Source organism: Tsukamurella paurometabola (genome assembly GCF_900631615.1).
Taxonomy (GTDB): domain Bacteria; phylum Actinomycetota; class Actinomycetes; order Mycobacteriales; family Mycobacteriaceae; genus Tsukamurella; species Tsukamurella paurometabola_A.
Genome location: NZ_LR131273.1, coordinates 2409490 through 2461742, shown reverse-complemented (window position 1 = coordinate 2461742; position 52253 = coordinate 2409490). Strand labels below are relative to the sequence as shown.

Here is a 52253-nt window from a genome sequence, read left to right as displayed (position 1 = left end):
CTTCGTGCTGTTGGAGCTGCTGGACGCCTCCGACTTCTGGCGCGCCGCCCTGACGTCGTTGCGCAGTTCGCTGCTGCGGCCCGCCCGCGACCACGAGACCCAGCTGGCCCAGTTGCTGTGGCTGCTCTCCGACGAGGCGGGACTCTCGCGGGCGCACCGCCGCGAGTTCTCGGGCGACGCGGTGCCGACGCCGGCGGGGCTGGACGCGCTGGTCGCCGCCATGAGCAAGCGCCGCCCGCAGGTGCGGCAGTACCACGGCGTGCTCCGCGCGCTGGTGCTGCTGGGCTCCCCCGACACCCGCCTCGCGGACCTGGGCTCGGCGTTCCTCGACGACATCGAGGTCGAGGAGACCGCCGCCGAGCGCCTGCACTGGGGGCTGCCCGCGCACGGCTTCCCCGCGGTGGAGACGGTGCGCGCGATCTCCGCGTTCATGGCGGAGACGGCCGCGACGGTCTTCGCCGTCGACCAGATCGACACCCTGCTCGCGCAGTCGGCGGCCACGCTCACCGCGCCCGACGCCGCGGAGGGCGAGGTCATCGAGCAGGTCGGCCACGGCCTGATGTCGCTGCGGCAGGGCCTGTATCGCACGGTGACCGTCGCGTGCATGCTGCCGACGGCCTGGGAGACCCTGTCCAGCCGCGCCACCGCCTCGGTCGCGGCCCGGTTCCGGGTGGTGGGCCCGCTCAAGTCGCTGCCCGACGGTGCCATCGCCCGCGCCATCGTCGAGCGGCGGCTGACGGCCGCGTACCGGTCGAAGGAGTTCGCGCCGCCGCACCCCACGTGGCCGATCGCGCCGGAGGCGTTCGCGACCGCGGTGCACCACACCCCGCGCGACCTGCTCACCAAGGTCGACGCGCACATCCGGGCGTGCGTCACCACCCGCACCGACTTCGAGCTCGCGTCGTTCGACGACGGGCCGGCGCGCCCGGCACCGTCGACCCCCGACACCGCGCCGACGGTGCCCGTCCCGGATCCCGTGGCCCCGCCGGTCGATCTGCTCTCCCGCATCGACGAGCAGTTCGACGCGCTGCGCCTGCGCGCCCGCGTCGGCGACGTGGCGACCGACCAGACCGCCGCCGACAAGCGCATGGGCGCGCTCATCGAGGCGGGCCTGCGGGCGTGGACCCGCGAGGACGGCGGCGACGGCTTCCAGATCGAGCGCGGCAACAAGCAGCTCGACGGCCGGCTGCGGCGCCGGCTGCCCGGCCGCGTCGAGGACGAGCAGCACTGGGCGTTCCGCGCGATCCCCGCGGCGAACGCCGTCGCCACCACCAACCGGGTGCAGAGCGCCGCGACCGCGGCGGGCGTGGCGGCGGGGATGGACCGGCGCAAGCTCTACCTGCTGCGGTCCACACCCTGGCCGACCAGCCCGAAGGCCTCGTCGGTGATCGCCGACGCGGTGGAGCGCGGCGCCGAGCTGCTCCCCCTGGACGAGGCGGACCTCGCGACGCTCGACGCGCTGAGCCGGATCATCGCGAACGCGCCCGACGGCCTCGACGAGTGGCTCGCCGCGCGGCGCCCGGCGCACGGGCTGCGGATGTTCGCGGGACTGGATCGGAAACCGGCCGCGGACCGGCCGGCGCCGGGGTCGCGCCGGCTCCGCGGGATGATCCCCGGCGACGCGGTCGGCCGCGTCGGCGGGCTGTCGAGCTCGGTCGCCGACGTCATGTTCGGCGGGCCGCCCGCCCCGCGGCCGGAGCCCGCCGCACCGTCCGCCGCACCCGCACCCACGGCGCCGGCGGTGACGGCGGTCGGGGCGCCGGCGGTCGCCGGCGCGATCGCCGTGGGCCTCGGTCCGGACGGGGCGCGCGTCACCGTCGACCCGGTCGAGCTGCGCAAACACACCGCGATCTTCGCGGGTTCCGGGTCGGGGAAGACGGTGCTGCTGCGCCGGCTCGTCGAGGAGTGCGCGCTCCGCGGCGTCTCGGCGATCGTGCTGGATCCGAACAACGACCTCTCCCGCTTGGGCGAGGCCTGGCCGGGGTCGCCGGCCGAGACCCCGTCGGGCTGGTGGGAGGGCGACGCCGAGCGGGCGCGCACCTACCTCGCCGACACCGACGTCGTGGTGTGGACGCCGAACCGGCCGTCGGCGCGACCACTGGTGCTGCAGCCGATCCCGGACTTCGCGGCGCTGCGCACGGGCATGGACGGCGACGGCCTGGAGGCGCAGGAGGCCCGCGAGGGCTTCGCGATGGCCGTCGAGGCGTGCGCGAGCACCCTCGAGCAGCACGTCGGCGTCGGCGGCTCGCGGCGCGAACAGCAGCGCGCGATCCTGCGCGAGTCGCTCGACGCGTACGGCCGGCAGGTGGGCCGGGCCGACGTGCGCGGGTACGCCGCGTTCCTCGCCGACTGGGATTCCACGCGCAGCAGCCTCGCGAGCGCCGACAAGCTGGCGCCCGAGCTGGCCGCGAACCTGCAGGCGGCGCTCATCAACAACCCGCTGCTCGGCGGTAGCGGCGAGGCCGTCGACCCCGCGACGCTCCTCACCCCCGCGGACGGCAAGCGCGCCCGTGTCTCGGTGATCAGCCTCATCGGCCTGCCCGACGAGACGCAGCGGCAGACCTTCGTCGCGCAGCTGCAGCTGGCGCTGTTCTCGTGGATCAAGCGGCACCCCGCGGGCGAGAAGCCGCTCGGCTGGCTGCTGGTGATGGACGAGGCGCAGCAGATCGCACCGTCGGGGGCGGTGAAGCCGTCCACCGAGTCGACGCTGCTGCTGGCCTCACAGGCCCGCAAGTACGGGCTGGGGCTGGTGTTCGCGACGCAGGCGCCGAAGGGCCTGCACGACAAGATCGTCGGCAACAGCGCGACGCACTTCTACGGCAAGCTCAACGCGCCGGTGCAGATCCAGGCCGCGAAGGACGTGGCGGCCGCCCGCGGAGGCCGGCTCGACGGGATCGGCGCGCTGGGCGCGGGCGACTTCTACCTCGGCGCGGGCGCGACGACGGTGCGCGTGCACGCGCCGATGTGCCTGAGCCACCACGCCGCCAGCCCGCCCACCGAGGACGAGGTCCTGCGGATCGCCCGCGGCTGAGTCCGGTTCCGGGCCCGCTGAGGGCGGCAGGGCCGGCCCGCGGGCGAGCCGGCCGGGGGTGGATCAGCCCGCGGGGCGGGTGGCGCGGCGGCGCGGCTGCTGGGCGCGGCCCTGGCCCTGCGGACGGCCCTGGCCCGCCGGTGCCTGCCGCGCGCCGGAGCGCTGCTGCCCGCCGGCCTGACCACGGCCCTGGCCGCGGCCGGAGCCCTGGCCCCGACCCGCGCCCTGGCCGCGCGCGGCACCGTCGGCACGCTGCCCCGTGCCCTTGCCGCGCCCGGCGCGACCCCGGCCCGGGGCGTGGCCGCCGCCGGCGCGGCGCGGCTGCTGCGGCGGCGCGACGGGCTCGGGCTGCACGTACGGAGCGACCTCACCGACCAGGTCGACGACGACGGGCGACGTCGCGGTCACGGCGACGGGCCGCGCGGTGATGGCGGCCTTCTTGAGCAGCGTCTGGGTGTCCTTGCGCTGCTCGGGGGTCATGACGGTGACGACGGTGCCCTCGCTGCCGGCGCGGGCGGTGCGGCCGCTGCGGTGCAGGTAGGCCTTGTGCTCGGCGGGCGGGTCGACGTGCACGACGAGCTCGACGTCGTCGACGTGGACGCCGCGGGCGGCGATGTCGGTGGCGACGAGCACGCGGGCCGCGCCGGAGCTGAACGCTTCGAGGTTGCGGTCGCGCTGCGGCTGGCTGAGGTTGCCGTGCAGGTCGCGCGCAGGGATGCCCTGCGCGGTGAGCTGCTTGGCCAGCTTCTTCGCCTGGTGCTTGGTGCGGGTGAACAGGATCCGGCGGCCGGTGCCCGACGCGAGGGCGCGCACGAGCTCGCTCTTGTCGTCCTTGCCGCCGACCTCGAAGACGTGGTGGGTCATCGCGACGACCGGCGAGTTCTCGGGGTCGACCGAGTGCGAGACCGGGTCGGTGAGGAACTTGCGGACCAGCTTGTCGACGCCGTTGTCGAGGGTGGCGGAGAACAGCATGCGCTGCCCACCCGCGGGCGTGGCGGCGAGGATCCGGGTCACGACGGGGAGGAAGCCGAGGTCGGCCATGTGATCGGCCTCGTCGAGCACGGTGACCTCGACGCGCGAGAGGTCGACGATGCGCTGGCGCATGAGGTCCTCGAGACGGCCCGGGCACGCGACGACGATGTCGACCCCGTTGCTCAGCGCCTGCTCCTGACGGGTCTGCTTGACGCCGCCGAAGATCGTGGTCACGCGCAGCCCGGCCGCGCGGGCCAGCGGCTCGACGGTCGCGGTGATCTGGGTGGCCAGCTCGCGCGTCGGCGCGAGGACCAGGCCGGACGGCTTGCCCGCCGGAGCGCGGTGCCCGGCGATGCGCGCGACCAGCGGGATCGCGAAGGCCAGGGTCTTGCCCGAGCCGGTCTTGCCGCGGCCGAGCACGTCGCGGCCGGCGAGGGTGTCGGGCAGGGTGTCGGCCTGGATCGGGAAGGGGGTGCTGCGGTCCATGTCGTGGAGCGCGGCGACGAGGTTCGAGGGGACGCCGAGGTCGGCGAAGGAACGAGCGGACACAGGGGTGCTCACAGTGCGGAGATACCTAACGGTGGTGGGTGGCGAAGGCGGCGGTGGCCGCATCCGTTCGCCGCAAGAAAAGAACCGGGAAGTGGGCTCGAGCCGCATTCGGCGAGTCAGGGGCCCGGGTGCCCTACGACGGCGCGGGACGTCACCGTCCCGCATCTTCGACAGCATAGCAAACCTGTTCGGACCGGCGCGCATAATCGGGGGTGGAGTGCCCACGCTCACACACTGCGCGTTCGCACCCTCGTGGAACGCGGAGGCGCCCCATGAGCGACAATGCAGGCATACGGCGTGCACGTCGACGCGCGCCAGGGGAGGCGAGAAGATGACCGGACGTACGAGGATCCACCCGTTCCGCGGCCGTGGGGGCGCCGCGCTGGCCGCCGGGGTGTCGCTGCTCGCATTGGCGGGCTGCGGGTCCGTCTCGGGAACCGGTTCGGCCGACCCGCAGGACGTGGCCGCCTACCAGAGCACCATCGCATCCTCGCGTGCCGCCGCTGCGGCGGCCGCCGGGAAGTCGGCGTGTGCGTCGTGGCAGTCCGGCTACGACGTGCGCGTCGTGGCCAGCCGGGCCACCGTCAACTTCACCAAGGACCCGAAGTGGACCTGGGAGGGCATCACCGGACTGCTCAACGCGGAGTTCGCGGCCATCACGACGGAGACGAACAAGCTGCCCGGCATCATCGCCACCGAGAATCTCGCTCCCACGATCAAGACCTCGATCAGCGACTACAAGACCAAGCTGGACGCCTACTCGGAGGCACTGCGCGCCGATCAGTCCGCTCGCGGCTCGGGCGACGCCACGTGGAGCAGGAGCAACCCCGCGTTCACGGCGCTCAACGACGCCGCGACAGCGGTCAAGCGCATCTGCACCTGACCCCACGACGCTCCTGATCCGCGAACGGAGTGTTCGATATCACGAACATTTCCGTACGCCGACACCCCCGGACGGGTTATCTTCTTGATGTTCAACATTTGACATCGAGAGGTAATCATCGTGACCATTCGCACGTGGGCCACCCGCACCGTCTCCGCGGGCCTGCTCGCCGCCGCCCTCGCCACTCCCCTCGCCGGCGTCGCCGCCGCCGCCCCGAACCCCGCCCCGGGTGCGCCGACCGCGCCCGGCGCACCGTCGACCTCGGCCGCCCGCGCCGCGTACGACCAGTGGAACGCCAACCGCGCCCCGCGCCAGGCCGCGAGCCGTGCCGCCGCCAAGGCCACGCAGAAGGACGGCTGGACCTGGGAGGGGATCGCCCCGCAGCTCGACGCCGAGCAGAACGCGCTCCGCGTCGAGCTCGGCACGCTGCCCGGCACCATCGCCCGGGCCTCGTCGAACCCGCAGCTGGCCGGCGCGCTGCGCACCTACCAGGCCCGGCTGGGTGAGTACTCGCGCGCACTCGCCGCCGACCGCGCCGCCCGGCGCAGTGGTGACGCCACGTGGCAGCGGTCCAACCCGGCGCTCGACCGGCTCAACGGCGCCTGCACCGCGGTCGTCAACGCCGGCCGGAACCTCTGACCGAGCCGTCGCCCGGCCGCCGGACCGCGCCGCGGGCACCGTCGGCCGGGCCCGGGCGAACACGAAGGCCCCGTCCTCTCCTCGCGGAGTGGACGGGGCCTTCGTCGTCTGTGCGGTGCGGGTGGGCCTACTTGGCCTTCTCCAGCACCTCCACCAGGCGCCAGTGCTTGCTGGCGCTCAGCGGACGGGTCTCCATGATCCGGACGCGGTCACCGACACCGGCGACGCCCTCCTCGTCATGCGCCTTCACCTTGGAGGTGGTGCGGATGATCTTGCCGTACAGGGAGTGCTTCACGCGGTCCTCGAGCTCGACGACGATGGTCTTCTCCATCTTGTCGGACACGACGTACCCGATCCGGACCTTGCGGCTGTTGCGCTGCTCGGTGGTCACATTGCTTCCGTTCTCGCTCATGCGGCGTCACCCTCCGGGCCCGAGGCCAGGCCGAGCTCCCGCTCGCGCAGGATCGTGTAGATCCGGGCGATGTCGGTACGCACGGTGCGCAGGCGACGGTTGTTGCTCATCTGTCCGGTGGCCATCTGGAAGCGCAGGTTGAACAGCTCCTCCTTGGCCTCGCGCAGCTTCTCCACCAGCTCGTCCGCGGTCAGACCGCGGAGATCAGCGGCGACGGTGTTCGACATCAGAACTGCTCCTCTCGGGTCACGATGCGGGTCTTGCAGGGGAGCTTGTGCTGCGCGCGGCGCAGGGCCTCGCGAGCGATCTGCTCGTTGGGGTAGGTCATCTCGAACATCACGCGACCGGGCTTGACGTTCGCCACCCACCACTCGGGCGAGCCCTTACCGGAACCCATGCGGGTCTCGGCCGGCTTCTTGGTGAGCGGGCGGTCCGGGAAGATGTTGATCCAGACCTTGCCGCCACGCTTGATGTGGCGGTTGATGGCGATACGAGCGGACTCGATCTGTCGGTTGGTGATGTAGGCGGGCTCGAGAGCCTGGATGCCGTAGTCACCGAAGGTCACAGCGGTGCCGCCCTTGGCAGCGCCGGAGCGCTTGGGGTGGTGCTGCTTACGGTGCTTGACGCGACGGGGGATCAACATGGCGTCAGCCCTCCTGGTTCGTTGCGGCAGGCGCCGCCGCCACCGGAGTCTCCTCCGTTGCGGCCCGGCCGGCCTCGGTGCTGGTGGCGGTCGTGCCCGACGCGCCGCTGCGGCGCGGGCGCTGCGGGCGCTCGCGCCGCGGGCCGCGACGGTCGTCGTTCGACGGTGCCGCCAGCTCGCGCCGGCCGCCCACGACGTCGCCCTTGTAGATCCACACCTTGACGCCGATCCGCCCGAAGGTGGTCTTCGCCTCGTGCAGGCCGTAGTCGATGTCGGCGCGCAGCGTGTGCAGGGGCACGCGGCCCTCGCGGTAGAACTCGCTGCGGCTCATCTCCGCGCCGCCCAGGCGACCCGAGCACTGGACCCGGATGCCCTTGACGTTCGGCTGACGCATCGCCGACTGGATCGCCTTGCGCATCGCGCGGCGGAACGCCACGCGGTTGCTCAGCTGCTCCGCGATGCCCTGCGCGACGAGCTGGGCGTCGGCCTCGGAGTTCTTCACCTCGAGGATGTTCAGCTGAACCTGCTTGCCGGTCAGCTTCTCCAGCTCGGAGCGGATGCGATCGGCCTCGGCGCCGCGGCGGCCGATGACGATGCCCGGACGCGCGGTGTGGATGTCCACCCGCACGCGGTCCCGGGTGCGCTCGATCTCGATCTTGCTGATGCCGGCGCGCTCCAGGCTGTCGGTCAGACGCTTGCGGATCGCGACGTCTTCCTTGACGTACTCCGAGTACTGCTTATCGGCGTACCAGCGGGACTTCCAGTCCGTGGTGATGCCGAGGCGGAAGCCGTGGGGATTGATCTTCTGACCCATGCTTACGCTCCCTTCCGGCTGTTGCGGCTGGCGGCGGGCTTCTTCGACTCCACCGACTCCACCACGATGGTGATGTGGCTGGTGCGCTTGCGGATCCGGTACGCGCGGCCCTGGGCCCGCGGCTGGATGCGCTTCATGGTCGGGCCCTCGTTGGCGTACGCCTCCGAGACGACCAGGGTGCGCGGGTCGAGACCCAGGTTGTTCTGCGCGTTGGCGATCGCCGACGCGAGGACCTTGGCGACGGGCTCGCTCGCGGCCTGCGGAGCGAACCGCAGGATGGCGAGCGCCTGCTCGGCGTCCTTACCGCGGACCAGGTCGATCACGCGGCGGGCCTTCATGGGCGTGACGCGCACGAAACGCGCGGTCGCCGACGCGGTCGGATTGGCGGTGGTGGCTGCTTCGTTGCTCATTAGCGGCGCTTACCCTTCCGGTCGTCCTTGATGTGGCCCTTGAACGTCCGCGTCGGGGCGAACTCGCCCAGCTTGTGGCCCACCATGTTCTCCGAGACGAACACCGGCACGTGCTTGCGACCGTCGTGGACGGCGAAGGTGTGACCGATGAAGTCGGGGATGATGGTGGAGCGACGCGACCAGGTCTTGATGACCTGCTTGGTGCCCTTCTCGTTCTGGACGTCGACCTTCGCGAGGAGGTGGTCGTCGACGAACGGGCCCTTCTTGAGGCTGCGTGGCATTCTCTAACTCCCTCCTAGCGCTTGTTCTTACCGGACTTGCGGCGACGGACGATCAGCTTGTCGCTCGCCTTGTTCTTGCGGGTGCGGCCCTCGGGCTTGCCCCACGGGCTCACCGGGTGGCGGCCACCGGAGGTCTTACCCTCACCACCGCCGTGCGGGTGGTCGACCGGGTTCATGACGACACCACGGACGGTCGGGCGCTTGCCCTTCCAGCGCATGCGGCCGGCCTTGCCCCAGTTGATGTTGCTCTGCTCGGCGTTGCCCACCTCGCCGACGGTGGCGCGGCAGCGCACGTCGACGCGACGGATCTCACCGGAGGGCATGCGCAGGGTCGCGTAGGCGCCCTCCTTGCCCAGCAGCTGGATGCTGGCACCGGCCGAGCGGGCCATCTTGGCACCGCCACCGGGGCGCAGCTCGACGGCGTGGATCACGGTGCCGGCGGGGATGTTGCGCAGCGGCAGGGCGTTGCCCGGCTTGATGTCGGCGTTGGGGCCGGACTCGACCACGTCGCCCTGCTTCAGGTCCTTGGGGGCGAGGATGTAGCGCTTCTCGCCGTCCAGGTAGTGCAGCAGTGCGATGCGGCTGGTGCGGTTGGGGTCGTACTCGATGTGCGCGACCTTGGCGTTGATGCCGTCCTTGTCATGGCGACGGAAGTCGATGACGCGGTACGCACGCTTGTGACCGCCACCCTTGTGCCGGGTGGTGATACGACCGTGCGCGTTGCGGCCACCGCGGCCGTGCAGCGGGCGGACCAGCGACTTCTCCGGGGTCGAACGCGTGATCTCGTCGAAGGTCGAGCCCGACGAACCACGACGACCCGGAGTGGTCGGCTTGTACTTACGGATAGCCATTTAGCTCGCGCCTCCGAAGATGTCGATGGGCTTGCTATCGGCGCTCAGGGTCACGATGGCGCGCTTGGTGCTCTTGCGCTGACCGTAACCGGCACGGGTGCGCTTGCGCTTGCCCTGGCGGTTCAAGGTGTTGACGCTGTCGACCTTGACGCCGAAGACCTTCTCCACGGCGATCTTGATCTGCGTCTTGTTCGCGTCCGGGTGCACCACGAAGGTGTACGTGTTCTCCTCGATCAGGCCGTAGGCCTTCTCGGAGATCACCGGCGCGAGCAGGATGTCCCGCGGGTCGGCGGGGATGGTTGCGGTGGCCATCAGGCGTTCGCCTCCTCGGTCTTCGTGGCGCTCGCGATGAACGAACCCAGAGCCTCACGGCTGAACACCACGTCGTCGCTGTCGAGCACGTCGTAGGTGTTGAGCTGGTCGGCGTAGATCCACTTCGCGTTCGGCAGGTTCTGGACGCTGCGCTGCGCGGTCAGGTCCTCGCGGCCGACGACCACGAGGAACTTCTTGCGCTCCGACAGCGCGGCCAGGAACAGGCGGGCCGACTTGGTCGACGCCTCCTGGCCGGGCACCAGCTCGGTGACGACGTGGATACGGTCCTCGCGAACCCGGTCGGTGAGGGCACCGCGCAGGGCGGCGGCCTTCATCTTCTTCGGGGTGCGCTGGCTGTAGTCGCGCGGCTGCGGGCCGTGGACGGTGCCACCGCCGGCGAACTGCGGCGCGCGGGTCGAGCCCTGGCGAGCCCGGCCGGTGCCCTTCTGGCGGTACGGCTTACGGCCACCGCCGCGGACCTCGCCGCGGGTCTTGGTGGCGTGGGTGCCGGCGCGCGCAGCGGCGAGCTGCGCGACGACCACCTGGTGCATCAGCGCGATGTTGGGCTCCACGTCGAAGATCTCGGCGGGGAGGTCGACGGTGCCGTCGACCTTGCCGTCGGCGGTCTTGACATCAAGAGTCAGCTTGCTCATGCGCGAGCACCACCCTTCACAGCGGTACGGACCATCACGAGGCCGCCCTTGCGGCCCGGGATGGCGCCCTTGATCAGCAGGACGCCGGCCTCGGCGTCCACCTTGAACACGGACAGGTTCTGCGTGGTCACCTTGTCGGAGCCCATGCGGCCGGCCATGCGGACGCCCTTGAAGACGCGGCCCGGGGTGGCGCAGCCACCGATGGAACCGGGGGCGCGGTGCACGGCCTGCGCGCCGTGGCTGGCGCCGAGACCGGCGAAGCCGTGGCGCTTCATGACGCCGGCGTAGCCCTTGCCCTTGCTGATGCCGGTGACGTCGACGAAGTTGCCCGCCTCGAACACGTCGGCGCCCAGCTCCTGGCCCACCTCGTACTCGGCGGCGGCATCGGCGTCGGCGAGCCGCAGCTCGGCGATGTGGCGACGCGGGGTGACACCGGCCTTGGCGAACTGGCCCGAGACGGGCTTGTTCACCTTGCGGGGGTCGATCGCGCCGAAGGCGAGCTGCACGGCGTCGTAGCCGTCGGCGGCCTGGGTACGGATCTGGGTGACCACGTTCGGCCCGGCCTTGACGACGGTGACCGGGACGACCCGGTTGTTCTCGTCGAAGACCTGGGTCATGCCGAGCTTGGTGCCCAGGATTCCCTTGATCTTGTTCTCAGTCATATCGTTTCTCCGCAGCCGCTTACTGGATGTTCACGTCGACGCTGGCCGGCAGGTCGATGCGCATCAGCGCGTCGACCGTCTTCGGCGTCGGGTCCAGGATGTCGATCAGCCGCTTGTGCGTACGCATCTCGAAGTGCTCGCGCGAGTCCTTGTACTTGTGCGGCGAGCGGATGACGCAGTACACGTTCTTCTCCGTCGGCAGCGGCACGGGACCGACGACGCGGGCGCCGGTGCGGGTCACGGTCTCGACGATCTTCCGAGCAGACGCGTCGATCGCCTCATGGTCATAGGCCTTGAGCCTGATGCGGATCTTCTGTCCCGCCACGCTGTGTCCTCTTCCGTCAAGTGTTCAAACGTATTGCCAGACACACGGACAGCTGAATCATCCACGGGACGTGTCCCGTCGCGGGACGCATCCCGCCTGAAGTCGATCGACGCTGTTCATGTGTCAAATTGCTCCGGTCCACGCGGTCGGGCGTGTCGCGCTGGCGCTCATGCTCCGCCGTGTGTTCCGGTGGCTCCCGCGAGGGGTGCCGGGCGATACCGAAGCCGGTGGGACGGTCCACACGGGACCGCGCCGCCCGACAAGGCAACCCGACCAGTATGCACTGCTGGGGCCGCATCTTCAAATCGAACCGGTCGATCCCGGCGCTGCGATTCGCGTCACACTCGTCGCGGCGGCGTGCTCTGGAAGAATATCGGGTATGACCGAACGGAGCGTCGCGCCGAGGCCGGGCGCGCTGCTCCTGGCCGTACTGATGTGCGCCGGTGTGATTCTGGGCGCCGGGTGCGCCGTCGAACCCGCGGGCGGCGCCGCGCAGCACTCCTCCGCGGCGGCGTCGAAGCCCCGGGCCCAGGCGCGGCCCGTCGCCGCCGTCCGGGACGACGCGATCCGGTACCGCTACGCCGCCCCGAACGCCGATCCGCGCCAGAACTACGGCAACCTCTACCTCCCCCGCGGCACCCATGCGCCGCGCAGCCTGCCCGTCGTCGTGCTCATCCACGGCGGAGGCTGGAAGAACCGGTCGAGCGCGGGCTACATGGCCGAGGTCGCCCGCGCACTGCAGGCGGCGGGCCTCGCGGTGTGGAACATCGAGTACCGGCGGGTCGGCTCGGGCGGCGGCTGGCCCACCACGTTCACCGATGTCGGGTACGCCGTCGACTTCGTGCCCACCCTCGCGGAGACCGCGCCGGCTCTCGACCCGACGAACGTGATCCTGGTCGGCCACAGCGCGGGCGGCCAGCTCGCCGCGTGGGCGGCCACGCGCCGCACGCTCCCCGCGGGATCGCCCGGGGTGACCTGGCCGGCGGGCGGCGGTCCGACGGTGACCCCGCGCGCCTTCGTCTCCATGGCGGGCGTACTGGACATGCGCACCTCGTCGCGCCTGAACGACCACGTGCGCAAGGCGCTCGGCGGCATGCCGGACCGGGTGCCGGACCGGTACGCACTGGCCAACCCGATCCAGCGGATCGACCCGCTCATGCCGTCGGTCGCCATCCACGGCTCGGAGGATTCGATCGTGCCGGCCGGCGAATCGGTGGACTTCGTGGCGGCCGCGCGGGCGCTCGGCGCCCCCTCGCTGCTGGTGGAGCTCGACGGTGCGGGCCACGGCGCCCCCGTGAACGTGCGCTCGCCGTACTGGCCGCGGATCTCCGCCACCATCGTCATGCTGGCCCGCGAGGGCTTCGACACCCTGGCGGCGAACCCGCCCCGCTGATCCACCGCAGCGCGGAGCGACCGGCGGGGCACGGTCGGGCGAACGCCGGCCCGAGGACCCGTCAGGCGGTGAACCAGCGGCGCGACGCCGCCGGTGCCCACAGGAGGATCGGCACCGCGATCGTCGCGATCAGGCCGATGCACGTGAACGCCATGAGGACGGCCGACACCGTCGCGAGGATCGCGATCAGGCGCGACCGCTTGACCAGCAGCAGGATGCCGGTGACGACGCCCCCGACCGACCCCAGCAGTCCCAGCACCGTCGCCCCGAGGTAGCCGGTCGCGAACGCGCCGCTCTCGCCCTCGATCGCCGCGCCGGTTCCGGTGACGGCGAGCGCGGCGAGGATCGCGCAGATCAGGCCGACCACGATGAGCAGAACCGCGGCGGCGAGGACGGTCCCGGGCCGCCCCGCGGGCGCGGACACCAGCGCACCGAAGCCCGGTTGCGGATAGCCCGGCTGGCCGTAGGCCGGGAAGGCGGGCGCCTGGTAGCCGTAGGCATCGGCAGCGGTCTGCCCGTACGGATTCTGGCTGTACAGGCTCTGGTCGGACGGACCCGGGTTGTCCGAGCCCTGGTTGTACGGGTCCTGGTTGTACGAGCCACTTCCGGTCATCAATCTCCCCATTCACTAGAGTGTGCCGGTCAGCGTACCTCGCGTGAGCGTTGCGCATGCGCAGGCGGAGCACCAAACTTACTCTGCGGTAAGATAACGCTCATGACCGACACCACCACGTACAAGATGTGGCGCACCCTCAGCGACAAGCCGCTCGGCAAGCTGGCCTTCTCCGCCGCCGCCTCACTCAAGGCGCCGTACTTCGCCTCGGTGACGCCGTACATCTCCGAGATCGAGTACGGCCGCGCCGTGGTACACGGCCCCAAGTGGTGGTTCGTGCAGAACCACATCGGCACCTTCCACGCCATCGCCGCCTGCAACCTCGCCGAGGTCGGCATGGGCATGGTGATGGAGGCCTCGACGCCGGCCACGCACCGCTGGCTCCCCAAGTCGATGACGGTGGATTACCTGGCCAAGGCCGAGTCCTCGCTCGTCGCGACCGCGACCCTCGCCGAGGAGATCGACTGGGATGCGATCACGACGGGGCGCGACGTGGTCGTCGACATCGCCGTGCGCGACAAGAAGGGCACCGAGGTGGTGCACGCGAAGATCACGACCTGGGTCACACCCAAGCCCGCGAAGTGAGCCAATCCAGCACCTCAGGTCACTTGACTTAACTCGCGCATCGTCGATCACTCGGTTTACAGGCGGTGTGGCGTGTGGCACGCTACCGTCGCACAGTCTTGCGCCGACCCGAGGAGGATCATGCGCCGCACCATCACGTCGATCGTGAGGACCACCGCCGCGTCCGCAGCCGTCCTCGGCGGCGTCGCCGCGCTGCTCCCGGTCGCCGCACAGGCGGAGCCGGTCGCGACCGTCACGCCCGGCAGCTCCGTGCTCACCGTGACCAAGCTGGTCGGCAACGTCGCCGACGGCCGCGGCTGCACCGTCGGCTTCGTCGGGCAGCGCCCCGACGGCACCCGCGTGGGCCTCTACGCCGGGCACTGCGGCGCCCAGGGCCAGCAGGTGGTCGTGGACGGGCGGATCGTCGGCGTGAACACCGGTTCCTCGGCGCCCGCGCTGACCAAGTCCGACACCTTCGTCGTGCCCGACGCCCCCGATTGGGGCGTGTTCACCCTCGACCCGAAGCTCGCGAAGGCGGCGCCCGGCGGCCGGGTCCGGCCGAGCTCGGTGGGCACCGCCCGCCCGGGCGACCAGGTGTGCAGCCAGGGCGTCTCGTCGGGCTGGCGCTGCGGGTCCGTGGTGAGCGTGGAGGGCGGCTACATCGCCACCACGATCCCCGTCCAGGTCGGCGACAGCGGCGGCCCCCTGATCCGCACCTCGGACAACGCCGCGCTCGGCATCGCCAGCCGCGCCGCCACGTTCGACGGACCGATCGCCCGTAACGGCTCGCTGTTCTACGACCTGGGCTCCACGCTCCGCGCCACGGGCACGACGCTCGTCGTCGGATAGCAGCACCTGCGCAGCGGCCGGATTCCGCCCCCGCGGTCGTCCCGAAACCGACGTCGTCGGCGGTCACGCCGCGAATCCCGCGGCGCGACCGCGTTCGGCGCCGGTTTCGGCACCGATCTACCCGGCGATCAGTCGCGCCAGATCGTCGCCGGATCGACGGCCGTGGGATCCGGCGCCGCGGGCGTCGCGGCGGGCGTGCGGGAGAAGCGCGGCGCGGGCATCGGGGCCATCGCTCCCCCGACCTCCTGCAGGTTCTTCCGGGCGGCCATGTGCGGGTGCTTCGGGGCCTCCTCGAAGGTGAGGACCGGCGCGACGCAGGCGTCGGAGTCGAAGAACACCTCGGCCCACTCGTCGCGGGTCCGCGTCTTCAGTGCGGCCTCGATCGCGGCGCGCAGCTCGGGCCAGCGGGCCTGATCGAGCTGGTAGGGCAGGTCCTCCTGCTTGAGCCCCAGCTTGTCGAGCAGTTCGGCGAAGAACTGGGGCTCGATCGCCCCGACGGACACGTACTTGCCGTCGGAGGTCTCGTAGGTGTCGTAGAACGGCGCCCCACCGTCGAGCGTGTTCACGCCGCGCTCGTCGCTCCAGATGCCCTGTCCCCGGAAGTCCCACTGCATCTGCCCGATGAGGGAGGCACCGTCGACCATCGCGACGTCGATGACCTGCCCCTTGCCCGACGTGTTCCGCTCGTACAGCGCGGCGAGCACGCCGAAGACGAGGAACATCGAGCCGCCGGCGAAGTCGCCCACGAGGTTGAGCGGCGGCACGGGCCGCTCGCCCTTGCGGCCGATGGCGTGCAGCAGGCCGGTGAGGGAGATGTAGTTCATGTCGTGGCCGGCGCGCTGCGCGAACGGGCCGTCCTGGCCCCAGCCGGTCATCCGGGCGAAGACGATGCGGGGGTTGCGCTCGAGCACGACGTCGGGGCCGAGGCCGAGACGCTCCATGACGCCGGGGCGGAAGCCCTCGACGACGACGTCGGCCCGGTCGATGAGGTCGAGGATGGTGGCGATGTCGTCGGGGTTCTTCAGATCCGCCTCGACGATGGTGCGGCCGCGCTTGACGCCCGACGGGGTGCCGGTGATGCCGTTCACGCCGACGCCGGGGCGCTGCACCGAGACGACGTCGGCGCCCTGGTCGGCGAGCAGCATCGCCGCATGGGGGGCGGGTCCCAGACCCGCGAATTCGACGACCTTCAGCCCGGCGAGGGGGCCCTGCGCAGAAACATTCATGGGTGCAGGTTATCCGAGACCGTAGGCTGATCGAGTGACCTGGCTCTCGATGCACGACCCCGACGGCCCCGAGTCCGCGGTCCGCGCGACGCTGATCCTCGCGCACGGCGCGGGCGGCAACCGCGACCAGGCGATGCTGCGCCTGCTGGGCGAGGAACTCGCCCAGCGCGGCGTGCGCACGGTCCGCATCGACCTGCCGTTCCGGCGGCTGCGCCCGAAGGGCCCGCCGTCGCCGTCGGGCCAGCCGGCGGATCGGGCGTCGTTCGCCGAGACCGCCCGCGTTCTGGAGGTCGGCGGCCCGGTCCTGTGGGGCGGGCACAGCTACGGCGGGCGGATGGCGTCGATGGCCGTCGCGGAGGGGCCCGACCGTCCGGACGGCCTCGTCCTGCTCTCCTACCCGCTGCACCCGCCGGGCCGCCCGGAGAAGGCGCGCACGGCCCACCTGCCGGACATCACCGTCCCGACGGTGCTGGTGCACGGCCGGCGCGATCCGTTCGCCTCGCCGGAGGAGCTCGCGGAAGCCGCGACGCTCATCGCCGGGCCGACGACGACCGTCGAGGTCGCGGCGGCGCACGACCTGGCGCCGGCGAAGTCCGGCGCCCCCGCGAAGGCGGCCGACGCGGTGATCGCGATGCTGGACGCGCTGTAACACTCGCAAACACCCCGACGACTTCTATGCGAAGGCAATGACCCGAGCAAAGGAGATCGCATGATTCACACCCGCTCCGCCCTCACCCTCGCCGCCGGTGCAGCACTCGCCGCCGGACTCGCGCTTCCCGCGGCCGCACAGGCCGCCCCGGGAGCCCAGCTCCCGATCTGCAACGCCCCCGACCGCGGGGCCAACGTCTCCGTCGGCCACAGCCTCGGCTCCGACGGGTACCTGCACCCCGTGCCGGGCAGGATCGACGTCTCCGTCGGCCGCTGGACTCCCCCGTTCCCGGCGCCCACCGCAACCGACCTGCGCGTCGACTGGAAGAACCGCACGACGGGCAGGACGGGCTCCGAGATCGGCGGCAAGCTCCTCGGCCCCGACGACCGCGCCATGTGGTTCCCGCAGGTCGCGACCGGCTCCGGCGTCGTCGAGTTCACCGGCACCGTCACCCCGCGAGTGCCGGGCGCGGCACCGTCGACCTGCACGGGCGTCTTCCAGGTGCAGTAGACCCGCCCCGGTCGGCGGCTACGCGAACGCGTAGTCGTCGATCGGGAAGGCGCGGGCGTCGCGCCGGGCACCGACCACCGAGCTCGGCCGCAGGAGCGTCGCCTCGCCGTGCGGATCGAAGTAGTAACTGCGGCTGCCCTCGCACGCCCCGAGCTGGAACACCGACCGCTCGAGCCGGTGGCTCATCCGCTCCAGGAACTTCGCGTTGGCCTGCTCCGTCACCTCGACGGTGCGCGCCCCGCGCCGGTCGATCTCGTCGAAGACGCGGCGCAGGTGCACCATCTGCGCCTCGATGGTCCAGAAGTAGCTCAGGCCCGTGTAGCTGTAGGGGCTGTGCAGGCTGAAGAAGTTGGGGAACTTGGGCACGGCCATGCCCTCGTAGGCCTGGAAGCGGCCCTCGCGCCAGAACTCGCCGAGGTCGCGGCCATCCCGGCCGGTGACGGAGATCGCGGGGAAGTTCTTCTCCCACAAGGAGAACCCGGTGGCGAGCACGAGGGTGTCGAGCTCGTGGACGGTGCCGTCCGTCATCTCGATGCCGTGCGGCAGCACCCGGGCGATCGACGACGCCTCCAGCGTCACGTTCTCCCGCTCGAAGGTCGGGAAGTACGTGTTGGAGAAGGTGGGCCGCTTGCAGCCGAAGGAGTACGACGGGGTGAGCGCCCTCCGGATCTCGGGGTCGCGGACCTGCGCCCGCAGGTGCGCCTTGGCGAGCACCGCGGCGAGGTCGTTGAAGCGGTGGCCGTACTTGTAGTTGAGCACGCCCACGGTGCTGAGCACCTCGAGCGCGGTGGAGTTCGCGAGCCGCGCGGCCCGCTGAGTGATCGGCAGCGCCCCGAACAGCGCCTTCACCGGGCCCGGGACCGCGAAGTCGACCTTGGGCACCACCCAGATCGGGGTGCGCTGGAAGACGGTGAGGTGCCCCGCGACCTTGGCCAGCTCGGGCACGAGCTGGACGCCGGTCGCGCCGGTGCCGATGACGCCGATCCGCTGCCCGGCGAGGTCGGCGTCGTCGTCCCACTTCGCGCTATGGATGACGGTGCCGGCGAAGTCGTCGATGCCTTCGATGTCGGGCAGCTTGGGCTGGCTGAGGAAGCCCGTGGCGGTGATGAGGTAGCGGGTGCGGAGCTTCTGCTCCAGCCCACCGTCGCGCACGACGGTGACCTCCCACTCCGCGGCCTGCGGGTCCCACTCGGCCCCGGTGACCTCGACGCCGAAGCGCATGAGCGGGCGCAGGCCGTACTTGTCGGCGACGCGGCTCGCGTACGCCTTCAGTTCGGACCCCGGGGCGTAGAGCCGGGACCAGTTCGGGTTCGGCTCGAAGGAGTACGAGTAGGTGACCGAGGCGATGTCGACGGACAGGCCCGGGTAGTGGTTGACGTGCCACGTCCCGCCCAGGTCGTCCTCCCGCTCGAGGATCACGATGTCGCTGCGGCCGCGGCCGAGCAACTCGATAGCGGCCCCCATGCCGCCGAACCCCGCGCCGACGATGATCACGTCGTGAGCCATGTCCACTCCCTTTCGGTGAACGGGACGTCAGTTCCCGCCTCGAAATCTACACCACTGTAGGACCGGTTCCCGTCCATCGCCTCGGCGCTCAGCCGGGAGTCAGACCGGCCCGGCCCGCGAGCAGGAGCACACCCAGCGCCGCTCCCCCGACGGTCGCCGCCGCGAACAGGGCCACCCAGAGGCCGCCGGGGATCCCCGTCAGCCGCGCCAGCTGGTCGGCGTCGCTCTCGCGGCCCCGCCCGCGCCGGCGGATCCGGTGCAGCTCGACGACGGCGCGGGGTGCCCCGAAGAGGAGGAACCAGGTGCCGAGGTGCGCCAGCGCGATCTTGGCCTCCGGATTCGCCCACCAGGAGACCGCCACGACGATCGCTGCGGCGGCCGCCACCACGTACAGGCCGAAGACGTTGCGGATCCGCACCAGCAGCAGCGCCAGCAGGAGCACGGCGGCCCACAGCGCGGCGAGCGCATAGCCGCGGGAGAGCAGGACGGCGGCGACCAGGCCGATCACCGTGGGCGCGGGGTATCCGGCCGCGAACGTCGCGACCATGCCCGGCCCGCGGGGCCGGCCGCGGGAGACGGTGAGCCCGGAGGCGTCGGAGTGCAGCCGGATGCCGCTGAGCCGCCGCCCGCACGCCACGGCGGTCACGGCGTGGCCGCCCTCGTGGGCGATGGTCACGATGTGCCCGGCCCGGCGCCACGCCGGCCGCCACAGGACCAGGACGAGGGCGGCGACGGCCGTGCCCACCAGCACGGAGGCGGCGGGGGCCGGCGACCGGGCCGCGACATCGGCGACGACGCGGTCCCAGACGTCGGCGACGGCGGCGGGCAACGGATGATCCACCGGATGCACGGTAGTCACGACCGCTGTGGGAACGCTGAGTCCGCACTCGCCCGGCCCGTGCGGTCGATAGTGCCCGCTGGGCGGGAAGAATCCACCGCACGCTCGGCCGATAACCTGGACGCATGAGCCTCACCCCCCATTCGAGCCGCAGTCAGATCGTCACCGTCACCGAGGTGATCGACGAGACGGCGCTCGCGAAGTCCTTCGTCTTCGACGCGGAGTGGGATTACCGGCCCGGGCAGTTCGTCACCGTCCGCGTCCCGTCCGAGCGGACTGGATCCGTCGCGCGGTCGTACTCGCTGTACACCTCCCCCTTCGACGACGCGAAGCCCGGCGTGACCGTCAAGCGGACCGTCGACGGGTACGCCTCGAACTGGCTCTGCGACAACATCGCGGCCGGCGACGAACTGGAGGTCCTGCCGCCGTCGGGCGTCTTCGTGCCGGAGAGTCTCGACGTGCCGCTGCTGCTGCTCGCGGCGGGCAGCGGCATCACGCCGATCATGTCGATCCTGTCGGCGGCGCTGCAGGCGGGTACGCAGCCGGTCGCGCTGCTGTACGCGAACGCCGACGCGGCCAACACCATCTTCCGCGCGGAGATCGCCCGGCTCGAGGCCGAGCACGAGCGGCTCACGGTGATCTGGTGGATGGAGGACGAGCGCGGGATCCCCGACGCGGACACGCTCGCCGCGCTCCTCACGCCGTACCACTCCCGCGCGACGTACCTGTGCGGCCGCGACGAGTTCATGGCCGCCTGCAAGGAGGCGTGCAGGGTCATCGGCACCCCGCGCGAGCAGGTGCATCAGGAGATCTACGCCTCGCTCACCGGCGACGCCTTCGCCGACATCGTGCCGCACGAGGTGGAGGTCGCCGCGGACTCGCCGCAGGTCACCGTCCACAACCTGGGCGCGACGTTCACCGTGCCGTGGCCCGCGGGCGAGTCCCTGGTCGACGTGCTCATCAACAACGGCCACGACGTGCCCTACTCCTGCCAGTCGGGCGAGTGCGCCACGTGCCTGTGCAGGCTGACGAAGGGCACCGTCGAGATGGCGGTGACCGACGGACTCGACCCCGACGACGCCGAGGACGGCTACATTCTGGGGTGCCAGGCGAAGCCGACGTCGCCGGAACTGGAGGTCGAGTACTGATGCGGATCCGCGGAGCGGTGCTGGAGGAGATCGGGCGCGCGCGTCCGTACGCGCAGTCGACGCCGATCTCGGTGGGTGAGCTCGAGCTCGCGCCCCCGGGCCCCGGCGAGCTCCTCGTCCGCATCGAGGCCGCCGGCCTCTGCCACTCGGACCTGTCCGTGGTCGACGGCAACCGCGTCCGTCCGGTCCCGATGCTGCTCGGGCACGAGGCGGCGGGCATCGTCGAAGCCCTCGGACCCGGAACGGAGGGTGTCGCGGTCGGCGACCGTGTGGTGATGGCCTTCCTCCCCCGCTGCGGCGAGTGCGCCAACTGCCGCACCGACGGCCAGCTCCCGTGCACGCCCGGCAGCGTCGCGAACAACGCCGGCGAGCTGCTGGGCGGCGGCCGGAGGCTCTCGCGCGACGGTGCGGAGGTGCACCACCACCTCGGCGTCTCCGGCTTCGCGACCCACGCCGTGGTCGACGCCCGGTCGGTGACCCGCGTGGATGCCGACGTGCCGCCGGAGATCGCGGCCGTGCTGGGCTGCGCGGTGCTCACCGGCGGCGGCGCGGTCCTCAACGCCGGCGCCCCGTCGGACGGCGACGACGTGATCGTCATCGGCCTGGGCGGGGTCGGCATGGCCGCCGTCCTCACCGCCCTGTCCCTGCAGGCCGACGGTGCCGTCGGCCGCGTGATCGGCGTCGACGCGCAGCCCGCCAAGCTGGAGCAGGTGCGCGCCCTCGGCGCCGACGCCGCCTACACCCCTGCGGAACTGGCCGAGGCCGGTGTTCGCGCGCCGGTCGTGATCGAGGCCGCCGGGCATCCCCGCGCCTTCGAATCCGCGGTCGCCGCCACCGCCGTCGGCGGCCGGACGGTCACCGTCGGGCTGCCGAATCCCGCCGCACGCTCGGAGATCAGCCCACTGGTGCTCACCGCCGAGGCCCGCACGATCATCGGCAGCTACCTGGGCTCCGCCGTCCCGCAGCGCGACATCCCGCGGTACGTCGAGCTGTGGCGCGCCGGCCGCCTGCCGGTGGAGAAGCTCATCAGCGGCGTCATCACGCTCGACCAGATCAACGAGGGCATGGACTCCCTGGCCGACGGCGCCGCCGTCCGCCAGGTGATCCGGTTCTGATTCTCCCGTTCAGGCCGACGGCGTCGCGCCGGTGTGCCAGAGACGGTGCCGCCCGGTGCTCAGGGTCATCGAGTCCGTGTCGATCATGAAGTGGTCGTCGCCGTCCACGTACGGCACCAGCACCTCGAAGGCGAGACCCTCTCGATGCTCGGTGACGATCTTCAGAGCGTCCGTGACATTCGGACTGGTGACGCGCACGTCGATCGCGACAGCGTAGGCGCGCAGCAGGTGTGCGTCGGTGTCCACTGCGAGTCGTGTCTCCGCTGCTCGGGCGGTACGCGCGGCCGGACAAGCCCGTCGCCGGGAACGGCAACAACTGGGCTCGCGGCAGGGAGGGCGAGCGACGCGCGGGCATTCCGCCCGGCAAGAAGAAGACGCGGATCTACCCACCCAATCCGCTCGGCCGCGGCGGGTATCGCGTGCCCGATATCCGCGATGACGTCACTCGGCAGGTGACCGAGGTCAAGAACACGAACGACACCGGGCCGAGCGACAGTCAGATCATCGATATTGCGAACTGGACGCAGGCCAACGGTTACACGATGACCCTGATCACCGACCATCGGACCACGCTGTCACCCGAGGTGGAGAAGCTCCAGGACGAAGGGAGGATCACCGTGCTGCGGATGGAGCTCGACGAGAACCTCGGCGGCCAGAAGCCCGCCCCCTTCCTGCCGCCGGTGAATTGGAAGCCGCCGCCGACCGATCCCAGCCGACCCCACGACTCGAACCGCGTAGGAGTGCCCGTCCCATGACTCTCATCGAATATCCCGGCATGCCCGAGGGCGACGATTGGCGTGACGGCCTGACTCGGTTCGTCCAGGGAGAACGAGGATTCGATATCCGTATCGTCGACGACCTCGAAGCCGTGGGCGTACGCGCGTATACGGTGAGCAGGCTCCGATCGCTCCGCAATCCACCGCGACCGGTGGTCGACGTCTACGCCGATTGGCTCGGCCATCTCGACGATCGCGTTCCCGGCCCGGAGACCCGGCACCGCGAGAACCTCCGCACCTCTCTCATTCTGGTTCTCGATGAACCCTCCGCCAAGGGGAATCGCGCCGCGATCGAGGCACTCTTCCAGCAACTCGCACGGACGGACCCACCGCTGCCGAGCGCGGTCCGCATCTGGGCGATGGAGGCTCTCTGCCGCATCGCGACCAAGGACGACTACGACCGCATACTGGCCCTCGCGCGCGGCGACGATCTCGACACCGGTACTCGCATCGCGCTGGTGCGCTACCTCGGCCGGTTCCGCCGCCCCGAATCGCGCGACGTCGCGCGCGACTACCTTCAGTACGAATTCGTCAATCAGGAGGCGATCCGCGCGCTCGGCAAAATCGGTACCGCAGAAGATGTCCCGCTCATCGAGCAGTACGCCGACGATCCGAACCCGCGCGTGCGTCGGGCGGTGGGGACCGCCCTGAAACGACTCCGCGCATGACCGAGTACCTGGCGTCGATGGCGCAGCAGCTCGAAGAACACGCGGCCGCACTCCGGGCCGCACGGGCGGAGTCGGCCGGCCTCACCGCCGAGGCGCGCTCCACGGATCGCGCGGTCACCGTCCGCGTACGCGTCGATGGCACCGTCGTCCAGGTGACCCTGCACGGGGAGAGCGAACGCATGGACCGCATGCAGCTCGGCGCGTCGATCGCGCAGGCCACGAACGCCGCGCTCGCGCGGGTCGACGCGCTCGCCGCACGACGGCTGGCCGCCGGAATGCAGGCGACATCCGTGGCACGGCGGCAGCTGGTCGACGAGCTACAACGACAGGAGAACCCGCTCGGCGTGGCACTCGACCGCCTCGTCACAGCCGCCGCAGCAGTTCCGCCGGCGGTAGTGAGCCCCGATCCACCGCCCAGCGGAGCAACGGCAGCGCCGCGGAGGACCGACCGTTACCGTGCCGCCGCGCTGGAGGAGGCACCGCAGGGGTGGCTCACGCGCTGAGTCTCACTCCGGCGGCGCCGCGGGACGCGGCCAGTCCGTCGGGCGCTGCTGGGCGTCGAGGCCACCGTCGGCGAAGACGACGGAGCCGACGCAGTACCCGGACTCCGGGCCGAGCAGGAACTGCGCGAGCGCGGCGATCTCCTCGGGCCGGCCGGCCCGCCCAGCCGGGATCAGGTCGAGGAAGGCGTCCATGGCGGCGCCGAGCTGCGGGTCGGCGCGGCCGGCCTGCGTCATCGGGGTATCGATGAGCCCCGGCGCGATGGCGTTGAGGCGGATGCCCTGCTGCACGTACTCGGCGGCGTGGCTGCGCACGTAGTAGGCCAGCGCCGCCTTCGTCGCCGGGTAGGCCAGGACCGAGGCGTATTCGCCGTACGAGTCCGCGAGATCGGCCGCGGCGTGCTCGTCGCCGCCGAGGCAGGCCTCGGCGAGCTCCATCGGCCAGCCGGGCTGGGTGGTGGTGGAGTTCGAGCTCACCAGCAGCGCCGCGGACGGTTCGCGGGCGAGCAGCGGCCGCAGCCCCACCAGCAGGTCGACGGCCCCGAAGTAGTTCACCGCGACGACGGACGCCCCGGACCGGCCCGCCGCCGGCCCGAGCCCCGCGAACGCGGCGAAGCCCACGAGGGGCGCCGAGCCGACCAGCTCGCCGATCCGCGCGACCGCCTCGAACCGGCCCCCGGGCGTCCCGAGATCGGCCTCGACGTCGGTGCCCTGCAGGTCGACGCCGATCACCCCGTGCCCCGCGGCGTGCAGCCGCTCCGCGGTCGCCGCGCCCAACCCGGAGGCCGCCCCCGTCACCACGTACATGCTCATGACCACTTCCTTCCCCCCGCGAACGGTCTTGCCGCAAATCGGGTGACATCCGTCCGTGTCCGGTTTAGCGTGAACCCACGCCGACGAGAGGAGACACCATGACCGCCGACGGTATCGCCGACAAGTTCAAGGAAGCACTCGAACGCAAGAACGCATCGAATCGTAAGGGATCAGCCCACCTCGACGGGGCCACCAAGCCACAGGCCCCGCACGGCTCGGAGAGCCACCAGCAGCAGTTCCGCCGCAAGAGCGGATAACCGGACCGCGAGGCCCGGCGGACCCGAGACGGGATCGCCGGGCCTTTCGCCACCGCGGGCACCGCCGCGGGCGCCCCGCGGAGCCATCCGATACCATTGAGATCGCAACGTCCGGGTCGTTCGAGGAGGGGCTATCGACCTTCCAGTTCTCGTTCCCGTACCCATCATCCGGCCGCCCGCGCCCGGCGCTCCACCGCCGGAAGACCCTGCTGTTCAACAGGTTCGCGGCGTCGTGGCGTCGATCCTGGGGTCGCTGCGCGGGGGTCCGCACCTGCCCGAATCGGGTCTCAACTGGGCCGTCGCGTACCTCACGCGCGGCACCGAGCCGCTGCTCGTCGCCACCACCACCGACGCCGGATGGCTGCCGCTCGGCACCATCGTCCCGGCCGGTGTCCGGGTGCTGTGGAACGTCCCCACCGCGGCCGCGTGGGCCACGGTCGACGATCCCGTGCGCCAGCTCGTCGAGTTCGCCGAGGCCGAGGGCTGCACGATCCGCGCGGTCGCCACGACCCATCCGAGCCGCGCGCACCACATCCCGAACGGCCCGTGGAAGCTCGTCGGCGAGCGGCATCCTGGCCAGGTGCTGCCCCAGCGGCTGACCCGCTTCGAGGTCGTCGCGTCCCCCGCGCGGGTCGCCCACGTCCGCGGCCTGCGGCCCGACGAGGCCGACCGCCAGGCCCGCGCCCTGCTGCGCGACCTGGAGCGGGTCACCGTCGAACCCGAGTACGCGATCGGGGTCGACGAGGCCCGGGTGGAGGCGCGGCGCCACCTCGCCGCCGGGCACGAGGTCCCGCCCGCGGTCCTCGATCAACTCCTGCTCGACCAGGACGCGCTCGCCGACGCGCTGAGTCTCGCGCGCACACCGCCCCGGTCGTTGACCGCGGGCAGCGGGCCGCCGGACGGCGCGGCGCTCCGGTCCCGCCTCGTCGAGCGCGCGCTCGTGGAGGTCGCGGTGTCGGCGGCCCGGCACGACCTGGAGTCCGCGATCTACGGCTGGACGTTCGCCCGCTACCTGGCCCGCTGATCCGGATCCGCCGATCCGTGCTCGCCGCGGCGGGCACGCGTCACGGGTAGGTCTTGTACCGGTCCCAGTGGCGGGTGCACAGGTACTGCGCGGCGTAGAAGACGAGCTGCTGCCGCTCCCACAGCGGGTACGCCAGCGTGTCGTTGTAGAGGTCGCGCGTGGCCGCGGCGGTGCTCGTGGGATTGCGATCCAGGGCCGCGCAGGCGCGGTAGCCGAACCGCACCATCTGGGCGTCGGTGGTCCGATCGCCGAAGGGCTTGGTGAAGTCGTGGAGGTTCTTGGTGGCCACGACGAACCGGCCCTCGTCGATCCGGCCGTCCGCCTGCGCGGGCGCCTGCACCAGTGCGGCGCAGCCCAGCGCCGCGAGCCCCGTGGCCAGCACCCTCATCAGCTTCGGCATCCGTCTTCTCCTCGCCTCCGGTGGGGCCGCGCCCCACGCCGTCGAGGCGATTATCGCCGATGTCCACCCCCGCGCGGCGCGATTCGTCGCGCCGAGATGACGATTCCTCGACGTTCCTTCCGCAGCCGCGCGGCCGGCCGCCGGCCTGCCTACCGTGAAGCGATGACCGGCATCGATGACGCGCTGTCCGCCCTGAAGTCGAGGACCACCGCGGCCGGAGGCCCGATGGAGGTCTTCGCCGCCGAACAGCGCGCCCTCGCCGTCGCGGGCCCAGTGGCGGGGGCGGCGCGCCCCGGCTCCCCGCTGCCCGACGGGCCGGTCCTCGACCCCCACGGTGCGCCCGCCACGCTGTCCGGGGTGCTCGGCGGCGGGCCCGCGGTGATCGTCTTCTACCGCGGCACGTGGTGCCCGTACTGCAACCTGACCCTCCGCACCTACCGGGACGAACTCGCGCCGGCGCTCGCGGAGCGGGGCGTGCGGCTGGTGGCGATCAGCCCGCAGCGTCCCGACGGGTCGTTCTCGGCCGCGGAGCGGAACGGGCTCGTCTTCCCGGTGCTCTCCGACCCCGGGCTGGTGATCGCGGAGGCGCTGGGCATCGTCACCGCCCCGTCCGAGGAGGCCCGCGCGGCGCAGCTGGCCCTCGGCCTCGACGTGACCGAGGTCAACGCGGACAGCACGACCAGGCTCCCCTACCCGACCGTGCTCGTCGCGGACGGCGGCGTCGTCCGGTGGATCGACGTGCATCCCGACTACACGACCCGGTCGGCGCCGGCCGAGATCCTCGCGGCGGTCGACGCGCTGTGACGCAGGCCCCGGCGGCCACCCGGAAACGCGGAACGGCGCCCCTCCCCGAAGGGAGGGACGCCGTTCACGGCTGACTACCGAAGATCAGGCGATGATCTTGGTGACGCGGCCGGCACCGACGGTGCGGCCACCCTCGCGGATCGCGAAGCGCAGGCCCTCGTCCATGGCGACCGGCTGGATGAGCTTGACGCTCATCTCGGTGTTGTCGCCGGGCATGACCATCTCGGTGCCCTCGGGGAGGGTCACGACGCCGGTCACGTCCGTGGTACGGAAGTAGAACTGCGGACGGTAGTTGTTGAAGAACGGGGTGTGGCGGCCGCCCTCGTCCTTCGACAGGATGTACGCCTGGCCCTCGAACTCCGTGTGCGGGGTGGTGGTGCCCGGCTTCACGACGACCTGGCCGCGCTCGACGTCCTCGCGCTTGAGGCCACGGACCAGCAGGCCGACGTTGTCGCCCGCCTGGCCCGAGTCGAGCAGCTTGCGGAACATCTCGATGCCCGTGACGGTGGTCTTGGTCGACTTCTCGCGGATGCCGACGATCTCCACCTCCTCGTTCACGTTGATGATGCCGCGCTCGACGCGACCGGTGACGACGGTGCCACGACCGGTGATCGTGAAGACGTCCTCGACCGGCATCAGGAAGGGCTTGTCGGTCTCACGCTCGGGGTCCGGGATGGACTCGTCGACGGCGTTCATCAGCTCGACGATCGAGTCGACCCACTTCTCCTCGCCCTGCAGGGCCTGGTAGCCCGACACGCGGACGACGGGGGCGTCCTCGTCGAACTCCTGCGAGGCCAGCAGCTCGCGGACCTCCATCTCGACGAGCTCGAGGATCTCCTCGTCGTCGACCATGTCGCACTTGTTCAGGGCGACCAGGATGTAGGGCACGCCGACCTGGCGGGCGAGCAGCACGTGCTCGCGGGTCTGCGGCATCGGGCCGTCGGTGGCGGCCACGACCAGGATCGCGCCGTCCATCTGGGCAGCACCGGTGATCATGTTCTTGATGTAGTCGGCGTGACCCGGCGCATCGACGTGAGCGTAGTGGCGCTTCTCGGTCTGGTACTCGACGTGCGAGATGTTGATCGTGATGCCACGAGCCTTCTCCTCGGGCGCCTTGTCGATCTGATCGAACGCCGAGGCCTCGTTGAGGTCCGGGTACTTCTCGGCCAGAACCTTGGTGATGGCAGCCGTCAGGGTGGTCTTGCCGTGGTCGACGTGACCGATGGTGCCGATGTTCACGTGCGGCTTGGTCCGCTCGAACTTCGCCTTCGCCACTTGGTGTCCTCCTGGACTTGAGTGCTTGCCGGGCCGGTTGCCCGGCAAGGGTGTTTTCTTTCGGTTGTTTTCGACGCCACGGCCAGGCCGTGAGTCTGACGCCGCGGCGGAGCCTGGGCGCCACGCTCCGGAGAGCGGGGAGGAATTACTCCCCGTTCACCTTCGCGATGATCTCCTTCGACACGTTCGCCGGAACCTCGGCGTACGAGTCGAAGACCATGGAGTAGTTCGCCCGGCCCTGGGTCTTCGACCGGAGGTCGCCGATGTAGCCGAACATCTCCGACAGCGGGACCTGAGCCTTCACCAGGCGGGCACCGCTGCGTTCCTCCATGGCCTGGATCTGGCCACGGCGGGAGTTGAGGTCGCCGATCACGTCACCCATGTAGTCCTCGGGGGTCGTGACCTCGACAGCCATGATGGGCTCGAGGATGACGGGACCGGCCTGGCGTGCGGCCTCCTTGAAGGCCTGCGCGCCGGCGATCTTGAACGCCATCTCGGACGAGTCCACGTCGTGGTACGCGCCGTCGAGCAGCGTGACCTTGACGTTCACCAGCGGGTAGCCCGCGAGCACGCCGTACTGCATCGCGTCCTGGGCGCCGGCGTCGACCGAGGGGATGTACTCCTTCGGGACGCGGCCACCGGTCACGGCGTTGACGAACTCGTAGGTGGCGCCGTCCTCGGCGTCCTCCAGCGGCTCCAGCTTGATGATGACGCGCGCGAACTGGCCCGAGCCACCCGTCTGCTTCTTGTGGGTGTACTCGTGCTTCTCGACGGGACGACGGATCGTCTCGCGGTAGGCCACCTGCGGCTTGCCGACGTTGGCCTCGACCTTGAACTCGCGACGCATGCGGTCGACGAGGATGTCGAGGTGCAGCTCGCCCATGCCGCCGATGACGGTCTGGCCGGTCTGCTCGTCGAGCTCGACGGAGAAGGTGGGGTCCTCCTCGGCGAGCTTCTGGATCGCGACGCCGAGCTTCTCCTGGTCGGACTTGGTCTTCGGCTCGATGGAGACGTTGATGACCGGGTCCGGGAACGTCATCGACTCGAGGACGATCGGGTTCGCGGGATCGCAGAGGGTGTCACCGGTGGTGGTGTCCTTGAGGCCGATCATCGCGTAGATGTGGCCCGCGGTCGCGTCCTCGACCGGGTTCTCCTTGTTGGCGTGCATCTGGAAGAGCTTGCCGATGCGCTCCTTCTTGCCCTTGGTCGCGTTGAGGACCTGGGTGCCCGAGTCGATGTGACCCGAGTACACGCGGACGAAGGTGAGCTTGCCGAAGAACGGGTGCGCGGCGATCTTGAACGCCAGGGCCGAGAACGGCTCCTCCGACGACGGCTTGCGGGAGATGATCTCCTCCTCGTTGCCCACCACGTGACCCTCGATGGAGGGCACGTCGAGCGGGCTGGGGAGGTAGTCGATCACGGCGTCGAGCATGGGCTGCACGCCCTTGTTCTTGAACGCCGAGCCGCACAGGACCGGGTACAGCTCGCGGTCGACGGTGAGCTTGCGGATCTGAGCCTTGATCTCCTCGATCGAGAGCTCCTCGCCGGCGAAGTACTTCTCCATGAGGGCCTCGTCGGACTCGGCGACGGTCTCGAGCAGCTTCTCGCGGTACTCGGCGGCCTTGTCGGCGAGGTCGGCGGGGATCTCCTCGATGGTCGGCTCGGCGCCGATCGCGACGGTGCCGCGCCAGGTGATGGCCTTCATCTCGAGCAGGTCGACGACACCGTCGAACTCGTCCTCGGCGCCGATCGGCAGCTGCAGGACGAGCGGCTTCGCACCGAGGCGGTCCTCGATGGTGCGCACGGTGAAGTAGAAGTCGGCGCCCAGCTTGTCCATCTTGTTGACGAAGCAGATACGCGGGACGTCGTACTTCTCGGCCTGGCGCCACACCTGCTCCGACTGGGGCTCGACGCCCTCCTTGCCGTCGAAGACGGCGACGGCACCGTCGAGCACGCGGAGCGAACGCTCCACCTCGACCGTGAAGTCGACGTGCCCGGGGGTGTCGATGATGTTGATCTGGTTCTTCTTCCAGAAGCAGGTCACGGCGGCGGAGGTGATGGTGATACCCCGCTCCTTCTCCTGCTCCATCCAGTCGGTGGTCGAGGCACCGTCGTGGGTCTCACCGATCTTGTAGTTCACACCGGTGTAGAAGAGGATGCGCTCGGTCGTGGTGGTCTTACCGGCATCGATATGCGCCATGATGCCGATGTTGCGGACCTTCGTGAGGTCGGTAAGCACTTCCTGTGCCACGGTGGTAAGCCTCGTTCTCGTTAAAGGATGGTTGGAACTCCGGTGTCCCGCGGGCCGCCCGGTGTCGGCCGGCCCGCGGGATCAGATCACCAGCGGTAGTGCGCGAACGCCCGGTTGGCCTCGGCCATCTTGTGGGTGTCCTCGCGACGCTTCACGGAAGCGCCCAGGCCGTTGCTCGCGTCGAGGATCTCGTTGGCGAGCCGCTCGATCATGGTCTTCTCGCGACGCTGCCGCGTGAAGGTCACCAGCCAGCGCAGCGCGAGGGTGTTGGCGCGGCCGGCCTTCACCTCGACGGGCACCTGGTAGGTGGCGCCACCGACGCGGCGGCTCTTCACCTCGAGCGACGGGCGGACGTTGTCGAGCGCCTTCTTGAGGGTGAGGACCGGATCGGTGCCGGTCTTCTCACGGGTCGCCTCGAGCGCGCCGTAGACGATGCGCTCGGCGGTGGACTTCTTGCCGTCCAGCAGCACCTTGTTCACCAGCTGGGTGACCACGGGCGAGCCGTAGACGGGGTCGTTGACGACGGGGCGCTTGGGCGCCGGTCCCTTACGAGGCATCAGCCCTTCTCCTTCTTCGCGCCGTAGCGGCTCCGCGCCTGCTTGCGGTTCTTGACACCCTGGGTGTCGAGCGAACCGCGGATGATCTTGTAGCGAACACCCGGGAGGTCCTTCACACGACCGCCGCGGACGAGCACCATCGAGTGCTCCTGAAGGTTGTGGCCTTCGCCGGGGATGTACGCGGTGACCTCGACCGAGCTCGTCAGACGGACGCGGGCGACCTTACGGAGAGCCGAGTTCGGCTTCTTCGGGGTCGTGGTGTAGACGCGGGTGCACACGCCACGACGCTGCGGCGAGCCCTTGAGGGCGGCCACCTTCGTCTTGGACGCCTTGTCCCGGCGGCCCTTGCGGACCAGCTGGTTGATAGTTGGCATAGAAGCGCTGTTTCCTTCGTTTCGGCTGTCGCCGACCGCACGGCCGGCGTGTTCCTACTGCTGCGGTTGTAGCTCCGGGCAAGTCGCGCGCCCCCGCGGAGGGGAGAACGACTTCCGCAGCGCGGCCCCACCGGCTTCGCCGACTCGCGTCGTTTCCGCTGGTCAGTCCCGTTTCCGGGAAGTAGCTACCCGCCTCGCACGTACCCCGAGGTCGGGCGTGTCGCGTGTCCATGGGCGGTTCCGGAGGTCCGGCCTAGCCATGGACACGTGTGAATAGTCCTGGTTACCCAGGCACGGCGACCAAGCTTACCCGTCTGAACTCACACTGGTCAAAATGCATTGCCTACAGGCCACGATAGTCGCGCACCGGCACCCGCGGCCCGCGACGTTCCCGGTCGACGCCCGCCCGGACCAGCAGCCGGATCACGCGGCCGCGCTGACCGCGGTAGGGCTCGAGCACGTCGAGCATTCCGGGATCGTCCAACGCCTCGCCCGCGAGGGCTATTCCCACGATCCGCGGCAGGTGGTAGTCGCCCACCGGCACCGCGTCCGGGTCACCGCACGCCCGGCCCAGCACGTCCCCGACGGTCCACGGCCCGATGCCGGGAAGGGCCCCGAGCTTCGCGGGGCGGTGCTCGACCTCGACGGCGCTCGCCCCGATGATCGTGCGCATCCGCACGGGTTCGACGCCGGCGCGGTGCCACTCCCACGCGGGGATCGCGGCCCAGTCGGTGCGCGGTGGCGGAACGCGCAGGTCGGGGCCTCCCGTCGGCCCCGGGGCGACGGTGCCGAACCGTCGCACCAGGGTGCGCCACGACCGCCACGCCTCCGCGCCGACCACCTTCTGCTCCAGCACGGCGGGGACCAGGGCCTCCCACACCCGGTCCGAGCGGGTCAGGCGCAGGCCGGGTGACGCGGCGACGGCCCGCTCCACGACGTCGTGCCGCGGTTCCAGGGCCGACGGGTCGTCGTCCGCACCGGTCATCGCCGGGGCGCGGTCGAGCAGCCACGCGGCGCCGCTCCCCCACGCGCGGGCGGATACGGTCCCGCCCGCGGAGTGCAGGCGGAGCGTTCCCGGGCCGTCGGGGGTGTGCACGGCGCGCCAGACGGCGCCGTCGGGCGTGCGCGCGAAGGCGGGATCGCCCGCGCCGCGGCGGAGCACGCCGACGGTGCCGTGCAGGTCGAGCGGGTACCCGGGGGCCCATGAGCGTTCTGCCGTCACCCGGCGAGGCTACGCCGCCCGGTGCCGGTACTTCGCCTCGTACTCCCGCGCGCGACGGCGGTGCTCCTCGAGCTGGCTGCCGCTCTCGGTGTGCGGGTCGATGCCGTTGTCGGCGAGCAGTTCCTGCAGGTAGATCGAGCGGAGGCCGCCGACGAAGACGATCGCGGGCAGGGCCATCATGGCGACCAGCGCCAGCTTGACCCACAGCGGCGAGGGCAGGATCAGGGCGACGACGAGGAAGGGCACGAACATCAGTGCGCCGCGGATGAAGAAGCGACGGTTGTGGCCCGGGCCGGTGGCGTCGTTGACCACCCAGTCGTGCATGGAATCGGGCAGGCGCATCCCCATGAGGTACTTCACCCGCTCGATGAGGTTCGGTGTGGTTCGCGGTTCGTGCGTGGACATGCCTCCAGGCTACGCCGGTGTGATGTGCCTCACAATCGCCGGGAAGCGGCTCAGCGTTCGCCACTGCGCCGGTATGCCAGGGCCGCGGCCGCGGCGAAGACGACGAACCACACGGCCACGTTGGCGGCGGCGCCGAGCAGGGAGGTGTGCGCCCCGGTCAGCGTCTCGCCGCCGGTCAGCGGGTAGCGGGCGAGGGCGGTGATCCCGTACATCGGGGTGTACTGCGCGAAGGTGAGCATCCCGCCCGACAGCGGGAAGAAGACGTTGCCGCCGAAGGCGAGCACCGTCAGCAGCAGCCCCGGCACGTGCATCACGATCTCGGGCCGCAGCGCGAGACCGAGCGCCAGACCCAGCGCCCCGAACAGGGCCGACCCGAGCCACGCGATGAGCAGCGACCCGGCCCAGACCCGCGGTTCGGCCCGCGCCCCGGTCGCGGCGGACAGCACCGCGAGCACGACGACCGGCAATGCCGACATGGTCAGGGCGCTCACCACCTTCGAGGCGATGTAGCCGGGCGGCCGCAGCGGGGTGAGGCGCAGAGTGCGCACCCAGCCCGTCGACCGCTCTGCGGCGACCTGCGCCGCCGTCGTCGTGGCCGCGGCGGCGGCGCCGTACAGCGCGAGGCCGATCATCATCCAGGCGGCGAAGTCGCCGTGCGCGAAGTGGGCGTCCGCCCCGGCCTGCGCGTGCAGCGCCAGGTAGAGCACGACGGGGAGCACGGTGGTGATGATGAGGGTCTGCCGGTTGCGCAGCTGCCGCCGCACGTCGAGCAGCAGGAAGCGGGGCGTGAGTCCCCAGCCGGGGGTCGCCGTGGTCGCGGTGGTGGTCATGCCTTCTCCTCGGTGAGCTGCAGGAAGGCCTCTTCGAGGCCGTGGGTGAGGGTCTCGACGTCCCGGGCGTCGGTGCGGGTGAGCAGGAATCGAAGCGCGTCGTCGGAGGTGCGCGGATCGCCGTCGACGGCGAAGACGGTGCGCTCGCCCCGGACCTCCGCGACGCGGAGGCCGGGCACGGCCGCGACAGCGGCGGCGGCACCGTCGGGCCCGAGGACGGCGGAGACGCGGCGCCCGGTGGCGGCGGCGCGCACGTCGGCGGTGGCGCCGTCGGCGACGATCCGTCCGCCGGCGATCATCACCACACGGTCGGCGAACTGGTCCGCCTCGTCGAGGTAGTGGGTGGCGAACAGCACCGTGGTGCCGCGCCGGGCGTCGTCGCGGACCGCGGCCCAGAAGCGGCGGCGGGCGTCGACGTCCATGCCCGCGGTCGGCTCGTCGAGGACGAGCAGGTCGGGCTCGGCGAGCAGCGCGAGGGCGAACCGCAGGGCCTGCTGCTGCCCGCCGGAGCACTTCCCGACGGTGCGCCGCCGCAGGTCGCCGAGGCCGGCGCGGGCGATCGCCGCGTCGGGGTCGGAGCCGGGATGCAGCGCGGCGATCAGCTCGACGGTGTCCTGCACGGTGAGTGCGGGCAGGAGGCCGCCGGACTGCTGCACCGCGGCGACGGTGCCGGCGTGTGTCGCCGTCCCGGAGTCGGGGGCGATCAGGCCGAGGATCATGTCGATCGTGGTGCTCTTGCCCGCGCCGTTGGGGCCGAGGAAGGCGACGACCTCGCCCTGTCGGACCGTGAGGTCGACGGCGTCGACGGCGGTGAACCGCTCCCCCGTCGCGGTCCGGTAGGTCTTGGTGAGCGATCTGAGTTCCAGTGCCGGTGTCATGCCGTCGACGATGCCCGCGAGCTGCGACGATCGGATCCACCCGCGGGTGGACGAGCGGGTGGAGATCAGGCGGGTTCGGTGTACTCGTCCACCGCGTCCTCGCCGGGATGCAGGTGCGCCTGCAACTGTGCGAGTGTCACATCGTCCAGGGCGATCCCGTGGAGCCAGCAGGCCCAGTCGAACCGCTCGGTGGACCAGCGCCGAATCGTCGCGTCGAGCCCCCGGCCCGGGTTCCACGGCTCAGGGCCCCTCGGGCGGCGGAGCAGCGTTCCCTCCAGGTGCCAACCCCAGTTCGAGGTCAGTCTGGCGGAGAAGCCGCCGTCGCCCTCATCGAGTTCGTCGAAGTCCGAGACCGTCAGCTGGACGGGAATCGAGACCGTGAACGAGGGATCGGCGACGTTGCCGGTGAACCACGTGCGTCGGTCCTCCTGTATCGCCGAGCGACTCGCCTCCCACGCCGCACGGTCCGCCGCGCGTGCCTCGTCCATCGAGATCGCATCCCCCCGCCAGGCGAACGTCGAGTCGTCCACGTCCTCGCCGACGACGAACTCCGTGAATCCGACCGAGAAGCCGAACGCGTCGCTGCGCTGCTCGAGCACCGCCCCGGAATCGCGATCGACCACCATCTGCATGGGGTGCGGCTTGTGTTCCGGCGGTGCCAGCTCCACGTCCCAGCACCGTCGCCCGAGGTACTCGACCTCACGAACCGGCCGCGCCGGGCGCGTGAAGTCGTCGCTCAGCCATTCGGCTGCGCTCCGCGTGATGAGCAGTTCCGCGCCGGGACCGTGGTAGTACACGCGCCCCGCTTCCGCAGCGGTGGGGGTCGCACCGTCCGCACCGAACTGCCAGGCCGTCTCTCCATCGGTGATGAACAGCGGGGTGCCATCGGGTTGCTCGACCCGGACCCGCCGCCCGTCCCGCCACACCCGGACGTCGTGGCCGTCGATGCCGACCATCAGCGGCGGCGCTCCGATGAACCCGAAGGTCTGCGATTTCCCGATCAGCTCGGCGTTCATGGTGCGAACGATGCCCCGGACCGGCACCCTGGGGCCGTCGACCAGGACTTTCAGGACCTCCACCCATTCGGTCACTCGGCCACCGTAGCAACGGTCGGGTCGAGCACCTTGCCCACTCGAGGCAGGACTGTGATTCACCTCACACCGCGAGTAGATTCGCAGCCATGCGCAGGCGGCTATCCCTCTCCCTGATAGCGGCGTTCGCGGTGTGCGCGACCGTCCCGGCCTTCGCGGCGACTCCTCCGCCGGGCGCGCTGCTGGGCGAGTTCGCCCAGAACCAGCTGGAGAACTGTGCCGCGATCTGCCCGTACGCGCTGCAGGGCGCGGTCCGCGTGCCGGCGGGCGTCCTCGCGGCGCCGGGCGCGGCTGTCCGCGCGGCCGGCGGCGGACCGCTCCGGGCGCTCGGTGCGGGCGCGGCGGAGGTGACGCGCCCCGCCGATGCCGCGATGACCGGCATCATCGGCAACGACCTCAATCAGGTGGTGCCGCGGTTCCAGAACGGGGTGATCATCGGGGTGCTCGACCTGATGCGGATCGGGCGTGGCACGGGCTCGGTCGGGGCACTGCGCACCGACCTGCTCGCCGCGTTGCAGCAGCCGCTACCGCCGGTGGCGCCGACCCCGCCACCGCTCACGACGCCCCCTCCCTTCGGTATCACGCCGGCGCCGCAGGGTCCGGTGGAGACGGCGGTGGTGCACGGCACGAACGCGTTCTTCGCCGCAGCCTTCTTCGTGCCGGAACTGTCGCTGCTCGGGGCGACGCAGACCGCGAACGCCGCGGCCGCGGACCTCGCTGCCACCGGGGATCCCGTCTCCGCGGTTCGGGCGGGGCTGGGTGCGGCCGGTGCCGTCGTGGCGGAGAACGGGCGAATCCTGACCGAGGCACTGACGCCGCCGTCGACGGCGTCCGCGGCCGAGCGTCCGGCGGGCGAGACAGTGGCGAGCGGCGGGCCATCCACCGGTACTGCGGCCCCCGACGGTCCCACGGGTTCGGGCGGCGAGGGTTCGGACGGAACCTCCGGCAGGGACGGCCCGGGCACCGCCCCGGAAGCAGGCCCGAGCGCCACCGTCGACGAGGGCGCTCCGCCCCGGGCGGGAGCCGACGACGACGTCGCTGCGGTCGGGGACTGAGCGAACGGACATCGGTCCCGACGGGGTCTCGCGGCGCCGGGCCGGGGGGTCATGCCCCGCGGGCGGCCCTGGCCTCGATCCGCGCCCGGACCTCGGGACGGCGCAGCGGCGGCACCGTCTTCGGCGGCTGGCGGCGCGCGGGTAGCGCGTCGAGCAGTTCCTCCGTGGCTGCGGTGACCTTCGCGACGGCCTTCTCGAAGGCGTCGCGGTTGGCGTCGCTGAGTTTCTGGATCCCGGAGACCTTGCGCACGTACTGGCGCGCGGCGGCCTCGATCTCCTCGTCGGTGGCGGCGGGCTCGAGCCCGCGCAGTTCAGTGATGTTCCGGCACATACTTCGACGGTAGTCCCGCCGCGGCTGGATCGCTGCCGCATGGGAGAGGTGCGGGCTACCGCAAAGGATCACGGGCCGCAACCGGCGCGGCGCGGAGGGACATCGGCGCGGCGGCGCGCGTGCCGGTAGTGGGTTGGAGCGCGTCATCGCTCGGCGGTACGAACGCCGGCTCGCCGGTGGCATCGGCGCCAGTACGTTTCTCCCGCTTCGCTTCCCGTGCGCCCGCTCGGGCGGCGCTCACGGGACGAGTGCGACCACCTCGTCTGCGCATCCCCAGCTGAGCGTGACCCCGGCACCGCCGTGCCCGTAGCAGTGGATCACGTCGCCCTCCCGTTCGAGCCGCACCGTCGGGCGGGAGGGCCGCAGGCCGATGTTGTGGCCGAGCACGCGGGCCTCCGCGAGCTCCGGGACGAGGGCGCGGGCCCGCGCGACGATGGCCCCGGCGGTGGCGGGGTCGACCGTGAGGTCCTCGGCGCCGTGGTCCTCGGTCCCGCCGACCACGACGTCGCGCGAGCGCGGGACGACGTACGTGGTGACGCCGGTGTCGAGCGCGGAGTCGTCGATCCACCACCGGTCCACGCCGACCTGCTCGAGGTAGACCACCTGTCCACGAACGGGTTCCATGGCGGCGTCGCCGACGAACTCGCGCGCGCCCAGCCCGGTCGCGTTGACGACGGTGCCGTCGAGCTCGGCGAGGGAGGCGACGTCCCGCTGTTCGACGGTGCCGCCCAGCTCCCGGACCCGGCCGGCGAGCCACGGCAGGTAGACGGGCATCTCGATGACGGGCGAGACGAAGCTCCAGCCCTCGGCGTAGCCGGGGCGCGGCGCGTCGACCCGCTCCACCGACGGCACGGCGGAGGTCCACCACGGCTCCGGGACCGGCTCGCGGAAGATCTCCGTCCCCGGCGTCATGACCACCCCGTCGGCACCGTGCGCGGCGAGGGCGGTGAACTCGGCGAGCGTCGCGGCGGACCAGCCCGTCACCCGGTCGCGGGGCTCGGCAAGGTAGGGGTACCAGACGGCGGCGGCCACGGCGGAGGTGATATCGGGCGTGAGCGCCCGCCCGTACACGCGCACGTCGTGGCCCGCCTCGAGCAGGCGCACCGCGCACGACAGTCCGATCACACCGGCACCGACGATCGTCACCTCAGCCATGGCCTACACCCTGTCATGCGCGGCGCCCGGCGCGGTGGGCGTTCCGCGTTGTCCCCGCCTGTTCACGATCGCAGCGTAGGCTTTGCGAAGGCACCACCCGTACGAATCACCCACTGATACAAGGAACTGCCATGAGCGAATACGTCGCCGTCATCTCCCTGCCCACCCGCGCCGCCACCTACGAGGAGTACTCGGAGCTCAAGAACACCGCGGACACCTACGGCGTCATCTCGTCGGCGCTGGTCGAGCGCAACGCGGACGGCACCTACGACATCCCCGAGACGACCGACGGTACGACGGGCACCGGCACGCTGAGCGGTTCGCTCATCGGCATGCTCGTGGGCGTGCTGGGCGGTCCGGTCGGCATGCTGCTGGGCATGTCGGTGGGCACGGCGACCGGGGCGCTCGTGGACGCGAGCAACCTCGACGACAGCGACGACGTGATCTCCCTGTTCGCGCAGCAGCTCCCGCCCGGCAACAACGCGATCATCGTGCAGACCGAGGAGCCCACGACCGACGCCCTCGATGCGCAGGTCGCGCGGGCCGGCGGCCGCATCGCGCGACGCCCGCTCGACGAGGTGCTCAGCGAGCTCGAGGCGCAGCAGGACGCCGCGGACGCGGCGGCGAAGGCCGCCCGCAAGGCCGCGCACGAGCAGAAGAAGCAGGAGCGCCACGAGAAGAACGAGGATCGGATCAACGCGCTGAAGGCCAAGTTCCAGCGCGACTGATCGCCCGTCTCGTTAGGCTCGCCATGTGAGCGACTACGAGTTCCTGCAGGCAGCGCCGCCCGGTCCCTCCTTCGAGAGGAGCTGGCCCGTCCGCACGGGCGATGTCGATCCCGAGCGGCGGGTCCGGCTCGACGCGGTCGCGCGCTACCTGCAGGACATGGCGAACGACGAGATGTTCCACCGCGGGTTCGACGCCACCGACCCGTACTGGCTCGTGCGGCGCAGCATCGTCGACGTGCACGAGCCGCTGCACTGGCCGTCGGACGTGACGCTGCTGCGCTGGTGCGAGTCCACCAGCTCGCGCTGGTGCAACATGCGGATCACCTTGCGCGGCAGCGCCGGCGGCCACGTCGAGACCGAGGCGTTCTGGATCCGGTTCAGCGCGGACACGGGAATGCCGACCCATATCAGCGACGGCGGCATGGAGTACCTGCAGCAGTACGTCACCGAGACGCGCCTGCGGTGGAAGGCCCTCAACACCGCGACGCCGCCGGAGCCGTCGGAGAGCGACTACACCGTGAAGCTGCGCGCCACCGACTTCGACCCGTACCAACACCTCAACAACGCCGCGTACCTGCAGCTCGTCGAGGACGACCTCAACGGCGATCCGCTGCTGGCGGCGCCGCACCGCGCGATCATCGAGTACCTCGCGCCGATCCCGCTGGGCTCCAGCGTGCAGGTGCGGTCCGAGCGCGACGACACCGGCTACCGGCAGTGGCTGTACCTCCTCGACGCCGACGGCGCGCCCGCGCGCAAGCCCGCGTCCGCCGTCTCCGTCGTACCGCTCCCCGGGGAGCCGTTCGCGCCGCCCGCGCCGTGGCCGCCGGAGCAGGTGGACCGGATCGAGTGGCGCGTCTGACGCAGCGCACCGCCGAGGGGGGCTCAGCGCACCCGGTGGGTCGCCGTGTAGGCGTTCAAGTGGTCGCCGCGGACGAAGCCGAGCAGCGTGAGTCCGGCCTCGTCGGCGAGCTCCACCGCGAGGGAGGACGGCGCCGATACGGCGGACAGCACCGGGATCCCGGCCATGACGGCCTTCTGGACCAGCTCGAAGCTGGCGCGTCCGGACACCTGGAGCACCGTGCCGCGCAGCGGCAACCGTCCCTGCAGGAGCGCCCAGCCGATCGCCTTGTCGACGGCGTTGTGCCGCCCCACGTCCTCGCGCAGCACGAGAAGCTCGCCCGTCGCACCGTCGAACAGCCCGGCCGCGTGCAGGCCCCCCGTCTTCTCGAAGACGGCCTGCCCGGCGCGCAGCCGCTCCGGCAGCGCCACCACCTGCTCGGGCGCGACGGTGACCGGGTCCTCACGGACGTCGAACCGGGACACCGTGCGCACCGCGTCGATGCTGGCCTTGCCGCACATCCCGCACGAGCTGGTGGTGTAGAAGGCGCGCGCCACCTCGGGCGACGGCGGGTGGACTCCGGGGGCGAGGGCCACGTCGAGCACGTTGTACTCGTTGATCTCCCCGCCGGTGCCGGGGCCGCCGCAATGGATCGCGGAGCGGAACTCCTCGGCCGCGGCGATCACCCCCTCGGAGACGAGGAAGCCGGCGGCCAGTTCCACGTCGTGGCCGGGAGTGCGCATGGTGACCGCCAGCGGTACACCGGCGACCCGGATCTCCAGCGGTTCCTCGGCGGCCAGGGTGTCGATCCGGCGCATGGGATCGCTTCCGACGGTGATCTTCTCCACCGCACGCCGCACCGTGATCCGTCCCATGCGCCCGACGTTACACCGCGGTGTGCGGCTCCCCGCCGGGCTCTGGAGCGGCACCCTCGGCGTCGGCGCGATCGCCGGCGGCGACCTTGTGGGCCCGCAACTCCTGGTCGAGTGCGGCGTCGAGCGCCCGGTCGAGCGCGGCGTGCGCGTTCTCCGTGCCCGCGCGCCGCATCGCGCCGAGCAGCCCCACCGCCCAGGCCACGTCCTCGTCGGAGGCGGGCAACCAGCCGGGCCCGCGCCGCCGGTCGACCTCGTCGTGCGCGGCGGTCATGAGGATCTCGGCGGCCTCGTTCATCTTCGCGACGAACCGCTGCTGGACGTCCACGAGGACGGCGAGGTCCATGCCCTTGTCCACCAGCCGCCCGAGGTTCGGCACGATGTTCGGGTCGGCGGCCTCGTACCGATCGGGGTCGTCGGTCTCGGCCAGCACACCGGCGTCGATGAGCGACGCGAGCGCGGCGTCGTCGAGCGGGCCGAGCCGTGCCTCGAGCTCCTCCCGGTCCAGGACGGGCCGTTTCGCGGACGCCCAGGGCTCGTCGAGGATCTCGTTGAGGTCGAGAGCGTCGCCGATCCGGGCACCGGGGTTGGTGAGGAAGGTCGCGATGTGCCCCAGATTGAAGCCGTTGCTGAGCAGCTTGTTGATGGCCAGCAGGCTCCGCAGGTGCTTCTCGGTGTAGATCGCGACCCGGCCGCGGCGCAGCGGCTGCGGCAGCAAGCCGCGCTCCTGGTAGCCCCTGATGTTGCGGGTCGTGGTCCCGGACACCCGCGCCAGGTCGTCGATCCGGTACTCCGTCATGCCCGCATGCTATCCGGCCGCGACCGCCGCTCCCGCCTCCTCGTGCACCAGGATGCGGTAGTCCCGCAGATCGACCGTGCGCAACTGGCCGACGTACTGCGAGGCGAACCCCGGGTACATGGTGGCGTTGAAGCCGTCGTCGGTGAGGTACCAGCTGCTGCACCCGGAGTTCCAGGTGGTCGCGGTGAGCCTGCGCTGGATGTCGCGGTTGTACTCCTCCTGGACGTCGGCGCGCACGTCGAGCGCCTTCCAGCCGTTGCGCAGCAGCTGGGCGATCGCGTCGGTGATGTAGTCGATCTGCGCCTCCATGTACACGAGCGCGGAACTGTGGCCCGGGCCGGAGTTGGGGCCGAAGGTGACGTACAGGTTGGGGTAGCCGGAAACGGCCACGCTGCGGTAGGCGTAGGCGCCGCCGCTCCACTCGTCGGCGAGGACCCGGCCGTCGAGCCCGGTGACGGGGACCGGCGAGCCGGTCTTGGACACGTCGAAGCCGGTGGCGAAGACGATGCAGTCGAACCGGTGCTCCACTCCCTCGACGGTGCGGATCCCCTGCGGTGCGATGCGCGCAATGGGCCACGTGACGAGCTTGCAGTTCTCGCGCTGCAGTGCCGGGTAGTAGTCGCTGGTCATCAGCAGCCGCTTGCAGCCGGCCGCGAAGTCGGGGGTGAGTTGGCGGCGCAGCCACGGGTCGCGCACCTGCAGTCGCAGGTGCAGCTTGCTCACCGCCTTCACCACACGCGTCAGGGGCGTGTTCCACACGACGCCGAGGGCGACGGACTCGTGCCCCCAGAACCACAGGGCCCGGGCGAGCTGCTGCGCGCCGGGGATCGAGCGGTACAGCCCCTTGGTGAATTCGCCCGTCTCGGTGTTGATCCGGGGCAGCACCCATCCCGGGGTGCGCTGGAACACCTTGACCGAGGCGGCCGTCTTCACCAGCTCGGGCACGATCTGCACGGCGCTGGCACCGGTGCCGACGACGGCCACCCGCTTGCCGGTGAAGTCGTAGTCGTGATCCCATCGGGCGCTGTGGATCTTGTGTCCCTCGTAGTCCTCGATGCCGCGGATCGCGGGGAACGAGGCGTTCGCGAGGGGACCCGACGCGAGGATGACGGTGCGGGCGCGGAGCGGCTCACGGCCGTCGACGGCGATGGTCCACTCCCCCGCGCCGGCGTCGTACTCGAGTCCGGTCACGGTGTGCTCGAACCGGATGCGGGGGCCGACGCCCGAGGTCTCCACCATCCGCTCGATGTAGGAGAGGATCTCGGCGCTGCCGGAGTACGTGTGCGACCAGTCGGGGTTCGGCGCGAAGCTGTACGAGTACAGCCGTGACGGGATGTCGCAGGCGGCGCCGGGGTACGTGTTGTCGCGCCAGGTGCCGCCGACGCGGGTATCGCGCTCGAGGATCACGAAATCGTCGATCCCCTTGTCGCGGAGTCGGATGGCGGCGCCGATACCGGCGAAGCCGGCGCCGATGATGGCTACGGAGAGGGTCATGGCTGAGGTGTCCTCGTCAGGCGGTGGGCTCGTAGGTCAGTTCCTGCGACCAGGTGGGGGTCCGGTGCACCAGGGGGAAGGGGATCAGGGAGGTCGCCTTCACCAGCGCGTCGGCGGGAACGTGGTAGAGCTTGTTGCCCCGGTCGATCACCCGGCTGCCGTGCCAGGCCACGACGCGGAACATCGGGAGCCGCTTGATGTACTCGCTGCGGTCACCGGCAGCGCGGTAGCGCTTCATGGCACCGTACAGCCGCTCCTCGTCGACGCCCATGTCCACGATGTTGTCGCGCATCTTGTTCAGGAGCGGGACGTAGCTGAGGAAGCCGATGAGCAGCGAGGGCTTGACCCAGCCGCCGACGAAGTCGATGGTGCGCTTGCGGAGGTCGGCGTGGCCGAGCATGTCCATGACCTCGAAGTCCACCGCGAGGTGTCGGGACTCGTCCGCGTTGATGCGCTTGAACACCTCCTGGGCGATCGGGTCCTTCACCTCGTCGGTGATGAACTTGATCAGGGCGCCGTCGAGGGCGACCTCGAGCATCGGGATGACGGTGCCGAGGAAGGAGAGCGACATGCCGTCGGAGTACTGGTCGAGCCAGTTGATCACCAACTGCACGTTGATGTTCGGCGACGGGATCTCGTCGCCGTCGAGCATGCCCCAGCGGCGCATGAGCGCGAGCTCGGCGTTGGCGTGCTTCTGCTCCTCCGCGTGGAAGTGCTCGTAGATGCTCTTGAGGGTCGGGGTCGGCGCCTTGCGCGCCATCGCGGCGAAGCCACGGGCGCCCACGTTCTCGATCCACATCAGGTCGGAGAGGAAGGGCTTGAGCTTGGCGTGCAGGTCCGGGTCGATGAGTTCGGCGCCCGGCGCCTCCCAGTCGATGTCGGCGAGGGCCCACTGCCGGTCCTTGATCATCTGGAGCATGCTGTCGAGGTCCATGGCCATGGCGGAGTTCCTTTCGGGGAGTGCTGCGTTCAGGAGGCGGGCAGGAGCCGGTTGATGAGGCCCAGGCCGCGGGCGTAGGGCGTCGGGAAGTGGCGCTTGAGGTGCCAGATCACGTTCGCGTCGAGCTGCGGCACCACGTAGAGGCGACCGAGGTCGAGCGCGTCGAGGGTCTGCGCGGCGACGCCGGCGGGCGAGACCCCGGTGAGCTTCATCAGGGTGCCGGCGAGGTTCTTGCTGCCCTCGGTGATCCGTCCGTCGCGCGCGACGTTGGTCTTGACGAAGGTGGGGCACAGTACCGTCACGTTCACGCCGGTGCCGGCGAGCTCGGCGGCGAGGGTCTCCGACAGGGACATGACCCCGGCCTTGGAGACGTTGTACGGCCCCATCGACGGGGCGGCTGCGAACCCGGCGGCCGAGGCGACGTTGATGATGCCGCCGCGCCCGGCCTCACGGAGCATCGGCGCGAACAGCTCGCAGCCGTGCACCACGCCCCACAGGTTGATGCCGAGGGCCCAGTTCCAGTCGTCGAGCCCGATGTCACCCACGGGGCGGCCGCCGATCCCGACGCCGGCGTTGTTGATCACCAGGGTGGGCGGGCCGTCGAAGACGGTGCGCACGAACGCCGCGAGGTTCTCGACCGCTGCGCGGTCGGCCACGTCGACGACGGCGGCGTGCGCCGTTCCGCCGCGGGCCTCGATCAGAGCGACGGTCTCCTTCGCGCGGCCCTCGTCGATGTCGGCGCAGACGATCTCGCCGCCGCGACGGGCGAGTTCGAGCGCGAACGCGCGGCCGATGCCGCTGCCGGCGCCGGTCACGACGGCCTTGGCGTCGGCGGTGAGGGGATCGCGGACGAGGTTGTGCAGGAGTCGGTCGATACCGAACATCAGGAGGCCTCCGAATCGGTACGGGTAGTGACGGCAGGAGCGTTGTCGAGCCCCGCCAGGAAGTCGCGCGCCCGGAGGAGCGCGGCATCGGCCTCCGGCGCGAGTCGGGGCAGGGCTTGGAAGACGTGCATGAGGCCGGGCCAGATCTCGAGCGTGCTCGTGCCGCCGTGGCCACGGAGCTCCGCGTCGAGGTGGCGTGCGTCGGCGGACAGCATCTCGGCGCCGCCGGCCTGGATGAGGAAGGGTGGCAGGCGGTCCGATCGCCGGAAGTCCAGCCGCAGGCGCGGGTGCGCCGGGTCGATCCCCACGGTGTAGAGGTCGACGAGGCGCTTCGCCGCGGCCGCGGAGATGGCCGGATCGCGACGGACCCGTTCCTGCTGCGCCGCGAGGGCGAAGGTGAGGTCGATGAGCGGGGAGAAGAGGACGGCCGCGGCGGGTTGCGGGCGATCGGTGGCCGCGCGCTGCAGCAGCAGGTCGCAGATGAGGTGGCCGCCCGCCGAGTCACCCGCGATCACCACGTCCTCGGCCGCGTATCCCTGGGTGAGCAGCCAGTCCCAGCCCGCGGCGACGTCGCCGGCCGCGGTCGGGAACGGATGTTCGGGCGCGAGCCGGTAGTCGACCACGAAGACCTGTAGGCCAGTGGTGGCCGACAGGCGCGCGGCCAGGCTGCGATGCGTGCGGGCCGAGCAGATCGCGTACGCACTGCCGTGCACGTAGTAGATCGCTCGTCGGCCGTACGTGACGCCGGGACCGAGAACCCAGTCACCGCGCACCGGCGCGCGGACTCCGGTGACGGCGGTTCCCGGCGGGGTCGAGCCGAGGGCGCCCATGATCGTGGCGACGAGGCCGCGGGCGATGCGGATCCCGGGAGTGTTCATGGGAATGAGACCGCTCACCGTCCCGAGCCCGCAGCGGGTGAGGGCGGCGGCGACGTCGGACCGCGTGGTCGAGTCCGACGGGACCGGCGGCGCCGGCGTCGTTGTTCGCATGACTTTCACACCACCAGCAATTGTGCCATTTGTCAATGGCACAGTTTGCGCGGTAGCGTCCGGGTTCCCGACGAAGGAGCAGAGATCGTGGATTCACCGACCGCCGCGCAGTCGCATCCGCTCGAGGTCATCGACGTGATCGAGGAGACCCGCGACGCGGTCTCCCTGGTCTTCGCGCGCCCCGCCGGGAATCGCTTCGACTACCGACCCGGGCAGTTCCTGACGGTGCGGGTGCCGGGCACACCGGAGGACGGCACCAGCTGGGCGCCGCGCTGCTACTCGCTCTCCAGCACCCCCGGTCTCGACGAGCACCTGCAGGTCACCGTCAAGCGCACCGTCGGTGGCTACGCCTCGAACTGGTTGTGCGACAACGCGAAGCCCGGGATGATCCTCGATTCCCTGCCGCCCGGCGGGCGATTCACCGTGCGCGACGCCCCCGACCGGCTCGTGTTGTTCGCCGCCGGCAGCGGCATCACGCCGGTGATCTCCATCCTCCGCGCAGCCCTCGCGGAGTCCGCCGCGCCGGTGGACCTCGTGTACGCGAATCGCGACCGCGACGCGATCATCTTCGAGGCCGCGCTCACCGGCCTCGCCGACGCCCATGGTGACCGGCTGCAGGTGATCCACTGGCTCGAGTCCGAGCGCGGCCTGCCCGACGCCGCGTCGCTCGCCGCACTGCTGCCCACCCCGACCGGGGCGACGTCGGCGTACCTCTGCGGCCCGGCCGCGTTCATGGACAACGCGGCCGCGGCCGCCGCCGCAGCCGGGATCGACGGTGCGCGCATCCACCGCGAGGCCTTCTCCTCTCTCACCGGCGACCCCTTCGCCGGCCTGCCCGGCGCGCCCGCCCCGTCCGGCGGCCGGGCGCCGTCGGAGGGTGCCGCGACCGTCACCGTCGACCTGAACGGCGAGAGCACCGTCCTCGCCTGGCCCCGCGACCAGGTACTGCTCGACGCGCTCCTGGACCGGGGCCTCGACGCGCCCTACGTGTGCCGCGAGGGCAACTGCGGCGGCTGCGCCTTCACGCTGCGCCGCGGCGAGGTACACATGCTGGTCAACGACACCCTGGACGACTACGAGCTCGGCAACGGCGTCCGCCTCGCCTGCCAATCGCTGCCCCGCGCGGACGAGCTGGAGGTCGGGTTCGACTGACCGATGAGTTCCGGGCGCCGGCGGAGTCTCCATTCATAGGTGCCGCACGCGGCGGCGCCCGGAGAGGAGACGACCATGCGGACGCTCGCGATCACGCAGAACATCACCCTGGACGGGCGGGTGGAGATGCTCGGAGACTGGTTCGACCCCACGGACCAGACGCCCGACCTGCTCGCCGAGGTGCATCGCCAGGACGCGACCTGCGACGCCGTGCTGCTCGGCCGGCGGACCTTCGAGGACTTCCGGGGGTACTGGCCCGAACAGACCGACGACGCCACCGGGATCACCGACCAGCTGAACACCGTCGCGAAGTACGTGGTGAGCACGAACCTCACCGATCCGGGATGGCGGAACTCCGTCGTCCTGAGCGGGGACCCGATCGCCGAGGTCGCCGCCCTCAAGGAGCGCCCCGGCGGCGACATCGTGGCCACCGGCAGCATCGCGCTGTGCCACGCGCTGATCGCCGCCGGATTGGTGGACGAGTTCCGCCTGTTCGTCTACCCCGCGGTGCAGGGGCGGGGGCGAGGACTGTTCCCCGAGGGGCACGAGCTCCCGCGGCTCGAGCTGCTCGGCTCGCTCGCGTTCAGCAACGGCGTCGTCGGCGTGCGGTACCGCCCGCATCGGCAGGCGCCTACGCCGGGCTGACGCCGCTGAGTTGATGCATCGCCGCGAGGAACAGCCCTACCTGAACGGCTCCACCCAGGAGCGGGAGCCAGAACGCCGGCGTTCGCCGCACCAGGAGCACGACGGCGACGACGAGCGTCACGAGGAAGACGACGCCACCGACGAGATCGTTGAGCACGTAGGCGGCGGAGAGCTTGTCGTAGTCGCAGTCGCTCGCGCCGCACGAGTCCGTCGCCATCACCCAGAAGACGCTGAAGTACAGGAGTCCGAGCAGGGCGACGCCGTAGAGCGTGAACAGCACGATCGTCGCGATCATGTCGACGATGCGCCACGTCGGCCACCGCGTCGGCGTGTACGGCGCCGCCGGCGGCCTCGGGGCCGGATACCACGGTGGAACCGGCTGCCCGACCGGGCCTCCTGCGGCGTAGCCGCTCAGATTCTCCCTCATACGTCGATCATGGCCCGCCGAATCCGCAGGCGGATCCGTAGCAGCGCGCGTGCCGACCAGGGGCAACTACTCACCCGACCGCCGCACGCCCTGGGGGCCGAACGGGGGACCGACATCGCTCCAGAAAGCAGAAGAACCACCTGTTACCAGGTGGTTCATCTTGTGGCCAGGGCCGGGATCGAACCGGCGACCTTCCGCTTTTCAGGCGGACGCTCGTACCAACTGAGCTACCTGGCCGTCCGGTGCCGGCTGTACCGTCACCGCCGAGTTCCTCGAACTCGGATGGCGACCCTGACGGGACTCGAACCCGCGACCTCCGCCGTGACAGGGCGGCGCGCTAACCAACTGCGCCACAGGGCCATATGCAATTTTTCGTCTTGCGACGTACCCCCTACGGGATTCGAACCCGCGCTACCGCCTTGAAAGGGCGGCGTCCTAGGCCACTAAACGAAGGGGGCTCGCATCGGGCGACTCGAAGCCGCTCTCCGCACCGCTTCCGTGTTCCGTTGGGAGCTGGGATAGCTTATGGCACATTCCACCCAGTTCCCAAATCGCCAGGTCACAGGGTGGAAATCGGCCCCGAACGCACTGCTCCGGTGAACAGCACCTGAACTCCGCGGTCACCGCGAAGGCAGGTCCATCCGGGCCAGGCGCGCCGGGTCGACGATGGAGACCACGTCGACGATCCGTCCGCCGACCACCGTGCACGCCATGAGCGCCACCGGCTTCCCCGTGGGCCCCCAGGCCAGGATGCCGGGCGCCCCGTTCACACTGACGCGACGCGCCTCGATCCGGCTCGGATCACCCCGCCGCACGGCCTCGAGCACCGCATTCGCGCCGATCGTGACCACCTCGCCGCGGGGAGTACGCCGGGTCCAGGTGAGGTCGGGGTCGAGCACCGCCAGCAGCGCCTCGAAGTCGCCGCGCCTCGCCGCGGCGAGGAAGGCGTCGACGACCGCCCGTTGTTCCCGTCGCTCCACCATCGGCCGGGGCCCGCCCTGCACCCGGCGGCGGGCTCGGCTCGCCGCCATCTTCGCGGCATCGGGCGATCGACCGACGATGGCGCCGACCTCGGCGAACGGCACCGCGAACAGGTCGTGCAGGACGAACGCGAGACGTTCCTCGGGCCCCAGGGAATCGAGGACCACCAGTAGCGCCAGCCCGACGGTGTCCGCGGCGACCGCGACGTCCTCGGGCCCGTCGCCCTCGGTCACCACCGGATCGGCGTCGTCGAAGTCCGTCTCGGGGTGCGCGGTACGGGACCGCAGGACGTCGATGCAGATGCGTCCGACCACTCGCGTGAGCCATCCCCCCAGGTTCGCGATCGGCGCACCGTCGTACCGGTCGAGCCGCAGCCAGGCCTCCTGGACCGCGTCCTCGGCGTCCGCCCGGGACCCGAGGGCACGCGTGGCCACCGCGATCAGGCGCGGCCTGTGCTGCTCGAACTGCTCCGTACGCGTCGTGCGATCCATCGTCGTTACCTTTCGTCGCGGTGATCCGTCAGACCTGTGACGAGCCCGCACGGGCGAAGGTAACGAAAGGACACCGCCATGAACACCGCACTGTGGATCATCACCACCGTCCTGGCCCTCGGCTTCACCGCCGGCGGCCTGGCCCTGCTCACACTCCCCCGCGATCGGTACCGGGCGCTGGGGGCGAACCAGCACTGGGTCGACGACTTCGGCGACGGCCAGCTGAAGGCGATCGGCGCGATCAAGCTGACCGGCGCGCTCGGGCTGATCCTGCCGGCGGTCAGCGGCATCGCGACGGTGCTCACCCCCCTGGCCGCGTGCGGGCTCGCGCTGTTCATGTCGGGCGCCGCCACCACGCGGTTGCGTCGCAGCGAGTGGGCGTACCTGGCCGGTGACGTGGTGTTCATCGCCGCGTTCGCGTTCCTCGCGTGGGGCCGGTTCGCGCTGTCTCCCCTCTGACCCGTTGACAGCATGATGCGTAAGCAGTAACTTACGTATTGTGTCCGTCGCAGCCGACCCCTGGTCCGCCCTCGCCGACCCCACCCGGCGAACGGTCTTCGCCCGCGTCGCCGCGGGGCCCTGTTCGGTCACCGAGATCGCGCGGGACCTCCCGGTCAGCCGGCCCGCCGTCTCGCAGCACCTGCGCGTCCTCCTCGACGCGCAGTTGGTCGACGTCCGCAAGCAGGGACGCGAGCGCGTCTACCGTCCGCGTCCCGACGGGCTGGCCGCGATGCGCCGGGAGCTCGAGGGCTACTGGACGCAGACGCTGACCACGTTCAAGCACCTGGCCGAACGGGCCTACGCCGAAGAAGGGAACCCACCGTCATGAGCACCACCTCGCCCGACAGCACCGCCCTGCACGTCGCCATCACCGTCGACGTGCCGGTCGACTTCGCGTATCGCGTTTTCACCGAGCGCTTCGACGAGATCAAGCCACGCGAACACAACATGCTCACCGCGCCCATCGAGCGGACCGTGCTCGAGCCTTACGTGGGCGGCACCGTCTACGACGTGGGGACGGACGGGTCGGTCTGCACCTGGGCGCGCGTCCTCGCCTGCGACCCGCCGCACGCGCTGACGATCAGCTGGGACATCAGCCCGCAGTGGCGGATCGAGACCGACCCCGCACGGACCAGCGAGGTGGAGATCCGGTTCGTCGCCGAGACACCGGCGCGCACCCGCGTCGAGATCGACCACCGTCACCTCGACCGCCACGGCGAGGGCTGGGAGCAGGCGTCCGCCGGCATCGGCGGCGCGAACGGGTGGCCGCTGTACCTGGACCGCTTCCGCGCGGTCGCCGAGGGCGCGTCCACGCCGTAGGCGGCGGCCCGTGCCTCACGATGTCGAGTTCTGCGGACGTGCAGGTGCTCCAGCGCAGGTCTACGCGTCCTGAACTGGAATTCCTGAGGCGTGGAGGTCGGCGACCGCCCGCACGATCAGTTCCGCGCGCCGCTGCGGCGTCCGGGCCTTGAGCAGCGGGAGGATCACGGCGTACCGGTCGGACCGGCTCATGGCCGCGAAGGCCGCCGCGGCGCCGGGGTTCTCGGCCAGTGCCGCGGCGAGGTCCGGCGGGGTTTCGGCGGTCCGCTGCGATTCGTAGGCGGCGTCCCACCGACCGTCCGCTCGCGCGGCGTCGCGCTGCGCGTATCCCGCCGGCCGCACGCGGCCGGCAGCCGCGAGGGTCTCGAACTTCTCCACGTTGATCCGCGACCACGCACTGGTGCTGCGGCGCGGCGAGTACCGCTGCAGGAACGAATCGGCATCGTTCGACTTCCGCTGCCCGTCGATCCAGCCGAAACAGAGCGCGCCGTCGAGGGCGTCCTCGATCGTCAGCCCCGGGACCGCCGAGTTGCGCCGCGCGATCCGCAGCCACGCCTCGCGCGCGGTCCCGTGGTGTTCCTCCAGCCAGGACTCCCACTCGCCGAGGGTGGTGAAGCCGAGGACTTCGACTCCCGCCTTCGCATCGCCCGGCCCGGTCCCGGCGCCGGGGCTCATCGCCCGACCGCCGGGGCGCGGCCCACCACGACGACCGCGGTATCGCTGGACCCTTTCGCCTCGTACAGCGCCGTGTCCGCCGTGGCCGCGAGCTCCTCGAACGAGGCGTTCGCGGATGCGTCGGCGATGACGACGCCCGCGCTCGCGACGAGTCCCACCGACCGGTCCTCGCGGGTCGCGATGAGAGCGCGCAGGTCCCCCACCAGATGCTCCGCGTCCGAGACCGTGCGGCGGACCGCGAAGACGGCGAACTCATCGCCGCCGTTGCGCGCGACGAGAACATCGTCGCCCAGCCCCTCCAGCGTCCGCGCGACGTTCCGCAGCAGCTCGTCGCCGGCGAAGTGACCGCGCGTGTCGTTGAACCTCTTGAAACCGTCCATGTCGATCATCCCGACGACGTGGACGGCGGGCACGGAAGCCTCCGAGATCACACGCATCACCGCGAGATTCATGCCGCGCCGGTTGTACACCCCGGTCAGGTCGTCCATGTGCCACTCGTCCACG

At 71.2% G+C, this 52253-nt stretch carries 64 protein-coding genes and 3 tRNA genes (2 of these 67 only partly in view); 24 read left to right on the top strand and 43 right to left on the bottom strand.

Annotation, left to right across the window (positions count from 1 at the left end; all coding sequences use genetic code 11):
* Positions 1-3031, top strand: partial view of a helicase HerA domain-containing protein gene (locus tag ELY19_RS12265; RefSeq protein WP_227966782.1) — the 3' portion only. The gene continues 272 nt to the left of window position 1, outside the view; 3031 of the gene's 3303 nt are visible here — the last part of the coding sequence; the start codon falls outside the window, past its left edge; its stop codon occupies positions 3029-3031.
* 63 nt (positions 3032-3094) lie between these two features.
* Here ELY19_RS12265 and ELY19_RS12260 read toward each other — a convergent pair whose 3' ends face one another.
* Positions 3095-4489 carry a DEAD/DEAH box helicase gene (locus ELY19_RS12260; RefSeq protein ID WP_227967321.1) on the bottom strand — a complete coding sequence of 465 codons (1395 nt, stop codon included), beginning with the start codon at positions 4487-4489 and terminating at the stop codon, positions 3095-3097.
* Positions 4490-4883: 394 nt separating this feature from the next.
* Here ELY19_RS12260 and ELY19_RS12255 point away from each other — a divergent pair, with 394 nt between their 5' ends.
* Together ELY19_RS12255 and ELY19_RS12250 are read left to right on the top strand one after the other, a co-directional pair.
* A complete protein-coding gene (locus tag ELY19_RS12255; RefSeq protein ID WP_126196447.1) occupies positions 4884-5435 on the top strand; it encodes a hypothetical protein in 552 nt (183 codons plus the stop codon).
* A 120-nt stretch (positions 5436-5555) separates the two neighbouring features.
* Positions 5556-6074, top strand: a complete 519-nt coding sequence (locus ELY19_RS12250; RefSeq protein ID WP_126196446.1) for a hypothetical protein — start codon at positions 5556-5558, stop codon at positions 6072-6074.
* A 127-nt stretch (positions 6075-6201) separates the two neighbouring features.
* Here the strand turns inward: ELY19_RS12250 and rpsQ are convergent, their stop codons facing one another.
* From rpsQ to rpsJ, 11 genes are read right to left on the bottom strand one after another with little or no spacing between them, the layout of a single operon-like run.
* Complete coding sequence (gene rpsQ / locus ELY19_RS12245) at positions 6202-6486, bottom strand: 30S ribosomal protein S17 (RefSeq protein ID WP_126196445.1); 285 nt, start codon at positions 6484-6486, stop codon at positions 6202-6204.
* Positions 6483-6713: a 50S ribosomal protein L29 gene (rpmC, locus tag ELY19_RS12240; protein WP_013128010.1), complete on the bottom strand. Its 231-nt coding sequence runs from the start codon at positions 6711-6713 to the stop codon at positions 6483-6485. Before rpmC ends, rpsQ begins: the two co-directional genes overlap by 4 nt.
* Positions 6713-7129 carry a 50S ribosomal protein L16 gene (gene rplP, locus ELY19_RS12235; RefSeq protein ID WP_019202331.1) on the bottom strand — a complete coding sequence of 139 codons (417 nt, stop codon included), beginning with the start codon at positions 7127-7129 and terminating at the stop codon, positions 6713-6715. Before rplP ends, rpmC begins: the two co-directional genes overlap by 1 nt.
* 4 nt (positions 7130-7133) lie before the next feature.
* Positions 7134-7943: a 30S ribosomal protein S3 gene (rpsC, locus tag ELY19_RS12230; protein WP_126196444.1), complete on the bottom strand. Its 810-nt coding sequence runs from the start codon at positions 7941-7943 to the stop codon at positions 7134-7136.
* A gap of 2 nt (positions 7944-7945) precedes the next feature.
* Positions 7946-8353: a 50S ribosomal protein L22 gene (gene rplV / locus ELY19_RS12225; protein ID WP_126196443.1), complete on the bottom strand. Its 408-nt coding sequence runs from the start codon at positions 8351-8353 to the stop codon at positions 7946-7948.
* Positions 8353-8634, bottom strand: a complete 282-nt coding sequence (gene rpsS, locus ELY19_RS12220) for a 30S ribosomal protein S19 (RefSeq protein ID WP_019202328.1) — start codon at positions 8632-8634, stop codon at positions 8353-8355. The genes rplV and rpsS overlap by 1 nt, the downstream gene beginning before the upstream one ends.
* 14 nt (positions 8635-8648) lie before the next feature.
* On the bottom strand, positions 8649-9485 hold the full coding sequence (rplB, locus tag ELY19_RS12215) for a 50S ribosomal protein L2 (RefSeq protein ID WP_126196442.1): 837 nt from the start codon (positions 9483-9485) through the stop codon (positions 8649-8651).
* On the bottom strand, positions 9486-9797 hold the full coding sequence (rplW, locus tag ELY19_RS12210; RefSeq protein WP_068522672.1) for a 50S ribosomal protein L23: 312 nt from the start codon (positions 9795-9797) through the stop codon (positions 9486-9488). It lies immediately after the preceding gene.
* Positions 9797-10450, bottom strand: coding sequence for a 50S ribosomal protein L4 (gene rplD, locus ELY19_RS12205; RefSeq protein ID WP_126196441.1), 654 nt, complete (start codon positions 10448-10450; stop codon positions 9797-9799). Before rplD ends, rplW begins: the two co-directional genes overlap by 1 nt.
* Positions 10447-11112 (bottom strand): 50S ribosomal protein L3, encoded by a 666-nt coding sequence (gene rplC, locus ELY19_RS12200; RefSeq protein WP_126196440.1) that lies wholly within the window; start codon positions 11110-11112, stop codon positions 10447-10449. The genes rplD and rplC overlap by 4 nt, the downstream gene beginning before the upstream one ends.
* A 19-nt stretch (positions 11113-11131) precedes the next feature.
* A complete protein-coding gene (rpsJ, locus tag ELY19_RS12195) occupies positions 11132-11437 on the bottom strand; it encodes a 30S ribosomal protein S10 (RefSeq protein WP_003938093.1) in 306 nt (101 codons plus the stop codon).
* A gap of 379 nt (positions 11438-11816) precedes the next feature.
* Here rpsJ and ELY19_RS12190 point away from each other — a divergent pair, with 379 nt between their 5' ends.
* Complete coding sequence (locus tag ELY19_RS12190; protein ID WP_126196439.1) at positions 11817-12830, top strand: alpha/beta hydrolase family protein; 1014 nt, start codon at positions 11817-11819, stop codon at positions 12828-12830.
* Positions 12831-12891: 61 nt separating this feature from the next.
* Here ELY19_RS12190 and ELY19_RS12185 read toward each other — a convergent pair whose 3' ends face one another.
* Complete coding sequence (locus ELY19_RS12185) at positions 12892-13443, bottom strand: hypothetical protein (protein WP_126196438.1); 552 nt, start codon at positions 13441-13443, stop codon at positions 12892-12894.
* 102 nt (positions 13444-13545) lie between these two features.
* On the opposite strand from ELY19_RS12185, the gene ELY19_RS12180 reads away from it, so the two are divergent.
* A complete protein-coding gene (locus ELY19_RS12180; RefSeq protein WP_126196437.1) occupies positions 13546-14028 on the top strand; it encodes a hotdog fold domain-containing protein in 483 nt (160 codons plus the stop codon).
* A 120-nt stretch (positions 14029-14148) separates the two neighbouring features.
* Complete coding sequence (locus ELY19_RS12175; RefSeq protein WP_126196436.1) at positions 14149-14856, top strand: chymotrypsin family serine protease; 708 nt, start codon at positions 14149-14151, stop codon at positions 14854-14856.
* A gap of 128 nt (positions 14857-14984) precedes the next feature.
* Here ELY19_RS12175 and ELY19_RS12170 read toward each other — a convergent pair whose 3' ends face one another.
* Positions 14985-16082, bottom strand: a complete 1098-nt coding sequence (locus ELY19_RS12170) for a CaiB/BaiF CoA transferase family protein (RefSeq protein WP_126196435.1) — start codon at positions 16080-16082, stop codon at positions 14985-14987.
* 34 nt (positions 16083-16116) lie between these two features.
* Here ELY19_RS12170 and ELY19_RS12165 point away from each other — a divergent pair, with 34 nt between their 5' ends.
* Together ELY19_RS12165 and ELY19_RS12160 are read left to right on the top strand one after the other, a co-directional pair.
* Positions 16117-16731, top strand: coding sequence for an alpha/beta hydrolase family protein (locus tag ELY19_RS12165; RefSeq protein WP_126196434.1), 615 nt, complete (start codon positions 16117-16119; stop codon positions 16729-16731).
* Positions 16732-16791: 60 nt separating this feature from the next.
* Positions 16792-17241, top strand: coding sequence for a hypothetical protein (locus ELY19_RS12160; protein WP_126196433.1), 450 nt, complete (start codon positions 16792-16794; stop codon positions 17239-17241).
* An 18-nt stretch (positions 17242-17259) separates the two neighbouring features.
* Here the strand turns inward: ELY19_RS12160 and ELY19_RS12155 are convergent, their stop codons facing one another.
* Positions 17260-18747: a flavin-containing monooxygenase gene (locus tag ELY19_RS12155; protein WP_126196432.1), complete on the bottom strand. Its 1488-nt coding sequence runs from the start codon at positions 18745-18747 to the stop codon at positions 17260-17262.
* Positions 18748-18835: 88 nt separating this feature from the next.
* Complete coding sequence (locus ELY19_RS12150; RefSeq protein WP_227966780.1) at positions 18836-19588, bottom strand: M50 family metallopeptidase; 753 nt, start codon at positions 19586-19588, stop codon at positions 18836-18838.
* Positions 19589-19710: 122 nt separating this feature from the next.
* Between ELY19_RS12150 and ELY19_RS12145 the strand changes: the two genes are divergently transcribed.
* Positions 19711-20733, top strand: coding sequence for a ferredoxin--NADP reductase (locus tag ELY19_RS12145; protein ID WP_126196431.1), 1023 nt, complete (start codon positions 19711-19713; stop codon positions 20731-20733).
* The gene (locus ELY19_RS12140) at positions 20733-21848 is read left to right on the top strand and encodes an alcohol dehydrogenase catalytic domain-containing protein (RefSeq protein WP_126196430.1); all 1116 of its coding nucleotides are present in this window, start codon (positions 20733-20735) and stop codon (positions 21846-21848) included. Before ELY19_RS12145 ends, ELY19_RS12140 begins: the two co-directional genes overlap by 1 nt.
* 9 nt (positions 21849-21857) lie before the next feature.
* On the opposite strand, the gene ELY19_RS12135 is transcribed toward ELY19_RS12140, so the two are convergent.
* Positions 21858-22094, bottom strand: a complete 237-nt coding sequence (locus tag ELY19_RS12135) for a hypothetical protein (RefSeq protein ID WP_126196429.1) — start codon at positions 22092-22094, stop codon at positions 21858-21860.
* 8 nt (positions 22095-22102) lie between these two features.
* Here ELY19_RS12135 and ELY19_RS12130 point away from each other — a divergent pair, with 8 nt between their 5' ends.
* The 3 genes from ELY19_RS12130 to ELY19_RS12120 are packed head-to-tail and all read left to right on the top strand — an operon-like array spanning position 22103 to position 23795.
* Positions 22103-22603, top strand: coding sequence for a putative toxin (locus tag ELY19_RS12130; protein WP_164711588.1), 501 nt, complete (start codon positions 22103-22105; stop codon positions 22601-22603).
* Complete coding sequence (locus ELY19_RS12125; protein WP_126196427.1) at positions 22600-23292, top strand: HEAT repeat domain-containing protein; 693 nt, start codon at positions 22600-22602, stop codon at positions 23290-23292. The genes ELY19_RS12130 and ELY19_RS12125 overlap by 4 nt, the downstream gene beginning before the upstream one ends.
* Entirely contained in the window at positions 23289-23795 is a 507-nt protein-coding gene (locus tag ELY19_RS12120) for a YbaB/EbfC family nucleoid-associated protein (protein ID WP_126196426.1), read from the top strand. The genes ELY19_RS12125 and ELY19_RS12120 overlap by 4 nt, the downstream gene beginning before the upstream one ends.
* Before the next feature lie 3 nt (positions 23796-23798).
* Here ELY19_RS12120 and ELY19_RS12115 read toward each other — a convergent pair whose 3' ends face one another.
* On the bottom strand, positions 23799-24605 hold the full coding sequence (locus ELY19_RS12115; protein ID WP_126196425.1) for an SDR family oxidoreductase: 807 nt from the start codon (positions 24603-24605) through the stop codon (positions 23799-23801).
* Positions 24606-24703: 98 nt separating this feature from the next.
* Between ELY19_RS12115 and ELY19_RS23500 the strand changes: the two genes are divergently transcribed.
* Both ELY19_RS23500 and ELY19_RS12110 read left to right on the top strand, forming a co-directional pair.
* The gene (locus ELY19_RS23500) at positions 24704-24862 is read left to right on the top strand and encodes a DUF5302 domain-containing protein (protein WP_164711587.1); all 159 of its coding nucleotides are present in this window, start codon (positions 24704-24706) and stop codon (positions 24860-24862) included.
* A 232-nt stretch (positions 24863-25094) separates the two neighbouring features.
* The gene (locus ELY19_RS12110; protein ID WP_126196424.1) at positions 25095-25886 is read left to right on the top strand and encodes a hypothetical protein; all 792 of its coding nucleotides are present in this window, start codon (positions 25095-25097) and stop codon (positions 25884-25886) included.
* A gap of 40 nt (positions 25887-25926) precedes the next feature.
* Here the strand turns inward: ELY19_RS12110 and ELY19_RS12105 are convergent, their stop codons facing one another.
* Positions 25927-26286: a DUF732 domain-containing protein gene (locus ELY19_RS12105; protein WP_126196423.1), complete on the bottom strand. Its 360-nt coding sequence runs from the start codon at positions 26284-26286 to the stop codon at positions 25927-25929.
* Positions 26287-26448: 162 nt separating this feature from the next.
* Between ELY19_RS12105 and ELY19_RS12100 the strand changes: the two genes are divergently transcribed.
* Positions 26449-27090, top strand: a complete 642-nt coding sequence (locus tag ELY19_RS12100; protein ID WP_126196422.1) for a peroxiredoxin-like family protein — start codon at positions 26449-26451, stop codon at positions 27088-27090.
* An 84-nt stretch (positions 27091-27174) separates the two neighbouring features.
* Here the strand turns inward: ELY19_RS12100 and tuf are convergent, their stop codons facing one another.
* From tuf to ELY19_RS12055, 9 genes are all read right to left on the bottom strand, one after another.
* The gene (gene tuf / locus ELY19_RS12095) at positions 27175-28365 is read right to left on the bottom strand and encodes an elongation factor Tu (protein ID WP_126196421.1); all 1191 of its coding nucleotides are present in this window, start codon (positions 28363-28365) and stop codon (positions 27175-27177) included.
* A gap of 145 nt (positions 28366-28510) precedes the next feature.
* Entirely contained in the window at positions 28511-30616 is a 2106-nt protein-coding gene (gene fusA, locus ELY19_RS12090; protein ID WP_126196420.1) for an elongation factor G, read from the bottom strand.
* Positions 30617-30702: 86 nt separating this feature from the next.
* Positions 30703-31173 (bottom strand): 30S ribosomal protein S7, encoded by a 471-nt coding sequence (gene rpsG / locus ELY19_RS12085; RefSeq protein ID WP_126196419.1) that lies wholly within the window; start codon positions 31171-31173, stop codon positions 30703-30705.
* Positions 31173-31547, bottom strand: coding sequence for a 30S ribosomal protein S12 (gene rpsL / locus ELY19_RS12080; protein ID WP_068522692.1), 375 nt, complete (start codon positions 31545-31547; stop codon positions 31173-31175). Before rpsL ends, rpsG begins: the two co-directional genes overlap by 1 nt.
* 343 nt (positions 31548-31890) lie before the next feature.
* The gene (locus tag ELY19_RS12075) at positions 31891-32769 is read right to left on the bottom strand and encodes a DNA-3-methyladenine glycosylase family protein (protein ID WP_126196418.1); all 879 of its coding nucleotides are present in this window, start codon (positions 32767-32769) and stop codon (positions 31891-31893) included.
* Between the two features lie 9 nt (positions 32770-32778).
* On the bottom strand, positions 32779-33174 hold the full coding sequence (locus ELY19_RS12070; protein ID WP_126196417.1) for a DUF5313 family protein: 396 nt from the start codon (positions 33172-33174) through the stop codon (positions 32779-32781).
* Positions 33175-33224: 50 nt separating this feature from the next.
* Entirely contained in the window at positions 33225-34004 is a 780-nt protein-coding gene (locus tag ELY19_RS12065) for an ABC transporter permease (RefSeq protein WP_126196416.1), read from the bottom strand.
* Positions 34001-34882, bottom strand: a complete 882-nt coding sequence (locus ELY19_RS12060; RefSeq protein ID WP_126196415.1) for an ABC transporter ATP-binding protein — start codon at positions 34880-34882, stop codon at positions 34001-34003. The genes ELY19_RS12065 and ELY19_RS12060 overlap by 4 nt, the downstream gene beginning before the upstream one ends.
* 65 nt (positions 34883-34947) lie before the next feature.
* Positions 34948-35973, bottom strand: a complete 1026-nt coding sequence (locus ELY19_RS12055) for a LolA family protein (RefSeq protein ID WP_126196414.1) — start codon at positions 35971-35973, stop codon at positions 34948-34950.
* A gap of 89 nt (positions 35974-36062) precedes the next feature.
* On the opposite strand from ELY19_RS12055, the gene ELY19_RS12050 reads away from it, so the two are divergent.
* Entirely contained in the window at positions 36063-37028 is a 966-nt protein-coding gene (locus ELY19_RS12050) for a hypothetical protein (RefSeq protein ID WP_126196413.1), read from the top strand.
* 49 nt (positions 37029-37077) lie between these two features.
* Here ELY19_RS12050 and ELY19_RS12045 read toward each other — a convergent pair whose 3' ends face one another.
* Positions 37078-37359, bottom strand: a complete 282-nt coding sequence (locus ELY19_RS12045; RefSeq protein WP_126196412.1) for a DUF2277 domain-containing protein — start codon at positions 37357-37359, stop codon at positions 37078-37080.
* A gap of 237 nt (positions 37360-37596) precedes the next feature.
* Positions 37597-38514 carry an FAD-dependent oxidoreductase gene (locus tag ELY19_RS12040; RefSeq protein ID WP_126196411.1) on the bottom strand — a complete coding sequence of 306 codons (918 nt, stop codon included), beginning with the start codon at positions 38512-38514 and terminating at the stop codon, positions 37597-37599.
* Between the two features lie 131 nt (positions 38515-38645).
* On the opposite strand from ELY19_RS12040, the gene ELY19_RS12035 reads away from it, so the two are divergent.
* A complete protein-coding gene (locus tag ELY19_RS12035) occupies positions 38646-39242 on the top strand; it encodes a DUF1269 domain-containing protein (protein ID WP_126196410.1) in 597 nt (198 codons plus the stop codon).
* Positions 39243-39267: 25 nt separating this feature from the next.
* A complete protein-coding gene (locus ELY19_RS12030) occupies positions 39268-40101 on the top strand; it encodes an acyl-[acyl-carrier-protein] thioesterase (protein WP_126196409.1) in 834 nt (277 codons plus the stop codon).
* Between the two features lie 23 nt (positions 40102-40124).
* On the opposite strand, the gene fdhD is transcribed toward ELY19_RS12030, so the two are convergent.
* From fdhD to ELY19_RS12000, 6 genes are read right to left on the bottom strand one after another with little or no spacing between them, the layout of a single operon-like run.
* Entirely contained in the window at positions 40125-40955 is an 831-nt protein-coding gene (fdhD, locus tag ELY19_RS12025; protein WP_126196408.1) for a formate dehydrogenase accessory sulfurtransferase FdhD, read from the bottom strand.
* Between the two features lie 10 nt (positions 40956-40965).
* Positions 40966-41751, bottom strand: a complete 786-nt coding sequence (locus ELY19_RS12020) for a MerR family transcriptional regulator (RefSeq protein ID WP_126196407.1) — start codon at positions 41749-41751, stop codon at positions 40966-40968.
* A gap of 9 nt (positions 41752-41760) precedes the next feature.
* Positions 41761-43245 (bottom strand): flavin-containing monooxygenase, encoded by a 1485-nt coding sequence (locus ELY19_RS12015; protein WP_126196406.1) that lies wholly within the window; start codon positions 43243-43245, stop codon positions 41761-41763.
* Positions 43246-43261: 16 nt separating this feature from the next.
* Entirely contained in the window at positions 43262-44185 is a 924-nt protein-coding gene (locus ELY19_RS12010) for a ferritin-like domain-containing protein (RefSeq protein WP_126196405.1), read from the bottom strand.
* Positions 44186-44214: 29 nt separating this feature from the next.
* Complete coding sequence (locus tag ELY19_RS12005; protein WP_197715894.1) at positions 44215-45069, bottom strand: SDR family NAD(P)-dependent oxidoreductase; 855 nt, start codon at positions 45067-45069, stop codon at positions 44215-44217.
* Entirely contained in the window at positions 45069-46058 is a 990-nt protein-coding gene (locus ELY19_RS12000; protein WP_126196403.1) for an alpha/beta hydrolase, read from the bottom strand. Before ELY19_RS12000 ends, ELY19_RS12005 begins: the two co-directional genes overlap by 1 nt.
* An 87-nt stretch (positions 46059-46145) precedes the next feature.
* Between ELY19_RS12000 and ELY19_RS11995 the strand changes: the two genes are divergently transcribed.
* Both ELY19_RS11995 and ELY19_RS11990 read left to right on the top strand, forming a co-directional pair.
* Positions 46146-47210 carry a ferredoxin--NADP reductase gene (locus tag ELY19_RS11995; protein WP_126196402.1) on the top strand — a complete coding sequence of 355 codons (1065 nt, stop codon included), beginning with the start codon at positions 46146-46148 and terminating at the stop codon, positions 47208-47210.
* A 75-nt stretch (positions 47211-47285) separates the two neighbouring features.
* A complete protein-coding gene (locus ELY19_RS11990; RefSeq protein WP_126196401.1) occupies positions 47286-47855 on the top strand; it encodes a dihydrofolate reductase family protein in 570 nt (189 codons plus the stop codon).
* On the opposite strand, the gene ELY19_RS11985 is transcribed toward ELY19_RS11990, so the two are convergent.
* From ELY19_RS11985 to ELY19_RS11965, 5 genes are all read right to left on the bottom strand, one after another.
* A complete protein-coding gene (locus ELY19_RS11985; protein ID WP_126196400.1) occupies positions 47842-48282 on the bottom strand; it encodes a DUF6264 family protein in 441 nt (146 codons plus the stop codon). The two genes, ELY19_RS11990 and ELY19_RS11985, sit on opposite strands and share 14 nt — an antisense overlap.
* 163 nt (positions 48283-48445) lie before the next feature.
* Positions 48446-48519 (bottom strand) — tRNA-Phe (locus ELY19_RS11980).
* 46 nt (positions 48520-48565) lie between these two features.
* Positions 48566-48642 (bottom strand) — tRNA-Asp (locus ELY19_RS11975).
* A 25-nt stretch (positions 48643-48667) separates the two neighbouring features.
* Positions 48668-48740 (bottom strand) — tRNA-Glu (locus tag ELY19_RS11970).
* 162 nt (positions 48741-48902) lie between these two features.
* Entirely contained in the window at positions 48903-49754 is an 852-nt protein-coding gene (locus ELY19_RS11965) for a sigma-70 family RNA polymerase sigma factor (RefSeq protein WP_126196399.1), read from the bottom strand.
* Positions 49755-49832: 78 nt separating this feature from the next.
* Between ELY19_RS11965 and ELY19_RS11960 the strand changes: the two genes are divergently transcribed.
* From ELY19_RS11960 to ELY19_RS11950, 3 genes are read left to right on the top strand one after another with little or no spacing between them, the layout of a single operon-like run.
* On the top strand, positions 49833-50213 hold the full coding sequence (locus ELY19_RS11960; protein ID WP_126196398.1) for a DoxX family protein: 381 nt from the start codon (positions 49833-49835) through the stop codon (positions 50211-50213).
* A 40-nt stretch (positions 50214-50253) separates the two neighbouring features.
* Positions 50254-50583 (top strand): ArsR/SmtB family transcription factor, encoded by a 330-nt coding sequence (locus ELY19_RS11955; RefSeq protein WP_126196397.1) that lies wholly within the window; start codon positions 50254-50256, stop codon positions 50581-50583.
* Complete coding sequence (locus tag ELY19_RS11950) at positions 50580-51074, top strand: SRPBCC family protein (protein ID WP_126196396.1); 495 nt, start codon at positions 50580-50582, stop codon at positions 51072-51074. Before ELY19_RS11955 ends, ELY19_RS11950 begins: the two co-directional genes overlap by 4 nt.
* Positions 51075-51134: 60 nt before the next feature.
* Here ELY19_RS11950 and ELY19_RS11945 read toward each other — a convergent pair whose 3' ends face one another.
* Entirely contained in the window at positions 51135-51749 is a 615-nt protein-coding gene (locus ELY19_RS11945) for a YdeI/OmpD-associated family protein (protein WP_126196395.1), read from the bottom strand.
* On the bottom strand, positions 51746-52253 hold the end of the coding sequence (locus ELY19_RS11940; RefSeq protein ID WP_126196394.1) for a GGDEF domain-containing protein. The gene runs 785 nt beyond the window's last position; 508 of the gene's 1293 nt are visible here — the last part of the coding sequence; its start codon lies beyond the right edge, outside the window; it ends in the stop codon at positions 51746-51748. Before ELY19_RS11940 ends, ELY19_RS11945 begins: the two co-directional genes overlap by 4 nt.

Excerpts from the sequence above, each read along its gene's own strand:
- ELY19_RS11990 (WP_126196401.1), top strand. The coding sequence starts at position 47,286 with ATGCGGACGCTCGCGATCACGCAGAACATCACCCTGGACGGGCGGGTG.
- ELY19_RS12120 (WP_126196426.1), top strand. The coding sequence starts at position 23,289 with ATGACCGAGTACCTGGCGTCGATGGCGCAGCAGCTCGAAGAACACGCG.
- rpsG (WP_126196419.1), bottom strand. The coding sequence starts at position 31,173 with ATGCCTCGTAAGGGACCGGCGCCCAAGCGCCCCGTCGTCAACGACCCC.
- rplC (WP_126196440.1), bottom strand. The coding sequence starts at position 11,112 with ATGACTGAGAACAAGATCAAGGGAATCCTGGGCACCAAGCTCGGCATG.
- rplP (WP_019202331.1), bottom strand. The coding sequence starts at position 7,129 with ATGTTGATCCCCCGTCGCGTCAAGCACCGTAAGCAGCACCACCCCAAG.
- rpmC (WP_013128010.1), bottom strand. The coding sequence starts at position 6,713 with ATGTCGAACACCGTCGCCGCTGATCTCCGCGGTCTGACCGCGGACGAG.
- rpsL (WP_068522692.1), bottom strand. The coding sequence starts at position 31,547 with ATGCCAACTATCAACCAGCTGGTCCGCAAGGGCCGCCGGGACAAGGCG.
- ELY19_RS12015 (WP_126196406.1), bottom strand. The coding sequence starts at position 43,245 with ATGACCCTCTCCGTAGCCATCATCGGCGCCGGCTTCGCCGGTATCGGC.
- ELY19_RS12170 (WP_126196435.1), bottom strand. The coding sequence starts at position 16,082 with ATGAATGTTTCTGCGCAGGGCCCCCTCGCCGGGCTGAAGGTCGTCGAA.
- ELY19_RS12065 (WP_126196416.1), bottom strand. The coding sequence starts at position 34,004 with ATGACCACCACCGCGACCACGGCGACCCCCGGCTGGGGACTCACGCCC.
- ELY19_RS12180 (WP_126196437.1), top strand. The coding sequence starts at position 13,546 with ATGACCGACACCACCACGTACAAGATGTGGCGCACCCTCAGCGACAAG.
- ELY19_RS12060 (WP_126196415.1), bottom strand. The coding sequence starts at position 34,882 with ATGACACCGGCACTGGAACTCAGATCGCTCACCAAGACCTACCGGACC.
- ELY19_RS12145 (WP_126196431.1), top strand. The coding sequence starts at position 19,711 with ATGAGCCTCACCCCCCATTCGAGCCGCAGTCAGATCGTCACCGTCACC.
- ELY19_RS12260 (WP_227967321.1), bottom strand. The coding sequence starts at position 4,489 with ATGGACCGCAGCACCCCCTTCCCGATCCAGGCCGACACCCTGCCCGAC.
- ELY19_RS12040 (WP_126196411.1), bottom strand. The coding sequence starts at position 38,514 with ATGGCTGAGGTGACGATCGTCGGTGCCGGTGTGATCGGACTGTCGTGC.
- ELY19_RS12255 (WP_126196447.1), top strand. The coding sequence starts at position 4,884 with ATGACCGGACGTACGAGGATCCACCCGTTCCGCGGCCGTGGGGGCGCC.
- rplD (WP_126196441.1), bottom strand. The coding sequence starts at position 10,450 with ATGAGCAAGCTGACTCTTGATGTCAAGACCGCCGACGGCAAGGTCGAC.
- rplW (WP_068522672.1), bottom strand. The coding sequence starts at position 9,797 with ATGGCCACCGCAACCATCCCCGCCGACCCGCGGGACATCCTGCTCGCG.
- ELY19_RS12140 (WP_126196430.1), top strand. The coding sequence starts at position 20,733 with ATGCGGATCCGCGGAGCGGTGCTGGAGGAGATCGGGCGCGCGCGTCCG.
- ELY19_RS11945 (WP_126196395.1), bottom strand. The coding sequence starts at position 51,749 with ATGAGCCCCGGCGCCGGGACCGGGCCGGGCGATGCGAAGGCGGGAGTC.
- ELY19_RS11965 (WP_126196399.1), bottom strand. The coding sequence starts at position 49,754 with ATGGATCGCACGACGCGTACGGAGCAGTTCGAGCAGCACAGGCCGCGC.
- ELY19_RS12050 (WP_126196413.1), top strand. The coding sequence starts at position 36,063 with ATGCGCAGGCGGCTATCCCTCTCCCTGATAGCGGCGTTCGCGGTGTGC.
- ELY19_RS12010 (WP_126196405.1), bottom strand. The coding sequence starts at position 44,185 with ATGGCCATGGACCTCGACAGCATGCTCCAGATGATCAAGGACCGGCAG.
- ELY19_RS12020 (WP_126196407.1), bottom strand. The coding sequence starts at position 41,751 with ATGACGGAGTACCGGATCGACGACCTGGCGCGGGTGTCCGGGACCACG.
- rpsC (WP_126196444.1), bottom strand. The coding sequence starts at position 7,943 with ATGGGTCAGAAGATCAATCCCCACGGCTTCCGCCTCGGCATCACCACG.
- ELY19_RS12070 (WP_126196417.1), bottom strand. The coding sequence starts at position 33,174 with ATGTCCACGCACGAACCGCGAACCACACCGAACCTCATCGAGCGGGTG.
- rplV (WP_126196443.1), bottom strand. The coding sequence starts at position 8,353 with ATGAGCAACGAAGCAGCCACCACCGCCAATCCGACCGCGTCGGCGACC.
- ELY19_RS12160 (WP_126196433.1), top strand. The coding sequence starts at position 16,792 with ATGATTCACACCCGCTCCGCCCTCACCCTCGCCGCCGGTGCAGCACTC.
- ELY19_RS12105 (WP_126196423.1), bottom strand. The coding sequence starts at position 26,286 with ATGCCGAAGCTGATGAGGGTGCTGGCCACGGGGCTCGCGGCGCTGGGC.
- ELY19_RS12155 (WP_126196432.1), bottom strand. The coding sequence starts at position 18,747 with ATGGCTCACGACGTGATCATCGTCGGCGCGGGGTTCGGCGGCATGGGG.
- rplB (WP_126196442.1), bottom strand. The coding sequence starts at position 9,485 with ATGGCTATCCGTAAGTACAAGCCGACCACTCCGGGTCGTCGTGGTTCG.
- rpsQ (WP_126196445.1), bottom strand. The coding sequence starts at position 6,486 with ATGAGCGAGAACGGAAGCAATGTGACCACCGAGCAGCGCAACAGCCGC.
- fdhD (WP_126196408.1), bottom strand. The coding sequence starts at position 40,955 with ATGGGACGGATCACGGTGCGGCGTGCGGTGGAGAAGATCACCGTCGGA.
- rpsS (WP_019202328.1), bottom strand. The coding sequence starts at position 8,634 with ATGCCACGCAGCCTCAAGAAGGGCCCGTTCGTCGACGACCACCTCCTC.
- ELY19_RS11985 (WP_126196400.1), bottom strand. The coding sequence starts at position 48,282 with ATGAGGGAGAATCTGAGCGGCTACGCCGCAGGAGGCCCGGTCGGGCAG.
- ELY19_RS12185 (WP_126196438.1), bottom strand. The coding sequence starts at position 13,443 with ATGACCGGAAGTGGCTCGTACAACCAGGACCCGTACAACCAGGGCTCG.
- ELY19_RS12100 (WP_126196422.1), top strand. The coding sequence starts at position 26,449 with ATGACCGGCATCGATGACGCGCTGTCCGCCCTGAAGTCGAGGACCACC.
- ELY19_RS12190 (WP_126196439.1), top strand. The coding sequence starts at position 11,817 with ATGACCGAACGGAGCGTCGCGCCGAGGCCGGGCGCGCTGCTCCTGGCC.
- ELY19_RS12005 (WP_197715894.1), bottom strand. The coding sequence starts at position 45,069 with ATGTTCGGTATCGACCGACTCCTGCACAACCTCGTCCGCGATCCCCTC.
- ELY19_RS23500 (WP_164711587.1), top strand. The coding sequence starts at position 24,704 with ATGACCGCCGACGGTATCGCCGACAAGTTCAAGGAAGCACTCGAACGC.
- ELY19_RS12035 (WP_126196410.1), top strand. The coding sequence starts at position 38,646 with ATGAGCGAATACGTCGCCGTCATCTCCCTGCCCACCCGCGCCGCCACC.
- ELY19_RS12000 (WP_126196403.1), bottom strand. The coding sequence starts at position 46,058 with ATGCGAACAACGACGCCGGCGCCGCCGGTCCCGTCGGACTCGACCACG.
- ELY19_RS11950 (WP_126196396.1), top strand. The coding sequence starts at position 50,580 with ATGAGCACCACCTCGCCCGACAGCACCGCCCTGCACGTCGCCATCACC.
- ELY19_RS11960 (WP_126196398.1), top strand. The coding sequence starts at position 49,833 with ATGAACACCGCACTGTGGATCATCACCACCGTCCTGGCCCTCGGCTTC.
- ELY19_RS12045 (WP_126196412.1), bottom strand. The coding sequence starts at position 37,359 with ATGTGCCGGAACATCACTGAACTGCGCGGGCTCGAGCCCGCCGCCACC.
- ELY19_RS12175 (WP_126196436.1), top strand. The coding sequence starts at position 14,149 with ATGCGCCGCACCATCACGTCGATCGTGAGGACCACCGCCGCGTCCGCA.
- ELY19_RS12115 (WP_126196425.1), bottom strand. The coding sequence starts at position 24,605 with ATGAGCATGTACGTGGTGACGGGGGCGGCCTCCGGGTTGGGCGCGGCG.
- ELY19_RS12125 (WP_126196427.1), top strand. The coding sequence starts at position 22,600 with ATGACTCTCATCGAATATCCCGGCATGCCCGAGGGCGACGATTGGCGT.